Below are 41,125 nucleotides of genomic sequence, written 5' to 3'. Positions count from 1 at the left end.
GTGCACCACATGGCCCGTTGGTCAAGCGGTTAAGACACCGGCCTCTCACGCCGGTAACGGGGGTTCGATTCCCCCACGGGTCACCACAACGCAGAGCGTTGTGGCTAGAAAAACCCTTTGATGAACAAAGTTCATCAGTTTTGCTGGGGCAAAACGCAGTGTTTTTCGGGTCACAGGGCAAAGCGAGAAGGCGACCGGAAACCTTTTTTGACAAGTTGGGTACAGCGAGAGCTGATATTCATATATAGAGTCGGTGTTGATGACGCATAGGATCCACCTGTTCCCATCCCGAACACAGAAGTTAAGCTATGTTGTGCCGAAGATACTTGGCGGGAAGCTGCCTGGAAAAATAGGTAGACGCCGACACTCGTTTATATAAGGGTTTTGTCCCTTTTATATAGGTGTCTGTAAGGACACAGATATTCCTCCTTAGCTCAGTCGGTAGAGCATGCGGCTGTTAACCGCAGGGTCGTTGGTTCGAGCCCAACAGGGGGAGCCATTTTTGGGCCTTTAGCTCAGTTGGTTAGAGCAACCGGCTCATAACCGGTCGGTCCGGGGTTCGAGTCCCTGAAGGCCCACCATTTGAACTTTAGTAGTTATTATAACTAAAGAGATAGGGGTATAGCTCAGTTGGTAGAGCAGCGGTCTCCAAAACCGCGTGCCGAGGGTTCAAGTCCTTCTGCCCCTGCCAAATAGGCTGCTATGGCTCAGGTGGCAGAGCACATCCTTGGTAAGGATGAGGTCACCAGTTCGAATCTGGTTAGCAGCTCCAACAAAAATCCCGATAGATTGCATGGGCATGCGGTCTATCGGGATTTTTGCTATTCTTATATTGGCGGCAGCCCTACCTGCTCACACTGCTGCGCACCGGTGTTTGGGATGTGTGCACCGTCGGCGGTGGCAGTGTTTGTCCAGTGCTGTTTGTGCCGCTGCCAGAGGAAGAGCAGGCCGTCGAATAACTGGATGTGACAGCTTGTCTACTGTCGCCTGTGTGACCTGGTACCGGCAAGGCGATCTGGTCATGACGGGATCATGGCCGGCACTGCCTCGAATTACACTGCGCCCAAAGGGCTCCTACCCATTACCCATTATTGCATTTCCATACGTTGATAAACGCCCGTAACTGGCCTTAAAATGCCGTCAGATGCATTTTATTAGAAACAAAAAGGAAATATGTCGATCAGAACCTTCAAGGCCTCGTTGATCCAATAACAGTGCCGCACACCGCATCTGGGGCAGATACTCAGCGAACATTTCGGCTAAGTGCAATATACTTATATTTTCGTTTCACATCGATATCAGCGCTGCTGCAGCGTTGTTTTTCGCTTGTCTCTTTCTATAACAACTGTGTTTTTGTAAGTTGGGGTCTGATCGCTTTTTGCCCAGCCGCCGTCAAGAGTGACCAGATAGAAAAGATATCGCAGTATAGAAAATAGAGTGCTCTCCATTTTTGAGAGCACTCTATTTTCTATAAACTGATCTACTTATAATTTTTCTCTGATAAAATCTGCCGCAAGACTCGCCATATCCTCCAGCTGCTGCAGGCAGCGATGATCACAGATAAAGCCATGTGGCGTATTTTCAAATTCCACCACTGTGATCATATTGCCAGCCTGTTCGATCGCCTGGGCGTAGGTGCGCTGACAAAAACGCATACCGTCCAGCGCAGCCACTGCCAACAAGGTGCGGGGCAGACCAGATAGATCGGCGGCAGCCAGAGGTGTAATATAGGGCTGCTGGGATGCGGCGCCACCCAGATACCAGTCCACCACGATCTGCATCGAAAGCATAGCATCGGGATCGCGCCCGCCTACACCATCTTCAGCGCGCATGGAGAGCCCGGGGTACAACAGGATCTGATTTTTTACCGACACTTCCCCGCGGTCCCGTACCATAAGTGACAGACCGGCAGAGAAATTGCCGCCTGCCGAATCGCCAGATAAGGTGATATCCTCTCGGTCGATCCCCAGTACCTCTGCCTGTTTCCACATCCAGCAGAGCACCTGGTAGCAGTCCTCGATCCCGTGGGGATAGGGAAACTCCGGTGCCAGATGATATGCCACCGAGACTACCAGAGCCCCGGATAGATCTGCCAGTGCCAAGCAGTATTCGTGTGTGGTATCGATAGATCCTTTACACCAGGCGCCACCGTGCATGTACAAAACGGCAGGTGTAGCGTCTGCCTCCGCCTGAGGTCTGTAAAGCCGTACCGTCACTTCTTCCCGATAGCCGGGCACAGTCTGCTCCCAGCAGGAGATGGGCCGTTGAGGGGTATAAACGCCAGTTAACACCTGTTCAGCGCGAATGGCAGCCATGTCTTCTCTGTGCCCGCGCTGATAGTCGACCAGTAGCTGAATGTCGCTGGGGCCGGTAGTAGGTGGTAATGCCCCCAGCGGCGGATAAGGTCGATGTATCGTATGCATCATATTCCAAACACCTCCGCGAAAAGATCCTACATCCTTACGATGTTATCCTCAATGGTGGCTGTATCCGGGCAGCGAGGCGTTGTTCTTCGCATCGGCCCAGTCCATCACGATATCGCGCAGGGCAGCACACAGATCATCCCCATAGAGACCGGGATTATGCACGGCATCGAGCTTTTGTTGGTCCTGTTCGCTCAGCACCACCTCGACTTGATGGATACGTAGCGGCAGGTGGGGAAAATGGGGCGTATAGTCTGGATCTCTGCGCAGCGGTACCTCTTTCATTTGATAAGGTACCGGGACAACAGAATTTTGATACGGCTTTGTAAAGCCTTCCGCTCTCTGCCGGTCCTCGGGCAGAGCTTCCTCCACGATAACTGACAGGTGGTTCTGCCAGAAATTGCTGGTCTTGCCCAGGTCGTCGCCGCAGACATTGGGGATAGCCAAAACGTCGGTCAAGGCGTAGAACTCGATATAATCACTGGGCCCAGCCCCGTTTCTGTCAATGCCCGGGTTTCCCTCGCTGTCGGATACGGTGTACATGAACAGATTAAAGGAATCGTGTTCTTGCCATGGTCCGATCCCATAGGCGCGCTGGGCCTCGATCTGCATCTGCTGGCAATTGATGTGCTGGGGCATGTTGTAAAAGTGGCTGTACCCCAAAGTACTGCAGCTGGCAAAGGTGGTGTCACACACGCCGGTATTTTGCAGGATGGCCATGAGCGGCCGCTCCCACGGGGCACAAGACCACAGCAGATCGCCGGTGGTGGGGTGCGGTCCGTGCAGGTGCCGGGTGCGCCCTACATGTAAGTGCTCCTGTCCATTTTGCAGATTGTATACATTCAGGTCGCCGCATTGCCCGCCCTCTACCTGGGCGATGCGCAGTACCTGACCTGCCTTTACCTCTACGGCTATGCCGGTGCCCGGCTCTAAAAGGTGCTGGGCCAACTGCTTGCGTTTGGGGGGCGGCGGCGCGGGGGAAGACAGCTGCGCCTGCTGACACCCGGGCTGGGCTTCTGCCAACGCCTGCAGAATGAGCGTACTGTAGGCGCCGGGCACCGCTGTATAGCGGTCTAAAAGCGCCAGCTGCTGATGATTAAAAGGAACGGAGAGAACGCGGTCCATAACTCTATATCTCCTGTCTATAGGATGATTTAGTCGCGCACGGGCAGCTCCAGCAGTTGCTGGGCAGTCATGACGTGGGCGCTGGTCAGCGCGATGTTGGTGAGCATAGCGTTTTGCATCTGCTGGGCGGTCATGGGTCCAAAACCCAGATCGGGGTAGTCCATGGTACCGGTGAGATCAGACAGAAAAGCCACGTCGTATCCCAGCGCGCCGGCATCGCGGGCGGTGGAGAAACAGCAGGCCTCAGTACAGACCCCGGTGATGGCCACCGTGTCAAAGCCACCGGTGCGCAGGATGATATCTAGATCGGTGCCAAAAAACGAGCTGTAACGGTGCTTTTTGAGCACGATATCTCCCTCTTTGGGGGCCAGCGGTGCGTAGATCTCTGCCCCGGGGGTGCCCTCTACCAGCGCTTTTCCCTCCTTGATCGCCTGACAAAAATCTCCGGATTTACCCATGTCTTTGCTGTCGGCCCGCAGCACATTTTGCGTGTAGATGATCTGCATTCCTTTTTGGCGGCAGCGGTCGAGAAAGTCGGCCATAGCGGGCACAAAATCGTACCCCATCTGAGAGAACAGCACCGCACCGGGGGCGATAAAGTCGTTTTGCATATCAATGACCATAACGGCCGTACGCCGCGGGTCTATAGAACGGATGACCATAATAGATTCACTCCTTACATTTGACGGACCAGCCGGTCCACTTATCGGTCGGGCCAGATCTATTGGGGCTCGATCTGGCGGACGTTCTGTACATAGTCACGCACGGCGTCCCACTGCACATCGCCGCCCCAGTTTCCCTTTTCAAAGCAGGTGCCCACAATGGCACAGTCGGCATATTTGAGCCGTCTGGCGGCATTTTCGATGTTGGTGCCGCCTCCCAACACGACCGGGGCGGTGGGGAACGCCTCTTTGAGGTCGCAGACCATGCGCTCGTTGAGTGCCTCGTCGCCGTGGAACATCTCGATAGCGTTGGCCCCTACCGACAGCACATCCCGCGCCTGCTCGATGAAGCGAGCCTTGTCGTAACCGCCCTGCTGCACGTGGTAGCCGGCGATCTCGGCGATCATGGCCACGTTGTCGGCGCCGATGCGCCGGCGGTAATTCTGCACCTTCAGCGGCTGGGCCACGATGGGGCCAAAGCGCGAGCTGGTGCTGCCGGCCAGAGCAGTACAGCGGGTAAAATCGGCGTGGCAGGCCTTGGCGGCCGCCAGAGATGGTGTGATACAGTTCCACATGAGCTGCACGCCCACTTTAAAGTCAGGGCCGGCCATGCGGCGCACCTCGTTGCCGATGACCGAGATACAGGCCACCCGCGCGTAGTCGGTGTCGTCGGTATTGGGGAAGATGCCCCCGTCGATACCCTGGATGAGACAGCCGTCGGCGCCGCCTTTGATGAGCGCCTCCGCGTCCCGCAGCGCCTTCTCGATCGAGCGGTCGTAATCGCCTTCCTGATAGTAGGGGGTATTGGGCAGCGGCAGCAGGTGGATACAGCCGATAATGAGTTTTTTGCCCGGTTTTAACTGGGTGAACATGTTGTCCTGACCCTCGTTTATTCTCAGATGTCCCGGCATGGTATAAGACCTCCCAGTCTGATAATGGTTTTTGGCAAAGAGAGCCGCAACGCTGCGGCTCTCCTACTCAGTTTCTACAGTTTTAGTGCAGTTCGATCTTGCTGTTGCGCAGGATCGCACCGCCGAAGGGGAACAGCGAGTCGATCATGTCGGCACAGAACTCGGTGGTGCCTTTTACGTGGGCCAACGCGCCGGCAAACATGCAGGGCAGCGCCGCCTGCATGAGCGGAGTGAGCCACAGGTGTTTGGCGGTGGGCACGGTGAATACTTTCAGCGGGTCGGCAAACTCGGATTTGTCGGCATCGGTAAACACCAGGTAGCGGTAGCTCTGGCGGGTCAGTACGCTGGCGACCTCCTGCGCGCGGCTGAAAGCGGGGTTTTTCTTGTCGATGAACAAGAACATGCCGCTGTCCATCTTGCGCAGGATATAGTCGACGTGCGCCCAATCCTCAAAGTTCTCATAGCGGGAGAAGTCGCCGGTAGCCTCGTACATTTTGGCCTGACCAAACCAGGCGGAGGCGTACTCGGGGCCGGAGCTCAAAAACTCGAAGTAGGGGACCGGCTTCCAGGACACGGCCACATTGAACAGTTCGTCGTCCATCTGGTCCATAGCGGCCTCAAACTCGGTGACGTAGTCGAGAATATCCTGACGGTAACCGTCGGCGGCAGCCATATCGTAATTGCCGATGATCTGGCCCATGGCGATACCGAACTGGTAGAGGGCAGTCATCGAGGCCACATAGGTGCGGCAGCCGGGGGTGCGGTGCAGATCAAACTCCTCCGGCACTACGTGCAGCACCTTGTCACAGGCGGCAGCCACCGGCGACTCGATATCGTGGGTGACGGCCATGGTGATGGCGCCGTTGGATCTGGCGCGCTGGGCGGCTTCGACCACCCGGGATACCTTGCCGGAAAAGCTGATGAGGATGACCAGCGTCTTTCCCTTCTCGCCAAAGCGGCGCACGTCGTAGTGGCGGGACAGGTCGAGGCAGACCGGTGTGTCGATGTGCAGGCCCAGCAGCTGTTCGTAGCACTCCTTCACCGCGTAGGCGGCACAGAGACTGTCGCCGCAGCCCGAGAGCACGATATTGTCAAAGTTTTTGAGTTCGTCGGCAGTAAATACCGTCTCGCATTTTTTTTGGATGTCGCTGCAGATATAGCGCACCATAGTAGGCAGGCTGACGATCTCTTTGTGCAGGTTGCTGTCGTATTTGGCCATGATAAAACACTCCTTTTTTATAGATAGACGTATGTATGGCAGGGGGCGCTCGGCCCCGAGACTACAGGTATTGATAGGCGCCTTTTTGGTACAGCTGGCGCGCCCAGATCCGGCACTGCTCTTCCAGTTGACTGTCAAACAGTGGGTAGGGGCCTTTTTGGCGCAGGTTGTAATTCGAGGCGATGTTGGCCATGATCCCGGTCATGGCCAGATCGTTTTGCTGGCACCAAGCCACACAGGCGGCAGCGGTGGACGAGTTGCCACAGCCGGTGACATCGACGACCTGCTGCCCCTCGGGCAGCGGTGCAGACGGCACCAGACAAACGCGACCGCCGCCGATGGTGTACATGCCCCGGGCGCCGATACGCAGCAGGATGAGCGGGCAGGGCTGCCGCCGAAGAAAGTCGAGAACCTCCTGCTCGCTGTCTAGACCGAAGATCTCTTTAGACTCGGTCAGGTTAAACGAGGCCATGTCCAGCTGAGGCAACAGCTCAAGGATGTTCTCCCGGTCGGTGGAGTGGGTGTGGATGCCGTTTGGCTCCCACATGATCTTGAAGTGGTACTGCTCCCGCAGCGCCAGCAGTTTTGCCCACACCGGGTCGGGAAGAGGGGCGCCGCAGATGTAAAAGCCTTTGGTATCCGGCCCGATCACAGCGTCGAGGTCCTCGGGATGGGGCCGCCAAAAGCCGGAATCGGCCCAGTTGCCGGTGAAGAAGTCCCAGGCGGACACCGACTCGTCGGGCCGGTAGGTGATGATGTTGTAGGGCGTCTGTTCAGACACGAACAGCAACCCGCTGCGGTCTACCTTGTTTTTTTCAAACCACTGGCCGTAGGTGTCAAAAAAGTCTTTGCCCACCCGGGCCAGGTAGCAGATACTGCGGGTGTAGGGCCGCATGCCGCAGTATCCGTACAGCGGAATCCCCCCCATCTGTGGGGCGCTGGTGGTGCCATCGGGGAAACGGATGACATCCATCATGTTCAGGCCGCTGACAATATACTCCAATTTGCTACACCTCCCACTAGTCGGCGGCATTGAAAGGGGCCCCTCTTTCATGTCGCTACACCTACAGTATAGCGGCCAAAAGAGAGGCCCTCAATGCCACTTGACCCGGTGGCTGACAAATTCTTTTGCACATTTTTGTGCATATTTTGCGCTTATTGGCCGGTATCGCACCGATTGTGCAGGGCGATGAGCTTTTCGCGGTCCAGCAGCAAGATCTGGCCGTTCTCTACCCGCACCAGTCCCTCGCGAGCCGCCTTTTGCAACAGCCGGTTGACGGTGCGCAGCGAGGCGGACAGCTGGTCTTGCAGCAGCTGCTTGGTCAGTGGCTGACCGGCGCTGTCGGCGCGCAACAGCAGCAGATAGAAGTGCTCCTGCCGGGTGAGGCTCTTGCCCAGCATGATCTGGCGGTTAAAGGCCACGATCTGCACGGCCATATCTTCTAGCAGCTGGCGGCACAGCACCGTATCGCTATCCAGCCAGTGATAAAACGCATCCAGGGGGATGCAGGCCACCGTGCAGGGCTCAGCGGCCTCCACCATGTTCATTAGGTCGGTGTGGGCAAACAGCTCGATATTGCCGATAAAACTGCCGCTTTTAAAAAAGCCGATCTGCACGCAGGAGCCGTCATCCAGCAATTTGAATACCCGCACCGCCCCCCGCAGCAAAAAATAGGCGCAGTCCTCCTGCTGCCCCTGCAGCAGCAAAATATCGCCGGGTTGGTACTGGCGGTAGAGGACATGCTTTTTTACGTCGGGTGGGCAGCGATCAAAAATCGAGTCGCCCATGGTGCGGACCTCCTTTGCTTGTATGGGGCGTCAGCGGGCCAAAACTACGGCTTTGTGCCGCCACCGGCCCCGGCGGTAGCGCAGATAGGCGATAATCGCCTCGCTGGTGTAGCTGGCCAAAAACGCCAGCGGTATAGCCGAAAAGCCCATCTTGGGGGCCAATATGAAAGCAGTGACCAGGCGAAAGACCATGGCCGCCCCGGTGATCACCGAGACGGTGAGCACATCGCCTGCTCCCCGCAGCAGTCCCTCACTCTGGAACATGAGTCCCAGCGAAAAGCAGTAGCCCACCGCCACTTTAAAGTAGTCGCCCACGGCGGTGATGACCTCTTCGCCACTGCCGGCAGCGACGAACAGACTGGCCAGGCCTCTGCTGCCAAACAGCAGCACCAGCGCCATCACCGCACAAAAGCCGGGGCCCCACAGCAGGGTCAGGCGGTAGCAGCGGCGCACCCGCGGCAGCTTGCCGGCGCCGATATTTTGTGCGGTAAAATTCGAAAAGGCCTGATACAGGTTGTTGAGCGGCAGCAAAACGAGCCACTCGATCTTTTGTACAGTGGTGTAGGCTGCCATATACAAGCTGCCAAAACCATTGATGAGCGACTGCATCAGCAGCAAGCTGCCGGCTAGTACGGCCCCCTGCAGCGAGGAGGACAGCCCCAGCCGCAGCACCTCTTTTAATAATTTACCGCTAAAGTGACCGGGCACCCGGCGCAGCGGCAGCTGTGGCTGGCCGGTGATGGCTGCCAGTTTTTTAAGCAGAAGCGGCAGGCCCAGCAGGCAGGTGAGCAGCTGCCCCAGCGCCACGCCGAAAACGCCCAAGCGGCATACCAGCACGAAAAACAGGTTGAGCACCACGTTGCACAGCCCGCCGGCAGCGGTGCAGTAGAGCGGCGTTTTCGAGTCGCCCAGCGCGCTGAGTACCGCCGCCCCGCTGGCCCCCAAACCCATAAAGGGAAACCCCAGAAATACCATGCGCAGGTAGGTGACGCTGTCGGCCAACACATCGGTGGGGGTGCGCAGCAGTGCCAGCAGCCACGGGGCACAGACGGCGCCGACAGCCCCAATGACGACCGAGGACAGCGCGGTGAATACCGTGGCGGTGGTAAAGATATCCCGCAGCGAACAGGTGCGCCCGCTGCCAAAGTATTGGCCGCTGAGAATGCCCACCCCGGTGGCAAAGCCGATGGTCACTGTAGAGCAAAGATAAAATACCGGCCCGGTGCCGCCCACCGCCGCCAGCGCCCCCGCCCCCACCAGCTGCCCGACGATAATGGGTATCGGCCAGATTGTAGCACTGCTGAAACAGGTTGGTAATGAGGATGGGGATCATGTACAAAAAGAGCCGTTTGCCCGGCGGGCCCTGGGTGAGATCGCCGGTGTGCGCGGTGAATACCCGCTTGAGCAGTGGCACAGCACATCTCCTATCGAGACAAATGGCCCCATGTAATAAGTATAAAAGATTTTTATGATCGCGACAATACGCGAATGACCCATATCGGACCACCGCTTTCTGGATAGAGTGTCGCCTGACTGGGGTCGAGGTGCTGTTTTGGCACCAAAAGTGTGGTACAATAGCGGTGGCGGCAGCGGTGGAGCCACCGCCCGATAGAGCGTATAGAACAGGGGAGTGAGACGGGATGGATTTTACCCAGCGGCTGCAGGTATACGAGTTCTCGCTGAGCGAGACCGACGACATGATCGGTGCCTATATCAGTGCGCACCGGACAGACGCCGCCCAGATGTCCATCCAAAAGCTGGCCGGGCAGCTGCACCTGGCGCCCAATGCGCTGCTGCGCTTTGCCAAAAAATTGGGCTACAGCGGCTTTGCCGAGATGAAGCTGGCACTGCGGCAGGAGGGGGCTCCGTCCCCCGATGCTGGCGTGCCGCAAAACATTCGCCGCACGCTGGAGATGCTGGCTCCCGGCAGCCTGCAGCTTGCCGCCAAGGCGATGTTCAGGGCCCGGCGGGTCTACTTTTACGGCATTGGCGATTCAGAGCCACTGTGTGAGATGATGACCCACAATTTAAAATGTGTGGGCCGCACAGCCGAGTGTTTCAGCTATCGGCACGACATGTACTACAGCGCTCAAAACGCCCGCCCAGGCGATCTGGTACTGGTCATCAGCGCCACCGGCGAGACCGACATGCTCATTCAGGCGCTGCAGATGGCCAAGGACCGGGGCGCGGCCAGCATCAGCCTGACTCACCTGTGCAAAAACCCGGTGGCGGCACTGGCCGATTACAATCTCTACTGCTGGGTGCCCACCCAGCTCATCGGCGGTTACGAGGTGACCGACCGCACACCGCTGATGTTGGCGCTGCGCTTTTTGAGCGAGGCGTTTTGGCAGCAGTGTGGTGTGGCCCCTGCCGATAACGGCAATTGATGGGGTGTATCATTGGGCAGATTGCATGCAGATCGGTAGATAAATACACAAAAATAGAGCTCCCATAACGGGAGCGGTGAAAAAGTGAGAGGTTTACAGGGCCTCTCTTTTTTTGTGCTAGAATAGAGGCAAACAACAAGAGGGGGGATCTGATTGGCTGGACAGATCGACATCGTGGTGGCGGGCAACATCACCATCGATGATATGGTATTGCCCGATGGCCGCACCCAGATGGCAGTGACCGGTGGCGACGTGCTGTATGCGGCACTGGCAGCCCGCCTGTGGGGCGGCAGCGTGGGGATGCTCTCGCGTATCGGCAGCGACTTTCCCGAAGAGAATCTGCAGCGCTGTGCCGCCCAGGGGCTCGATATTACAGGCATGGTGCGCTGTGTGGGGCCCAGTATCCGCAATTGGATCGTCTACGAATACGATGGGCGCCGCACTTTTATCGACCGGGTAGAGGGGCGCATGGCGGCATTATCTCCCGGCTGGGACGATGTGCCTGACCAATACCGGCGGGCAGGGGCGGTGTTTTTGGCGGCCATGTGTATCGAGAGCCAGTTAGAGCTGGCCCAAAACTTCAAGGCCGCCGGCGCCACCGTGCTGCTGGACCCCTACGAGCAGGATGCCAGTGACAAGCGGGAGCTGGTATACCGGGCTCTGGCCCACACCGATATCTTTTTGCCCAGCGAGGAAGAGGTGCACCGACTGACCGGCCAGAACGCACCTGATTTTGAAGCGGCGGCCCGGCACTTTGCCGATTATGGCCCCCATACGGTGGTCATCAAACTGGGGGACCGGGGCGCGCTCATCTACCAGAAACGCGGGGATCGCATCGCCTATCTGCCCTGTGTAGAGCGGGTGCAGGTAGTAGATGTGACCGGTGCCGGCGACAGCTTTGGCGGCGGTTTTACCGCCGGATGGCAGCAGACAGGCAGTGCTGCAGAGGCGGCGCTGCGGGGGACCGTGTCCTCCTCTATCGCCATCGAGGCGTTTGGTTCGGTGCCGCTGCTGCAGGCCACCGGCGAACAGGCGGCGCAGCGGCTGGCCGCCCTGCGCCGACAGATACAAAAGACAGGAGCGTGAAGACATGACCGAACGCAATGACATCGGGGTGATGATCGAGGAGATAGAGGCCACCCCGCAAATGGTGGCTGACAAGCTGCCAGAATTTATGGCCGAACTGCAGCGGCGGTCGCCGCTGTTTGAGGGCCGGCACTACACCAAAGTATACGCCGTGGGGTGCGGCGACTCGCTGTACGCCGCCCAGGCCGCCCAGTACGCCTTTATGAAAAATACCGGGTTGCCCTGCCAGGCCTGCGAGGCGCTGGAGTTCTGCCGCTACGATGTGGACTATATGCCAGCTGGGGCCCTGGTACTGGTCATCTCCTATTCGGGGACGGTGGCCCGCACCGTCGAGTGTGCGCGGATGGCCAAGAGAGCGGGGGCCACGGTGGTGGCCATCACCGGCAAAGAGCGGGGCGCGTTGGCGCAGACCTGCGGCGAGGCGGTGGTCTACCACATCGACTCCCGCGGGTTTGCACCGGGGACCATCTCCTTCTCGGCCTCGCTGCTCATGCTGTACGCCTGCTCGGTGGCACTCGGCCGGGCAAACGGCTATCTCACACCGGATGCTGCCGCTGCCCAGCATGCGCAGCTGGCCGCGCTGCCGGCGGTTTTGCGGTCGGCGCTCGCGGCCGGCCGCGCACCGGCGCTGGCCGCCGCCGAGCGGTATACTGGTCTGAAAGATTTCACCATCATCGGTGCGGGGCCCAATCTGGCCATCGCCCACTACGGGGTTGCCAAGCTCATCGAGGGGGGCGAGATCTCCGGCACCCCCCAGGAGCTGGAAGAATGGGCCCATATCCAGTATTTCACCACCCAGCAGCGCGACTGTGTGGTGGTGATCGCTCCGGCTGGGCGGTGCTGCAGCCGGGCAGCCGAGCTGCTGGCCGAGATGCGCTTTTTGGGCTGCGGCAGCGTACTGGTGGGTACCGGTGATGCCGGCGACCTGCCGGCCGACTTTGCCCTGCTGGCCGAGGATGGGGTCGACGAGGTGTACACGCCGCTGGTCACCGGGCTACTGTGTGCGCTGTTTGCCTACAGCTTGTCGCTGGCCAGCGGCAAACAGGCCTACGACTTCCCCAGTCAGCAGATAGAGGAGGAGCACTACCGCACCATCCACCACAGCGCCTTTCGCCCTGAAGCTGAGGAGGTGGCTCCATGAGTGTGCTGACCCAGTTGCAAAAAGGCGGCTTTTCCATCGGTGTGTTGCACCTGCCGCCGTTCCCCACCAGCCTGCGGCGCGACCGCTGGCCGCTGGAGCGGGTGATCGACTACGCCGTAGAGGGGGCCCGGCGCATGCAGCTTGCCGGTATCTCTTCGGTGCTGCTGCAAAACGTGGGCGACGAGCCCACCCATCTGCAGGCGCCGCCGCAGACGGTGGCCTATATGTCCATCGTGGGGCGAGAAGTGAAAAAGGTGTTGGATATCCCGCTGGGCATCACACTGCTCGATCACGATGGCGCCGCTCCGATCGCCGTGGCCAAAGCGGTAGGTGCCGACTATGTGCGCATCAAGACCTATGTGGGCGCTATGGTAAAAATGACCGGTCTGCTGCAGGGCTGTTACTATGAGGCCATCCGCAGCCGGCGGGAGCTGGGGGCCGAACAGGTCGATATCCTGGCCGATATCTTCGACCGGGAGGGGACACCTTTGGGGGCGCGCGATTTTGGCGAGATGGCCACCTTCGCCGTAAAGAGCTGTATGGCCGACGGACTGATCCTGACCGGCAAGTCGACCGCCGAGACCAGCCAGATCCTGCAGGAGGTGCAGCACTGTCATCTGGGTGTACCGCTGCTCATCGGCGGCGGGGTCAATGGGCAAAACGCCGCCGAAATGCGCCAGCTGGCCCAGGGCTTTATTGTGGGCGGCTGCTTAAAAGAAGACCCCGACGACGATTTTTCCCCCATAGCTGCCGACAGCTGCCGGCAGCTATCCCGGCTGCTGCGGGGCGAGCTGGAGTAGCTGATCGGCGGGGCACCGTCTTACATGTTACATGCAAGTGCTGCCTGACGGGGCTGTGCGAGCTGGAAAGAGACTGACACCCGATAGGTAAAAATAGCGGTGTCGGTAGGTATTCTTGAATGTATATATTATACATATAGTATATTTAAGATATAAAAATACGTTTTTCGAGGAGTATCGACGAGCTCCCGTGCGGATATCGTCACAACTGCTCGAATAGGCCTTAAACAGAGAGGAGCTTTCCCCATGAAAAGAGTTCTTGCGGCAGTATTGGCACTGGCAGTGGTGGCTGGCGGCACCCTGACCGGTTGTGGAGAAAAAGAAAAGACCGGCAAAAAAGACGAGAAGATGAGCGCTGCCTTTATCTGTGCCAACTTGGGCGATAAATCTTTTAATGACATCGCCTGGGAGGGCTTTAAAAAAGCCGAGACAGAGCTGGGCATGGATATCAAGGTGGTGGAGTACGGGGCCGAAAAATCGAAGATGGAGCCGGCCCTGGTCGATGTGGCGGAAAAGTACGATATCGTGGCTTTTGAGGGCGGTGAGTTCACCGAAATATTGGAAAAGCATTATGAGGAATTCCCCGACACCAAATTTGTGGGCTTTGATATCGACCCCACCTACCAGGTGAAGATGCCCAACTATTTCGCTATCAACTACATGCAAAATCAGGGCGACTACCTGGCTGGTGCGCTGGCGGCCAAAATGTCGCAGACCGGTGTGATCGGCTTTGTCGGCGGGGCCGAGGTGGTCGTCATCAACGACTTTTTGCTGGGCTATGTCGAGGGCGCTCAGCACGCCGATGCCAATGTCAAAGTGGCCACCGCTTACATCGGCGACTTTGTCAACTCGCCCAAGGCCAAAGAGCTCACCCAGGTGCAGATGACTCAGGGGGCCGATGTGCTGCACCAGGTGGCGGGTGCCGCCGGGCTGGGGCTGTTTGAGGCCTGCGCCGAAAAGACCGGCATCTGGGCGATCGGCGTCGACGCCGACCAGCGAGAGTACTTCGCCGAGTCTAACCAAAAGGTGGCCGATGTCATCCTCACCTCCATGCTCAAGCGCAACGACATCGCTATCTTCAACATTTTAAAAGAGACCGCTGAGGGTAAGGCACAGTACGGCACGCTCAAGCGCTGGGGCGTAAAAGAGGGGGTCACCGTCATCGTCAAAAACGATTTCTACCGTCAAAACGTCCCCCAGGAGACCCAGGTGTACATCGACGAGCTCGAGGGCCAGATCGCCGCGGGAGAGATCACCATGGATACCGCCTACGGCATGCAACAGGAACAGTTCATCTCCATCCGCGAGTCGGTCAAACCCTAGCAAACAGCTCTCTCTTCTCTTTTTGCAACTATTCTGTACGAAAGGCAGCCCGCAGTCAGCCGGCTGCCTTTGTGCTTTTTCATAAAATGTGCTACACTGCACACAGAAAAACGCTCTGCCCGGCTTTTGACCGGCGCGAAAAAGGAGGATACGATGGCTAAAAAAGCAGTACTTTTCGATCTGGATGGGACACTGTGGGACTCCACCGCCGAGACCACCCGCGCCTGGAACCAGACCTTTGCCAAGTGCAGCGATCTGCCCGGCTTTGAGATGACCGTACAGACCATGGCCGGCCTGATGGGTAAAACCACGGCCGAGATCGCCGCCTGCCTGCTGCCACAGCTGCCGCTCTCGCGTGCAGTCGAGGTGATACAGCTGTGCTGCGCCGAGGAGAACGCCCAGCTGCTGCGCCACGGGGGCAAATTGTACCCGGGGGTACAGGAACTGTTTGTACAGCTGGCGCAGCTTGGTGGGGTGTACATCGTCAGCAACTGCGAGACCGGTTATATCGAGGCATTTTTACAGTATTACCGGACGCTGCAGCCGCTGGTCGACGGCTTTTTGTGCGCCGGCGAGACCGGCCGCCCCAAAGGCGAGAACATCACCGCCCTGTGTGCGCGCCACCACATAGACAGCGCCATATATGTGGGCGATACCCAGAGCGATCTGGACGCTGCCCTTTTTGCCGGGCTGCCGTTTATCCACGCCGCCTACGGCTTCGGCACGGTCGACCGTCCCGTCCCCACGGCCCGCACTCCGCTGGATATCCTCCCTTTGGCCGAGCGGCTACTGGCGCAGTAACTGCAGCTGTCAAACGGATGGTCCTGCAGCGCTCTTATATAAAAGGCCCGGTGCGCTCTGCCGCCGGGCCTTTTGGCTTTTATATCGGCGCTGCGGGTCCGTATGCCGCTTACCCTGATAATACCGGGTTTTATGACCGGGCAATACGCCAAAAATAAGCGGTGGAATTCTCTGTCCCGCTCATAGAAAATAGGCCGTACAGGTGGTAAGATAAAACAAACTACTGTGCAGCTGTGCAGCAAAAGGTCGGTGGTGTTGCCAAAGTGCCCCTGTCGGGCGCAGGGCCCCAGGTGCTGCTCGGTCCGCTGTACGGCCATAAAAACTGGGAGGATGTGGAGAAATTGGGCACACCGGTCAAACTCATCGTCACCGGCAATATGACCATCGACGATATCGTGCTGCCAGACGGCCGCACGCGCATGGGCCTGCCGGGCGGCAATGCGCTGTACGCCAGCATGGCCGCCTCGCTGTGGAGCGATGGGGTCGCTATCCTCACGCGAAAAACGCCGGGGTACCCCCCGCAAAACATCCAAAAGATCGCCGGCATGGGGATCTGTACCGATGGGATGGCCCCCTTTGACCGGCAGACCATGCGGATCTGGCAGATCTACGAGTCCGACGGACGCCGCACCAGCATACAGCGCAACCTGGTCGTGGGCGGGATGGAGAGCTACTCGCCGCTGCCGGCCGATATTCCGCAAAGCTACAGGCGGCCCTCGGTGCAGGCAGTGCTGCTCTGCGCTATGCGTGCCGAGAACCAGTACCAGCTGGCTGCCGATTTTGCCGGCCGCGGGGTGCCGGTGCTGCTAGATCCGCCAGAGGTAGAGCAGGAGCACGAGCGGCAGTGGCTGCTCACAGCGCTGCAGTACGTAGATGTGTTTTTGCCCAGCTTGCAGGAGGTCGAGGAGATACTGGGTCACGGGCAGCTACATCGGGCCGCCCGTCAGTTTGCCCGGTACGGCCCCCGATACGTGGTCATCAAGCTGGGGCAGGAGGGGTGCCTGGTGTACCGCCGGCAAGACGACAGCTTTGTGTCGCTGCCCTGCTATAACACCCGCGCAGTCGATGCCACCGGTGCCGGCGACTCGTTTGGCGGCGGCTTTTTGGCCGGCTATGCCGCCACCGGCGGCGATGTGCTGGCCGCCGCATGTCAGGCTACGGTCACCGCCTCGTTTGCCGTGGAGGATTACAGCTACGGCGGGCTGCTGCGCACCGGCAGCCCACAGGCCACACAGCGCCTGCAGGTATACAGGCAGCAAAACAGCGGCCGACAGTTCGGCCGGGAGGAGGACAGCGAGTGAACAAGACCGACCTGGTGATCGCGGGCAACATCACCATCGACGACATGGTCATGGCCGACGGTACCAAGCATTTGGGGGCCACCGGCGGCGACGTGCTGTACGCCGCTCTGGCCGCCCGGCTGTGGGGCGTGCGGGTGGGGATGCTCTCCCGCTTGGGGGAGGACTTCCCGCAAGAAAATCTGGTGCGCTGCCAAGATGCAGGGCTGGATATCTCGGGCATGCCGTATTATCCCGGACCGGGGGTGCGCAACTGGGTGATCTACCACCCCGACGGCCGGCGCGATTTCGAGGGCCGGGTGCCTGGTCTCATCGAGTACCTTTCGCCGTCGATCGCCGATATCCCGCCCCACTACGAGAGCGCCGATATCTGCTTTGTGGCGGCCATGCCCATCGAGAGCCAGCTGGAGCTGGCCCGCCACTTTTCCGAGCAGGGCAAAACAGTGGTGTTTGACCCCTACGAGGTGCACTGCACCGAAAAGCCCCAGCTGGTGGAGGAGACGCTGCGCTACACGGCGGTGTTTTTGCCCAGCGAGGTAGAGGTGCGGCGCCTGCGCGGCGACGTGCCGTTTGAGCAGGCAGCCAGAGAGTTTGCCGCCCTGGGGCCCAATTGGGTGGTCATCAAGTTGGGGGGCAGCGGGTGTCTGGTGTACAGCCGCCAGGCAGATAGCTGTACCTATCTGCCCAGCTATCGGCAGGCGCGCGTGGTCGATACCACCGGCGCCGGCGACGCTTTTGGCGGCGGGCTCTGCGCGGGTCTGGCCCAGGGGAAAGATATGTGTACCGCCGCGCTGATGGGCACGGCTACAGCTTCTATCGCCATCGAGGATTTTGGTTCTACGCCGCTGCTCGCGCGCGCTCCACAAGAGGCCCGGCAGCGGCTGGAGGACCTGTTGCGGCAGAGATGAGCGGGGGCAGCTGCCTTTTTAAATAGCTGTACCTGTGTTAAAATAGCGGCAGGGCCCTAGCTGGCCCCGCCGCCTTTTTGTGTGATGCGGCACCTGTAAAAAAAGAATGTCGCGGCCAAAAATGCCGGCGGCGTGTTCGTCAGGAGGAAATAGACAGATGGATAAGACCGTACTAGTCACCGGTGGGTCGCGGGGCATCGGGGCGGCCACGGCCCTGCTGTTTGGCAAAAAGGGCTATCGGGTGGCTATCAACTACTGCCAGTCGCCCGACCGGGCGCAACAGGTAAAACAGCAGATCGAGGCCATCGGCGGCACCGCCGCCTGTTTTGGCGCCGATGTAGCTGATAAAAAACAGGTGCAGACGCTGTTTGCAGCGGTCGAAAAAGAGCTGGGACCGGTAGACGTGCTGGTAAACAATGCCGCCGTTGCCCGTCAAGAACTGTTTCAGCAGGTATCAGAGGGCGATTACCGGCGTATGATGGGGGTCAATCTAGACGGGGCGGTGTTTTGCTGTCAACGAGCGCTCCCCCATATGATCGGCAGGCAGTGGGGCAAGATCGTCAACCTCTCCTCGGTGTGGGGGCTGGCCGGCGCCTCCTGCGAAGTGGTGTACGCCACCACCAAAGCGGCGCTCATTGGGCTCACCAAGTCTTTGGCGAAAGAGCTGGGCCCCAGCGGTATCCAGGTAAACTGCGTGGCGCCCGGCGTCATCGATACCGAGATGAACGGCAATCTGTCACCGCAGGACCTGCGAGAGCTGGCTGATGAGACCCCGCTCTGCCGGTTGGGCACCCCGCAGGATGTGGCCAACTGCATCCTGTTTTTGTGCAGCGACGAGGCGTCTTTCGTCACCGGCCAGGTGCTCAGCCCCGGGGGGGGCTTCTACCTGTAATCGTAACCATCTGCCTGGCCGGGCGGCCGGGGCTGGCTTGTCTCCAGCGGTGCTGATCGTAGGCAGTATCGCCGGCTATTTTATCTACCAGAATATCCAGAAGAAAAAGCGGGAAGAGGCGATCGCTACCTACCGCCAAGATGCAAAGAACTTCTGTGACGACATGTTGCTCACCGGTACGCAGATGGAGGATTTGGGCAATGCACTGCTGGATTATTGGGGTACCTATGTCTCGGGTACCAGGTATTATAACGGCCACTATATGGGCGATGTCGATAACGCCGTTCTCGCCGCCCAAACAGAACAGAGCGCCACTATATCACAGCTGCAAAATGACGTGGCAAAGCGGGAGCAGCAGTACAAAAAGCTGCTGAAACTGTCGGTGGAAGACAACAGCGAATTACAGGATATAAAACAGGCGGCGAAGGAGCTGTACGAGACATATCAGGACATGTAAAGCTGCGTGATCGATGTCTCGGGTAACTACATCAACTTTAAGAGCGATCTGAAAGATGTCGACGATCGACTGGTCAAAAAATATAAGGCGCTAAAAGAACTTCTGTGACCGAATCAGTTGCACACACAAAAAAGGAGCACGCGGCAGCGTGCTCCTTTTTATAGCGCATTTCATAGCAGCGGGCAAATAGCTACTGTAATTTGGTGCCCACAAAGCCCAATATTACAAAAAAGGCGACGATGACCAGTGTCATGATCAGTACCTTTTTGACAGAGGGCTTATTCTGATTGTCGTTGTTCATATTCATCTGCAGGTTCATACACAGTCCTCCCGGTTAAAAGCGGGCTATACTAATGGGCTATAAAACAGCTGACAGTTTAAAAAACATCTGGCAGCAACTGGTGCCCGCCCGCCGCAAACACATCTTATCACCAGTATAGAGTATAGCACAACTTCTGCCGCTCGAATAGCAGATGAGCAGGTCCAATTCAGCATAACTGGTCAAACAAAAGAAATGCAAAAGCCCCCAGTCCCGTGCGCCGTGGCCGGCGTAAATAGCACCCGTAGCTGCGTTGTTCTTACCACTTGTAACACGGTGCCTGTCGTGTACTACCTGTCCCTGACCCAAGAGCTTTGTGTATGCCACCTAACAGAAAATGGAACACGAAATTTGGAGACATATAGAGACGTGCCCCGTATTACGAGCCAAATTTGTAACCAGCTGATCGGAATGTTTCTGCGCGACCTGTACGGCCAAGAGAGCAGCCCTCGACCTGGAAGTGCGCAGGTGCCGCGCTGGCGGCAGGAGGGGTGGTGCCCCGACAGGCGAACTTCCGCATTGTCGCGCTGCTCGGCCAGAGGAACAGACTAGCTATTAACCAGCTGATCGGAATGTTTCTGCGCGACAATGATGCCCCCCCCGATCACCAGCCCATCCCGGTACAGCACGGCCGACTGCCCGGGTGCCGGTGCCCGCTGCGGTGTGTCAAATACCACCGTGATCTGCCCATCTTCATTTTGTATGGTACAGGGACAGGGGCGGGCCACCGAGCGGATCTTCACCTGACAGCGGGTACCGTCGGACAGATCTTGCTCATCGGCACAGCACACGTCACGCAGCGCGATCTGCCGGTCAAATTCCTCACCGCTCTCGCACAGGTACACCCCGCCGTCAACCGGGTCGATACGGCGCACGAATACCGGTCGCCCCAGCGCAATACCCAGGCCTTTGCGCTGGCCTACCGTATAGTGCAAAATACCTTGGTGGGGAGCTACCGGGCTGCCGTCCGGACCAAAAAAGTAGCCGCTTTTGCCCGGACCGCACCGGCGGGTGATATAGCCGGCGTAGTCGTTGTCGCTGATAAAACAGTTCTCCTGGCTGTCGGGCTTAGAAAAGCTGGGCAGCCCGGCCTCTTTTACCAGCTGGCGGATCTCACTTTTCTGGTAATGGGCCAGCGGCAACAACAGGTGCGACAGGATATCCTGCCCCAACCGGTACAGCATGTACGACTGGTCCCGCTGCAGGCTGTCGGCCTGGGCAAAATACCAGCGGCCGTTTTGCCGCCGAATATCTGCATAGTGGCCGGTGGCGATGTAGTCATAGTCCCTATCGAGCATCAGCTGGTAGAGGTGTTTAAATTTCACGGTGGGGTTACAGCGCACGCAGGGGTTGGGGGTCTCGCCGGCTAAATAGCTCTGGCAAAAGTAGTCGATGACCTCTTTTTCAAAAACGTCCTGCAGGTCCAGCACTTCAATAGGCACACCAAAAAATTCGGCTACCTGGCGGGCATCGGCCACCGCCTGATCGTGCTCCGGCGACATGCGAAACACCACGCCGCCCACCTGGTATCCCACCTTTTGCAGCAGATAGACACAAGCGGAGGAGTCCACTCCTCCGCTCATGGCTACCAGTACGCGCTCTGTCCGGTCGGTATTCTGGTCAGTGGCAGGCATCGCAATCCTCGATCGCGCCCACGATGGGGGTGGGGTCTACGCCCTGCTTGCGGTAGTAGTCGGCCAGCGCCGCCTTTACCGCCTGCTCGGCCAGTACCGAGCAGTGGATCTTGGCCGGGGGCAGACCGTCCAGCGCCTCGATGACCGCCTTGTTCGACAGCTGCAGCGCGTCGTCGATCGACTTGCCCTTGATCATCTCGGTGGCGATAGAGCTGGTGGCAATAGCCGCCCCACAACCGAAAGTCTTAAACTTCACGTCGCTGATGATGCCGTCATCGATCTTTAAATACATCTTCATGATGTCGCCGCATTTGGCGTTGCCCACTTCGCCCACGCCGTCGGCGTTTTCCAGTTCACCCACGTTGCGGGGGTTCGAGAAGTGGTCGAGTACTTTATCCGAATAGAGCATGGTTAAAAACCACCTTTCAAAATATCAAATATGCAGATCTTTGCAGGCCGCGCATAAAACCCTTTAGGCACCGGCCTGTTCCTCTTTTACGATCTTCTCCCACAGCGGGCTCATGGCGCGCAGCCGCTCGATGACCGGGGGGATGGAGGAGATGATATAGTCGACCTCCTCCGCGGTGATGTCCTCGGCCAGCGACAGCCGCAGCGAGCCGTGGGCCACATCGTGGCTGAGACCCAGCGACAAGAGCACATGGCTGGGGTCTAGCGAGCCGGAGGTGCAGGCCGAGCCGGAGGAGGCGGCGATGCCCGCCAGGTCCAACATCAGCAGCAGGCTCTCGCCCTCAACGCCCTCAAACGAGATGTTGATGGTGCCCGGCAGCCGCTGGGTGGGGTGGCCGTTGAGACGGGTGTGGGGCAGCTTTAGGGTTTCGGCGATGATTTTATCGCGCAGCGGGACCAAATGGTCGTGCTTTTTGGCAATCGCGCCCGGCGCGCAGGCCAGCTCGATGGCCCGGCCCATCCCCACGATCGAGGCCACGTTTTCGGTGCCGGCCCGGTGGCCACCCTCCTGGCCGCCGCCGTCTAAAAAGTTTTCGATGCGCACACCGCTGCGGATGTACAGTGCACCCACCCCTTTAGGACCGTGGAATTTGTGGGCCGAAAGCGACAGCATGTCGATGTTCTGTGCCTGCACGTCTATCTCCACATTGCCCACCGCCTGCACCGCGTCGGTGTGAAACAGCACCCCAGCCTGGCGGCACACAGCGCCGATCTCGGCAATGGGCAGTACGGTACCGATCTCGTTGTTGGCGTACATGATCGATACCAGCGCCGTGTCGGGGCGAATGGCAGCTTTTACGTCCTCGGCGGTGAGCAGGCCGTTTTCGTCTACCGGCAGGTAGGTGACCTCCATCCCCAATTTTTCAAGTTTCTGGGTGGTATGCAGCACGGCGTGGTGCTCAAATACGGTGGTGATCACGTGCTTTTTGCCCTTTTTATAAAGGGCCATAGCCGCGCCTTTGATGGCCCAGTTGTCGGCCTCCGAGCCGCAGCCGGTAAAGTAGATCTCGCGCGGCTTGCAGTGCAGCGCGTCAGCTACCTGCCGGCGGGCCTCCTCGATGGCCGCCAGCGCCCGCCGCCCCTTCTCGTAAATGCTGGAGGGGTTGCCGTATTCCCCTTTTAAATAGGGGAGCATCGCCTCCAGTACCGGCTGACTCACCGGGGTGGTGGCGGCGTTGTCAGCGTATATAAATTTTTTCATACGACTTCACTTCGCTTTCTGCAATTTTAGCTGCCGTTTACCGGCAGCGCCGTATCATAAAAATCGTGTCTGGGCAGCCCTGTTATCGGCTGCAACACTAATATACACTAAAATAGTAGGAATTACAAGTTCTTATGGGAAATTTTTTCGGCCATCTTCTGTCCCGAACCGGTAGCTGGGGCAGGTATGACCGCGTATAGCGGGTGAGCCCCCTACAGCATGTGTGGCCGCACAGGGCGATATGCAGGCTACTTTGCCCACGAGGGGCAGCGCTTAGCAAAGTCCGGCAGTACAGCACAAAATATGGGGGTGCTCAGCGGTGGCGTCGCTTCTGCCGGCCACCGCAATACCGCATCGATCCACTGCAAAAAAGGGGGGCGCGCAGGTGCTCTCGCTGTGCGCTGCCCCGATCGCCCCCTCGAAAAACATTCGAATTTTTAGCCGATATATTTTCTGGATTGTTCTACGGCAAGCTGGTCGCAGCGCTCGTTCTCCGGGTGTCCGGCGTGGCCCTTAACCCAGTGCAGCTGCACCTGGTGGCGCTCCATCAGGTCCAGTATCTGCTGCCACAGATCGGGGTTCAGGGCCGGCTTGCCGTCGCCTTTTTTCCAGCCGCGCTTCTTCCAAGAGGCGGCCCAGCCCTTTTGTACCCCGTCGATAAAATACTTCGAGTCGCTGTACAGCTCCACCCGGCAGGGCTCCTTCAGCGCCGAGAGCGCCGAGATGACTGCTGTCAGCTCCATGCGGTTGTTGGTGGTGTGCTGCTCGCCGCCGGCCAGCTCTCTGGTAGTCTCACCGTAGCGCAATATGGCCCCCCAGCCGCCCGGGCCGGGGTTGCCGCTGCAGGCGCCGTCGGTAAATATCTGCACAGTTTTTTTTGTCTCAGCCATGGGTGTGCTCCTATCTATATATCTACAGCTGCGCAACAGTACAGCGTGCATGTTCTCGCTAGCAGGCGGTGTGCGCCAATGTCACACCGCCTATCAGTATAGAGGAAAATCTCCCCACTCACAAGTACCGGTGCACAAAATGGCCGCCGCGCGCATAGAGTCGCCGCGGTGCCGGGCATACTGCCAGCAGAAGGTGGCCCTCCTGGTCACAGAGTTGACATTGCCTGCAGAAACGTTTAGTATTGTATTATCTATTGTTGTACGGATTTCTCAGCATTCAGCACGCAATGTGCACTTATCGGATACGGAAATAGAAAATTATTATACGGCCCGCCGCTGCCACGTTGCGCGGTCATGGGCTTGGTCCGAGTTGCCGCAAAATGCCCAGTCAGGGCAGTGGGCAGCTCATTTATGGAGGAAATTATGCCAACCAACAGCGACAATCAAAAACCGCAAGGGACCGTAAGGGCCCCCCAGCAGAGAGCAGCTCAGCCCGGCGCCAGACCGGGGGCCGGTAAAGGGGCGCCGCGCCGCCGCCGGCCCGCCCCCAAAAAACCGACTGCCGCCCAGCAGGCTGCGGCCAAAGCAGCGGCCCCCGCCACAGTAAAAGAGCAACCGGCTCAGTCCACCCAGCCTACTCAGCCAACCCAGCCCACTGCTAAGCAGTCGGCCGATGGCGCCAACAAAAAGAAGTTCCGCTTCCAGAGCCGCCGCGGAAAAGGCGGCCAAAAGGTACTGCCCATCCGCATTGTCCCACTGGGCGGCCTGCACGAGGTGGGCAAAAATATGACCCTGATCGAGTACGGCGAAGACATCGTGGTGATCGATTGCGGTATGACTTTCCCCGATAACGACATGCTGGGCGTCGACGTGGTGATCCCCGACTTCGCCTATGCCATGGAAAATAAAAAGCGGCTGCGCGGCATCGTGCTCACCCACGGCCACGAGGACCATATCGGCGCACTGCCCTACTTTTTGCGCCAGCTCAACCTGCCGCTGTACGGCACGCCGCTGACGCTGGGCCTGGTCGAGGGCAAATTAGAGGAGCACCGCCTACTCGAAAAGAGCAAGCTGCACAAGGTGGCCCCCGGCGACGTGGTCACCTTCGGCAAGATCAAGGTGGAATTTATCCGCGTCAACCACTCCATCCCCGACGCGGTGGCGCTGGCCATCCACACCCCGGCGGGCACGCTGGTGCACACCGGCGACTTTAAGATCGACTACGACCCGGTCGACGGACAGATGATCGATCTGCCCCGCTTTGCCGAGCTGGGGCGCGAAGGCGTGCTGGCTCTGCTCATGGACTCCACCAACGCCGAGCGCCCGGGCATGACCCCGTCGGAGCGCAGTGTGGGCCAGGCTTTCGAGACGCTGTTTCAAAAGGCTGACGGCAAGCGCATCATTATCGCCAGCTTCGCCTCCAACATCCACCGTGTACAGCAGATCATCGACTACGCCAAAAAGCACCGCCGCAAGGTAGTCGTCAGCGGCCGCAGCATGGAAAACGTCACCGCTAAAGCCATTGAACTGGGCTACCTGAAGGTGGGTAAAAACCAGATGATCGAGCTGGCCGACGCCGGCAAATACCCGCCGGAAAAACTGGTCATCATCACCACCGGCAGTCAGGGCGAGCCCATGGCCGCTCTGTCGCGGATGGCCAACGGCACCCACCGGCAGATATCGGTCACCGCGCAGGACTTTATCATCATCTCCGCCCGCCCCATCCCCGGCAACGAAAAGCATGTGGGCAGAGTCATCAACGAGCTGCTCAAACTGGGGGCCGAGGTCATCTACGAAGACATGTACGCCGTGCACGTCTCCGGCCACGCCTGTCAGGGCGAGCTCAAGACCATGCTGGCGCTGACCAAGCCCAAGTACTTCTTCCCGGTCCACGGCGAGTACAAGCACTTGGTGAAAAATGCTGGTCTGGGCCGCAGTATGGGCATTAAAAACGACCATATCATCATGGGCGAAAACGGCCATGTAGTCGAGCTGAGCGAGCGCGGCGTCAAGCAGGATGAGGTGGTCACCGCTGGCAAGGTGATGGTCGACGGCCTGGGCGTCGGCGACGTGGGCAGCATGGTGCTGCGCGACCGCCGCCGCCTGTCGCAAGACGGGCTGATGACCATCGTCATCACCATGGACTCCCACACCGGCGAAGTGCTGGCCGGGCCGGATATCGTCTCCCGCGGTTTTGTGTACGTGCGGGAATCCGAGCAGCTGATGCGCGACGCCAAAGCAGTCATCAACAAAACGCTGCAAAAATGCCTGGCCGAGGAACACCGCGACTGGGCCGAGATCAAACTCTCGATCCGGGAGGCGCTATCCATCTTCCTCTGGCAAAAGACCAAGCGCAGCCCCATGATCCTGCCCATCATCATGGAAGTGTAAGATACCCGGTCTATAGCGGCCTGCGCGGCCGCCCACTCAGATAAAGAGGGGGCTTTTGCCCGGGGCGTGTCCCGGCAAGGAAAACGGTACTATGAAGCGATATTTTAGCAGCTTTTCACCTATTTTATACGGCCTGATCATCTTCTGCACCGCCTTTTGCATCATGGCGGGCTTTATCCACCCCGCCTTTTTGGCGGTGGCAGTGGCGGTCTCGCTGGCGGCGCTGGGCTACACGCTGTGGTCTATCGCCAAACTGCGCAAAAAGACCTTTGCCGTCATCGATGCGGCGGTGGGCGGGCTCGACAGCGGCAAGCGGCCGGCCATCAGCAACACCCCGTTGCCGGTGGCCATCACCGAGCCCGGCGGCGAGGTGCTGTGGTACAATGATCTGTTTGCCCAGCTGTTTCCCAAAAAGGGCCAGCTCTACGGCGAGGACGCCACCCGCCTGGTGCAGGGTCTCAACATGGAAAAGGCCCGCACCCCGGTAGGCAGCGAAGTGAACCTGCAGGGCCGCTATTTCACCGCCTTTTTGGCCGAGGCCGGCAGTGAGGAAGAGCACGTGCTGCTGCTCTACCTGGTCGAGATCACCAAGCTCAAGCAGGACTCTATCGAGTTTGGCCTGTCGCGCCCAGCGGTGCTCACCCTGCTGGTCGACAACTACGACGATGTGCTGCAGTCCTATAAAGACAGCGAAAAGGCCCGTATCACCGGCGAGGTGGAGCGGTGCTTGGAAAACTACATCGGGCAGACCACCGGCATCCTCATCAAGGTCTCCAACCGCAAGTTCTACGCGGTGGTGGAGTACCGCCACATGCGCAAGTTCATCGACGAGCGCTTTGCCGTGCTCGACCGCATCCGCAAAATACTGGTCGACGGCAAGATCCCCATCACCCTGTCTATCGGCGTGGGCATGCTGCCCGACACGCTCAGCGAGAACATGAAGAATTCCAGCCACTCGCTGGACATGGCGCTGGGCCGCGGCGGCGACCAGGCGGCGGTCAAGACCATCAACGGCTACGACTTTTTCGGCGGCGTCTCAAAAGGAGTCGAAAAGCGCACCAAGGTGCGCGCCCGCATCATCGCCTCGGCTCTCAAAGAGCTGTGTCAGGGCAGCGAGCAGATCTTCATCATGGGCCATAAGTTCTCCGACCTCGACAGCGTCGGCTCCTCGGTGGGGCTGTGCCGGGCCCTGCGCATGCTGGGCTGCCACGCCTTTGCCGTTATCGACTACGACACCACCCTCTCCCAGCCTCTGGTGGCCCGCATTCAGGAGGCCGATCAGGGCGATATCTTCATCGACGCCGACAGCGCCCAGGAGACGGTGGACAAAAACACTTTGGTCATCGTTATGGACACCCACGCCCAGAACATGGTGGACCGCCCGCACCTGGTGGACCGTGCCGGGGCGGTGGTGGTCATCGACCACCACCGCAAGCGGGTGGACTACATACAGGGGGCGGTGCTCTTTTACCACGAGCCCTATGCCTCCTCCACCAGCGAGATGGTCTCCGAATTGCTGGGCTACCTCAACGAGGACGACCGCATCGAGCAGGTTTTTGCCGAGGCGCTGCTGTCTGGCATCGTGCTCGACACCAAGAATTTCGCCGTCAAGACCGGTGTCAAGACCTTCGAGGCAGCGGCCTACCTGCGCTCGCTGGGGGCCGATACAGTCGAGGTCAAACGGCTCTTCTCCTCCTCGATGGAGGCGTTTCGCAGCCGTACCGCCATCGTCACCAGCGCCAAGATCTATCATCAGTGTGCCATCGCTGTGGCGCAGGAGGATGTGGACGATATGCGGGTGGTGGCCGCCCAGGCCGCCGACGAACTGCTGGAGATCAGCGATGTAAAGGCGTCGTTCGTGCTGTTTTCCCAGGGCAGTCAGGTAAATATCTCGGCGCGCTCCATGGGCCAGCTCAACGTGCAGGTGATCTTAGAGAGCCTGGGCGGCGGCGGCCACCACACTATGGCCGGCGCCCAACTGCGCGAAACCAGTCTCGAGGCGGCGGTGGATATGCTCAAGCAGTCCATCGACATGTACTACAAAAATAACCATATTGCCGACTAGATACCCAACTAAACGCAATATATAAACAAAATATTACCATTTGTATAATATTGCCGCTGCTGGCGGCAGGATAGGAGCGTTACGCAGATGCAGGTGATTTTAAAGGCAGACGTTAAAGGGACCGGCAAAGCCGGCGAGCTGGTAAAGGTGTCCGACGGGTACGCCCGCAATTTCCTCTTTCCCAAAAAACTGGCGATCGAGGCCGATGCCGCCGCCCTCAACGACCTGAAGAACAAGCAGGCCGCTCAGGAGCACCACGTGCAGGAGGAGATCGCCGAGAACCGGGCTATGGCTCAGAAGATCGACGGCAAAACGGTGGTGGTCAAGGCCAAGGCCGGCAAAGAGGGCAAGCTCTTCGGCTCGGTCACCGGCAAAGAGATCGCGGCCGAGATAAACGCCCAGTTCGGGGTGTCTGTCGACAAGCGCAAGATCAAGCTGGATACCGCCATCAAGGCCTTTGGCAGCTACAGCGCAGTAGTGCGTTTTACCCACTCGGTAGAGGCCAAAATGAGCGTGCAGGTGACCGAGCTGTAAAAACGGCGAGCGAGCAGACTGGGCATTGCCCGGTCTGTAGCTGTGTAGGGGCCGGAGCGGCCGCAACGGAGGTGAGGAGATGGAAAACTACGGGACCGATGCCTACGGGCTGGGTCTGCCCTACAGCCTGGAGGCCGAGCAGTCGGTACTGGGCGGCATACTGCTCGACCCCAACTGTCTAAACGGGGTCATCGACCGGCTGCGGCCCGAGCAGTTTTACAACCCCCAACATCAGGAGATCTACCGCTGTGTAGTGCGCATGTTCACCACCGGTGAACCCATCGACTTCGTCACCCTGCTCGATGAGGTGTGCAGCCAAAATATTTTCGAGAGCAAAGAGCAGGCCAAGGTCTACCTGACCACCATCGCCCAAACGGTGCCGTCGCTCTCGAATATGGATACCTACGCCTCGATCATCGAGGAAAAATTCATGCTGCGCAACCTGCTCAGCACCGCACGCGAGATCATCGACGATACCACCAGCGGCGGTCACGACCCGGCTATGCTGCTGGATGCCGCCGAGCAGAAGATCTTCGACATCCGCCAGGGGCGCAGCGTACAGGGCCCCCAGCGCATCGACAAGATCATCATCGATACCTTCGATAGCCTGCAGCAGATCTCCGGCTCCGACAAGCAGGAGTTCACCGGCCTGTCCACCGGCTTTAGCGGGGTAGACCACCTGATCTACGGCCTCAACAAGTCCGACCTCATCTTGCTGGCCGCCCGCCCGGCCATGGGTAAGACCGCCTTTGCCCTCAACCTGGCCACTAACGTGGCCAATCGCAGCGACAAGGCGGTGTGCATCTTCTCACTCGAGATGTCTAAAGAGCAGCTGGTCTCCCGCGTGCTGTCCAGCGAGGCCTCGGTCTCATCGGCCGCCTTCCGCACCGGCGATCTCACCCCGCAGGAGTGGGCCAGCCTGGTCACCACCGCCGAGCGGCTCTCTAAAAAAGAGATCTATATCGACGACTCGTCGGCCATCACCATTCCCGAGATGAAAGCCCGCCTGCGGCGCATCAAAAACCTGGGTCTGGTGGTCATCGACTACCTGCAGCTGATGACCTCCGGCAAGCGTATCGAGAGCCGTGTGGCCGAGGTGTCGGACATGACGAGAAACTTAAAGATCATGGCCAAGGAGCTGGATGTGCCCATCATCACCCTGTCCCAGCTCTCCCGCGGCCCCGAGAGCCGGCCGGACAAGCGGCCAATGCTCTCGGATCTGCGCGAGTCGGGCTCTATCGAGCAGGACGCCGACATCGTCATGTTCCTCTACCGCGACGCCTACTACAACCGCGACAGCGAGGAGCAGAACGTGGCCGAGTGCATCGTGGCCAAAAACCGCCACGGCGAGGTGGACACCGTCAAGCTGGGCTGGGATGGCGAGCACACCCGTTTCTCCTCGCTGGAGACCTACCGCGATGCCCCGTTCTAGCGCGCTCGAGCAGATAGCCGCCGACACCGCCGCCCGCTGGCAAATGTTGCCGCCGGGCACATCGGTGGTGGCGGCAGTGTCCGGCGGAGCCGATTCTATGGCCCTGCTGCAGCTGCTGCTGGAACTGGCACCGGACCGCCGTCTGCAGGTCACCGCCGCCCACCTCAACCACTGCTTGCGGGGGCCGGAGTCCGACCGCGACGAGCAGTTCGTGACCGCGTGGTGTGCCGCCGCCGGGGTCGACTGCGTCACCCGCCGGGCCGACGTTGCCGGTCTCAGCCGCCGCAGCGGCCAGTCGCTAGAAGAGGCGGCCCGCACCCTGCGCTACGACTTTCTGTACCAGGTGGCGGCCGAGCGCGGGGCGGTGCTGGCCACCGCCCACACCGCCACCGACAACTTCGAGACCGCCCTGTTTCGCCTGGCCCGGGGCACCGGTCTCGGCGGCCTGTGCGGTATCCCGCCGGTGCGCAGCTTCCGCTGGCAGGGCTATACCGGCCGGCTGGTGCGCCCGCTCATCGAGGTCAGCCGCCGGCAGGTAGAGGACTACTGCCAGCGCCGCCAGCTGCCCTACATCACCGACAGCACCAACCTGCAGCCGGTGTACAGCCGCAACCGGCTGCGGCTACAGGTGTTGCCGGTACTGCGGTCGCTCAACAGCGCGCTGGAACAGAGCTTTGTCAAAACGGCCCGCCACCTGGGCCAGGATCAGGACTATCTGTGTGCCCAGGCCGAGGCCCTGTACCGGCAGCTGGCCGGCGGCCCTGCCGGCCCGTCGCTCGATGCCGCCGGCCTGCTGGCGGCCCATCCGGCCCTGGCGGCCAGAGTGGCGGCCCGCTTCTTAAAAGAGCAGGACCTGCCCGCCGGCGAAGCCGAGATCCAAAAGCTGTTGTCTGCCGCCGCCGGCACAAAGCAGCAGCTCACTGCCAATACTTTTTTGTGTCTGCAGGGCACACAGCTGTGTCTGTACCGGCCGCCGACACCGGCTGCACCCATCCCCGCCCAGCCGGTAGCGGTGGGCAAAATGTATAGTATCGGTCAAAAAAAGCTGATGGTATGTGTGCTAAGTCAGGAAAAATATGGGGCCGAGAAGAAAATTAACAAAAAATTCTTCATAAATTTTATGGACTATGATAAGATATGTAATGCTCTGACCTTGCGCAGCCGGCAGCCGGGCGACCGGATCCATCTGGCCGGGCGGGGCGTGGGTAAGACTGTAAAAAAACTGCTGAACGAGCAGAAGGTGCCCAGTGCCGAGCGCTGCCACCTGCCGCTCCTGGCAGACCAAAAGGGCGTCGTCTGCCTGCCGGGCATCGGTATCGACAGCCGGGTGGCGGTAGACGAAAAGACCAAAAACATAGCAGCTGTGTATTATGGGGAGGACTTCTGATGAAAAACGACGTGCTGAAGGTGCTGCTCACCGAAGAGCAGATCCACGAGAGAGTGGCCGAACTGGGCGCGCAGATCGCCAAAGATTATGCAGATAAAAATCTGCTGCTGGTCAGCGTGCTCAAGGGCTCGGTCGCCTTTATGGCTGACCTGATGCGGGCCATCGATATCCCGCTGGCCATCGACTTTATGGCTGTGTCCAGCTACGGCTCGGGTGTAAAAACCTCCGGCGTGGTTAAGATAATCAAAGACCTGGAGATCGACCTCACCGGCCGCGATCTGCTCATCGTCGAGGACATCCTCGACAGCGGCATGACCCTCAGCTACATCATCGACATGCTCGAGACCAGAAACCCCAACAGCGTGCGCATCTGCACCCTGCTGGATAAGCCCGAGCGCCACCAGGTAGACGTTCCGGTAGAGTACATCGGTTTCACCGTGCCCGACGAATTCGTCATCGGCTACGGCCTCGATTACGACGAGCGCTACCGCAACCTGCCCTATATCGGCGTACTCAAACCCGAAGTCTACGAGAGCGCCGAGTAAAACACCGGTAGTTTTTGCGCGCCGCGCCCCGCAGGGCCCCGGCGCCGCCGACCGGCTCTCGGCGTCTGCGCGCCGGGGGCCGGTCTCTATAAAAAGCAGCCGCCCTGCGGCTGTACCGCATACCGAGTTTTTTGATGAGCGCGCGCCGGCTGCCGCCATCGGTGCCCCGCACCTGATAAGGTGGGCAGTATTGTGCGCGCCCTGATAATTGCGCGCCCTGATAATAAAGTTTTCCCCTCGCCGCCTGCCGGCGGCGATCCCCCCCACCGAGCGCACAGCGCGCCGACGTATGACCGAGCGGACAGGCGAGCAGCCGGCCCGACTTTGAGGAGTGAAGCCATTTTGAATAAGAAAAGAGGCAGAGGTGCGGGCCTTGGCATCTATCTGCTGTTGCTGCTGGTACTCATCGGCAGCGCATTTTACCTGCTGAATATGAAGTCCAGCGACGCTCTATCCTATCAGGACGTGCTGGGCTACTTCGACAAGAACCGGGTCGAGGAGTACTCGCTCGACTTCGGCACCGGCGAACTGAAGATGAAACTGCGGGGCCAGCAACAGGTGGTCGAGTACAAGGTCCCCAACGTGCAGCTGTTCATCAACCACACCGAAGAAAAGGTGCTGGCCTATAACGAGGAGAATCCCGGCAATCCCATCACCTACGACTACAAGCCCGAAGTGGTGGCTCCCTGGTGGGTGAGCATGCTGCCCTCGCTGCTGCTCATCGGCGGCATGGTGTTCCTCTGGATCTTCATGATGCGCCAGTCCGGCAGCGGCGGCGGAAAAATGTCCTCTTTCGGTAAGGCCAAGATCAAGCAACAGCCCGCCGACGGCCAAAAGGTCACCTTTGAAGATGTGGCCGGCGCCGACGAGGAAAAAGAAGAGCTCAAAGAAGTGGTGGAGTTTTTGCGCAATCCGGGCCAGTTCTCGGCCCTGGGTGCCCGCATCCCCAAAGGCGTGCTGCTCATCGGCCCTCCGGGCACCGGTAAAACGCTGCTGGCCAAAGCCGTCGCCGGCGAGGCAAAGGTGCCGTTTTTCTCCATCTCCGGCTCTGACTTTGTCGAGATGTTCGTCGGCGTGGGCGCATCCCGCGTGCGCGACCTGTTCGACCAGGCCAAAAAAGCGGCCCCCAGCATCGTCTTTATCGACGAGATCGACGCCGTCGGCCGCCAGCGCGGCGCCGGTCTGGGCGGCGGCAACGACGAGCGCGAGCAGACGCTCAACCAGCTGCTCGTCGAGCTCGACGGCTTTGGCGCCAACGAGGGCGTCATCGTCATCGCCGCCACCAACCGCCGCGACGTGCTCGACCCGGCCCTGCTGCGCCCCGGCCGTTTCGACCGCGAGGTGTATGTGGGCTACCCCGACATCAAGGGCCGCGAAGAAGTGCTCAAGGTGCACGCCCGCGGCAAGCCGCTGGGCCCCGACGTAGACCTGGGCGTCATCGCCAAGACCACCGCCGGCTTTACCGGCGCTGACCTGGCCAACCTGCTAAACGAGGCGGCCCTGCTGGCGGCCCGTCGGCACAAAAAGGCTATAACCGACGACGATATCCAAGAGGCCACCATCAAGGTGGTGGCGGGCCCCGAGAAAAAGAGCAAGGTGGTATCGCCCAAAGAGCGCAGGCTCACCGCCTACCACGAGGCCGGGCACGCCATCGTCACCCACTACTGTCAGTACCAGGACCCGGTGCATCAGATCTCTATCATCCCCCGCGGGATGGCCGGCGGCTACACCATGAGCCTGCCCAAAGAGGACCGCAGCTACAAGACCCGCAGCCAGATGTTTGAGGACATCGTCACCCTGCTGGGCGGCCGGGTGGCCGAGCAGCTCATCCTCGACGATATCTCCACCGGCGCCTCCAACGATATCGAGCGCGCCACCAGTATCGCCCGGGCCATGGTCACCCGCTACGGTTTCAGCGAGAAGCTGGGCCCCATCGTCTACGGTACCGACCAGGAAGAGGTATTCCTGGGCCGCGACCTGGGTCAGGCCCGCAACTACTCCGAGGGCATAGCCACCCAGATCGACGCCGAGATGCGCGCCATCATCGACCGCGCCTACGAGCAGGCCAAGACCATCCTCCAGCAGCATATGGATAAGCTGCACCAGGTGGCCGGCGTGCTGCTGGAATACGAAAAGGTCGACGGCGACACCTTCGCCAAGCTCATGGACGGCGAGAGCACCCTCGAGGGTGCCGACAGCGCCCCGCAGCTGGCTGGCGCCGCCGATAGCGACACCGGCATCGATGTCGACCGCGACCTGGGCGGCCATCTCGACAGCGGCGACGCGCCCCAGACCTGATAGCCGCTCTATAAATACCACGCCTTTTAAGCGCTCGCGCCAATGCGGGCGTTTTTTGGTGCCGGGGCCCATCTGCCCGGGGCCCGGTTTTGCATTTTTTGCAAAAGATGGGTATAATGCTAAATGTATGCGGCTGCGCCCCCCAGCGCCGCCGAGCCCCCAAAAACAGGCGATCATTTGCAGCGATGCAGTATATACAAAGAGGAGCAATCTATGGCAAGATCCAAAAAGACCTACGGCAACGAGAGCATCTCGGCCCTCAAAGGGGCCGACCGGGTGCGCAAGCGCCCGGGGGTCATCTTCGGCTCAGACGGGCTGGAGGGCTGTGAGCACGCGGTGTTCGAGATCCTCTCCAACTCCATCGACGAGGCCCGCGGCGGCTTTGGCGACAAGATCGTCGTCACCAAATACCGCGACAACTCCATCGAGATCGAGGATCACGGCCGCGGCATCCCCATGGACTACAACCCCAAAGAGGACAAGTACAACTGGGAACTGGTGTTCTGCGAGCTGTACGCCGGCGGCAAATACGACGCCGACGGCGACGAGAGCTACCAGTACTCGCTGGGCCTCAACGGCTTAGGCCTCTGCGCCACCCAGTACTCCAGCGAGTACATGGACGCCACCGTGGTCACCGGCGGCTACAAGTACCAGATGCACTTTGAAAAAGGGGAGCCGGTGGGCGACCTGCAAAAAGAGGCCACCAACGCCCGGCAGACCGGCACCAAGATCCGCTGGCGTCCCGACTTAGAAGTGTTTACCGATATCGACATCCCCGACAGCTACTACCACCAGACCATCAAGCGCCAGGCGGTGGTCAACTCCGGCGTGCTGTTTTTGCTGCGCATACAGGGTGACAGCGGCTTCGAGACCACCGAGTACTTCTATCAAAACGGCATCAAAGACTACGTGCAGGAGCTGGCCGGGGAAGAGTCGCTCACCGCGCCCCAGTACTGGCAGACCGAGACCTCCGGCCGCGACCGGGCCGACAAAAAAGACTACAAGGTCAAGCTGTCGGTGTCCTGCTGCTTTTCAAACCGCGCCCAGCAGGTGGAGTACTACCACAACTCCAGCTTTCTAGAGCACGGCGGCTCGCCCGAGCGGGCGGTAAAAAACGCCTTCGTCTACCAGATCGACGCCTACCTGAAGCAAAACGCCAAATACCTCAAAGGCGAGAGCAAGATCACCTATCAGGACGTGGAGGACTGTCTCATCCTGGTCAGCTCCTCTTTCTCCACCCAGACCTCCTACGAGAACCAGACCAAAAAATCCATCACCAACCCCTTTATCGCCCAGGCCATGACCGATTTCCTCAAGAAGTCGCTCGAGGTCTACTTCCTCGAAAATCCCGAGGATGCCACCAAGATCAGCGAGCAGGTGCTCATCAACAAGCGCAGCCGCGAAAAGGCCGAGAACACCCGCAAAAACCTCAAAAAAACGCTGTCCACCACCATGGACATGGCCAACCGGGTGCAGAAGTTCGTCGACTGCCGCACCAAAGATACCTCCCGACGCGAGATCTACATCGTGGAGGGCGACTCGGCGCTGGGCGCCTGCAAGCTCAGCCGCGACGCCGAGTTTCAGGCCATCATCCCGGTGCGGGGCAAGATCCTCAACTGTCTCAAGGCCGAGTTCCACAAGATCTTTAAAAACGACATCATCAACGATATCATCAAGGTGCTGGGCTGTGGGGTAGAAGTCAAGTCCAAAGCCAACAAAGACCTCTTGAGTTTCGATATCAACCAGCTGCGCTGGAACAAGGTCATCATCTGTACCGATGCCGATGTAGACGGCTTTCAGATCCGCACGCTCATCCTTACCATGCTCTACCGGCTCACCCCCACCCTCATCGACGAGGGCTATGTCTTTATCGCCGAATCGCCGCTGTACGAGATAAATACTAAAAATAAGACCTACTTTGCCTATACCGAGAGCGAAAAGACCGATGCGCTGCAGAAGATCGGCAAGGAAAAGTTCACCATCCAGCGCTCTAAAGGCCTGGGCGAAAACGACCCCGACATGATGTGGATGACCACCATGAACCCCGATACCCGCCGCCTTATAAAGGTCACCGCCGCCGACGTGCAGGAGACCGCCCGCGTGTTCGACCTGCTGCTGGGCGACAACCTTTCCGGCCGCAAAGACTTTATCGCCACCCACGGGCAGGATTACCTGGACGTGCTGGATGTCTCGTGAGCGCATCTGCGCCGCCCTTTGGCCGCCTGATGGGCGGCATATGACCTGTTAGAAAGTGAGAGCTGTATGGCACCCAGAAAGAAAAAAGAACCCACCGTCAAAAAACAGGTGAATCCCAACGCCGAGATAGCCGGCGCCGGCATCGTCGTCGAGCAGCCCATCGTGCAGACGCTGGAAGAAAACTATATGCCCTACGCCATGAGCGTCATCGTCTCGCGCGCGCTGCCCGAGATCGACGGCTTTAAGCCCGCCCACCGCAAGATCCTCTACACCATGTACAAAATGGGCCTGCTCAAGGGCCCGCGCTCCAAGTCGGCCAACATCGTGGGCTCCACTATGAAATTAAACCCCCACGGCGACGCCGCCATCTACGAGACCATGGTCCGCCTGTCGCGGGGCAACCAAACGCTTTTGCACCCCTATGTCGACTCGAAGGGCAACTTCGGTAAGGGCTACTCCCGCGACATGTCCTATGCTGCCAGCCGCTATACCGAGGCCAAGCTCGACGATATCTGCGGCGAACTGTTCCGCGACATCGACAAAGATACCGTCGACTTTATCGACAACTACGACAGCACCACCAAAGAGCCCACCCTGCTGCCGGTCACCTTTCCCACCATCCTCACCAACTCCACCATCGGCATCGCCGTGGGCATGGCCAGCGCCATCTGTTCGTTTAACCTCAAAGAGGTGTGCGACACCACCATCGGCCTCATCAAAGACCCCGATTTCGATATCGCCGGTACCCTCAAGGCGCCCGACTTTGCTATCGGCGGCATCTACCTCTATGACGAGCAGGAGATGAAGCGGGTCATCGACACCGGCCGCGGCAGCTTAAAGATACGCGCCCGCTACCGCTACGACGAAAAAGAAAACTGTATCGAGATCACCGAGATACCGCCCACCACCACCGTCGAGGCCATCATCGACAAGATCGTCGACCTCACCAAGCAGGGCAAGGTGCGCGAGCTAAACGACGTCCGCGACGAGACCGACCTCTCCGGCCTCAAGATCACCCTCGATCTAAAGCGCCGGGTCGACCCCGATAAGCTCATGGCCAAGCTGCTGCGCATGACCCCGCTGCAGGACAATTTCTCCTGCAACTTTAATGTGCTCATCGCCGGCAGCCCGCGGGTGATGGGGGTCAGGGAACTGCTGAACGAGTGGATCGCCTTCCGCCGCGAATGCGTCAAGCGCCGCATCTACTTCGACCTCAAAAAGAAAAAAGACCGGCTGCACCTGCTGCTGGGCCTGGCGAAAATCCTGCTGGATATCGACAAGGCGGTGGCCATCGTCCGCGAGACCGAGGAGGAGCAGGAAGTGGTGCCCAACCTGATGATCGGGTTTGGCATCGACAAGATACAGGCGGAGTACGTGGCCGAGATCAAGCTGCGCCACCTAAACCGCGAGTACATCATCGGCCGCACCAGTGAAAAAGATCAGCTGCAAGACGAGATCGCCCGCATGGAGGAGATCTTAAAGAGCGCCAAAAAGCTGGATAAGATCATCATCGACGAGCTCAAAGAGGTGGCCAAAAAGTACGGCCAGCCCCGCCTGACCGAGATCTCTTACACCGACGACCTGATCTACGAGCCCGAGAGCGAGCAGGTACAGGCCTACGATGTCAAACTGTTTTTCACCAGCGAGGGCTACTTCAAAAAGATCACCCCCCAGTCCTGGCGCATGAGCAGCGTGCACAAGCTCAAAGACGGTGACACCGTCGTGCAGGAGATCGATACCCAAAACGACTGCGATCTGCTGTTTTTCACCGACCGCTGCCAGGTCTATAAGGCCAAAGCCGCCCAGTTCGACGACACCAAAGCCAGCCTCATCGGCGACTTTATCCCCGCCAAGCTCGAGATGGAGCAGGGCGAGCGGGCCCTCTACATGGTGCCCACCCGCGACTACAGCGGCTACATGCTGTTTTTCTTTGCCAGCGGCAAGATCGCCAAGGTGAACCTCTCCGCCTACCAGACCAAGCAAAACCGCCGCAAGCTGGTGGGCGCCTACAGCGACAAGTCGCCGCTGGTGGCGGTGTACTGGGTGCCCGAGGACAGCGAGTTTTTGCTGCGCACCTCGCTGGACCGCATGCTCATCGTCAACTCGGCGCTCATCGCCCCCAAACAGACCAAAAACACCCAGGGTGTGGCCGGCATCAAGCTCACCAAAAATGCAGTGCTGCAAACGGTGGTGCCGCTGGCGCGAGCCGAGCTGCAAGACGAGCACCGCTACCGCACCAAGACCATCCCCTCCATGGGGGCCAAAATAGCCGCCGAAGACCTGGCCAGCCAGCTGACTTTGGGCCAGTAAAAGCTGCCTTCTCATAAAAAATAGCCGCGTCCCTTCTAAAATAGGGCCGCGGCTATTTTTTTATAGCGGTCCAAAACCCGCACTTTGGACGTGGTCGTGCAGCTGGCAGTAGACAGCGGCCGGTTTTTTCAAAAAATATGCCGCCTGGACCCAGGCCCCTTGTACAGAGAGCGCCCCCAAACGCGAGTAACTGCCAAGCCTATCTTCTTTATTCCCCAGCTACGCGGTCGGCCTGCCCGCCGGTAAGCGAAAACGGCACGGCACTGGTGTTTCCCAGCCGGTCGCTGCTCAGCAGGGTATAGCTGCCGTTTGGCAGTGCGGCGGCGTAGCAGCCGCCTTCCACCTTATCCAAATAGGTCGCTTCGCCGCGTGCGTCTACCACCCGCAAGCTGTCGGCTGCCAGCCCGCTGTCATCGTGCACGGTAAAGTACACCAGTTCTTCGGTGGGCCGTATCTCGGCCAGTGTCGGCCCCTGTCGGTCCAGATCGGTCACCGTCACCTGCCGGCGGTGTACCCGGCCGGTATTCGCTATCGCCCGCAGCGTATAAGTCCCGTTTTGGGAGATGGGCAACGTGTAGCACCCGTCTTTGCCCCGGGCCATATCGGTGGTGTGGCCGCTGCTGTCGCTCAGTCCCCCCCGCGGGGCGGGTATCCCGCCGATACAGGCGGTGAGTATCGCCGCCGCGGGCGACTGTTGCAGCTCGCAGTGCAGGGCAAACGGGGCCAGCTGCACCCCGCCCACACACAAAATAGCGGGGGCCCCCACCGCCGCCGCTACCGCACTGCCCGGCAGCGCCGGTCTCGGCAGCTGCCGGCAGCTGTACCGCAGCAAAAGCCCCATCGGCACCAGCGCAAAGGTGCCGCCCAACTGCTGCCGCAGCGCGCGTTTGGCCGCCGTCAGCAGCCGGTCTACCGTACTGGTAGAGCACTGCATCATCTCTGCGATCTGGGCCACCGTGTACTGGCTAAAGTAGCGCAGAGCCAGCACCTGCCGCTGTCTCTGCGGCAGTTTGGCAATAGCCGCCGACACAGTCAGCGCCGTATCGCGCAGCTGCAGGTCCTGGGGGCTGGGCAGCTGTGCGGCCTGCTCCAGGTCGGCCTCTGCTACCGGTTTGGCCCTGGCCTGGGCCCGGCGGATGTTCTGGCACACCAGGTAGGTAGTGCGGTTTAAAAAAGCCACTACCGCCCGCGGCTTTTCCAGCTGCTGCAGCGAGCGGTGCAGCACCAGATAGCACTCCTGTACCGCGTCCTCCGCCAGCTGCTCATCGCCCAGTATCGACAGCGCCTGGTAGTACTGCGCGGCAGCTGTGGCCCGGTACAGCTGCGCAAAGGCCCGCTCGTCGCCGCCCCGCGCCCGTAGTACCAGCTGCTCCAGCTGGTGGTGTCCCAATTTTCCCATAATTTACCCCCTGTATGGCTGGCTGGTACGGCGGTATTATAGTACAAGTGCCGCCAAAATGCAAAAAATAAAAAACTTTGTCGAGCAGTGGGGTAAAAGTATCTGCCGGCGACACTTAGTTACATCTACTTTTATTCGGGGCCTCTTTGCGCCCCGCCGACAAACACAAAAAAGGGGAGACCAAAATTGAGACACCTTATACGAGGCAAGAACCGGCGTGGGGGCCGGTCTGTCGCGCTGGCTCTGGCCTGTGCTCTGCTGCTGGCCGCCTTTCCCACCCCGCCCAGCACGGCCCGGGCAGCCCAAAAAGACGGCTCGGTCACCCAGTGCACCGACCTCAACCAGATGTTTAATATCGTCAATGTAGCCGGTACGCCGACCACGATCAGGGAAAGCACGATCAGTATTTCAGGAAAAAATGCACAAGTTTGTGGTGGGGCAAAAAGCAAAAAAAAGATTTCGCTGCGAACTGATTGGGAGATAGAAATGTTGGTGACCTTACCGAGCCTATCTACCTGTCTGGCCAGCTGGTCGACCTTTAATATTTTTTCAGAGAATGGAAATGTATTACAATTTATACTGCTCAACCATACAACAGGTAGCAGTTCAGTAGGTTGGCATAGCAATTCAAATTGGGGAACCTGTACAGCGATCCTATACGGCGCACAGGGTTCTAGGAATGATTTTGGCCCGAGTGCAGCAATTAGCGGGTATCAAAAAAAGATATCTGCGAGTGATTTCGGCTCGCAAAAACCGGCCAGTTTATCCTATCATTGGGATAATATCACAAAACAAGGGACCTTTACGTTCGTTTACAATGGTCATACTACGGTAT

The 41,125-nt window shown here is 59.3% G+C and carries 33 protein-coding genes, 5 tRNA genes and 1 rRNA gene; 25 read left to right on the top strand and 14 right to left on the bottom strand.

The genetic code is table 11. The features are described from left to right. Positions 1 to 11 precede the first annotated feature (11 nt). The 6 genes from C6Y32_RS09065 to C6Y32_RS09040 all read left to right on the top strand — a co-directional run bounded on the left by C6Y32_RS09065 (position 12) and on the right by C6Y32_RS09040 (position 772). Positions 12 to 86, top strand: a tRNA-Glu gene (locus tag C6Y32_RS09065). Positions 87 to 249: 163 nt separating this feature from the next. Beyond that, positions 250 to 366 (top strand): 5S ribosomal RNA (gene rrf / locus C6Y32_RS09060). Positions 367 to 423: 57 nt separating this feature from the next. Beyond that, positions 424 to 499 (top strand) — tRNA-Asn (locus C6Y32_RS09055). Between the two features lie 5 nt (positions 500 to 504). Continuing rightward, positions 505 to 581 (top strand) — tRNA-Ile (locus C6Y32_RS09050). 34 nt (positions 582 to 615) lie between these two features. After that, positions 616 to 691: transfer RNA gene (locus C6Y32_RS09045), tRNA-Trp, on the top strand. 5 nt (positions 692 to 696) lie between these two features. After that, positions 697 to 772 (top strand) — tRNA-Thr (locus C6Y32_RS09040). 712 nt (positions 773 to 1,484) lie between these two features. On the opposite strand, the gene C6Y32_RS09035 is transcribed toward C6Y32_RS09040, so the two are convergent. The 8 genes from C6Y32_RS09035 to C6Y32_RS09000 form a co-directional block, all read right to left on the bottom strand. Beyond that, positions 1,485 to 2,426, bottom strand: a complete 942-nt coding sequence (locus tag C6Y32_RS09035) for an alpha/beta hydrolase (RefSeq protein ID WP_105204979.1) — start codon at positions 2,424 to 2,426, stop codon at positions 1,485 to 1,487. A gap of 48 nt (positions 2,427 to 2,474) precedes the next feature. Then, positions 2,475 to 3,548 (bottom strand): urea carboxylase-associated family protein, encoded by a 1,074-nt coding sequence (locus C6Y32_RS09030; protein ID WP_105204978.1) that lies wholly within the window; start codon positions 3,546 to 3,548, stop codon positions 2,475 to 2,477. Between the two features lie 29 nt (positions 3,549 to 3,577). Continuing rightward, a complete protein-coding gene (locus C6Y32_RS09025; protein WP_105204977.1) occupies positions 3,578 to 4,210 on the bottom strand; it encodes a cysteine hydrolase family protein in 633 nt (210 codons plus the stop codon). Between the two features lie 59 nt (positions 4,211 to 4,269). Further along, the gene (locus C6Y32_RS09020; RefSeq protein WP_243206203.1) at positions 4,270 to 5,121 is read right to left on the bottom strand and encodes a BtpA/SgcQ family protein; all 852 of its coding nucleotides are present in this window, start codon (positions 5,119 to 5,121) and stop codon (positions 4,270 to 4,272) included. An 82-nt stretch (positions 5,122 to 5,203) separates the two neighbouring features. Then, on the bottom strand, positions 5,204 to 6,340 hold the full coding sequence (locus C6Y32_RS09015) for an SIS domain-containing protein (RefSeq protein ID WP_105204976.1): 1,137 nt from the start codon (positions 6,338 to 6,340) through the stop codon (positions 5,204 to 5,206). A gap of 61 nt (positions 6,341 to 6,401) precedes the next feature. Then, positions 6,402 to 7,343, bottom strand: a complete 942-nt coding sequence (locus C6Y32_RS09010; RefSeq protein WP_164998201.1) for a carbohydrate kinase family protein — start codon at positions 7,341 to 7,343, stop codon at positions 6,402 to 6,404. 152 nt (positions 7,344 to 7,495) lie between these two features. Continuing rightward, a complete protein-coding gene (locus C6Y32_RS09005; RefSeq protein ID WP_105204974.1) occupies positions 7,496 to 8,128 on the bottom strand; it encodes a Crp/Fnr family transcriptional regulator in 633 nt (210 codons plus the stop codon). Positions 8,129 to 8,158: 30 nt separating this feature from the next. After that, the gene (locus C6Y32_RS09000; protein WP_279386211.1) at positions 8,159 to 9,400 is read right to left on the bottom strand and encodes an MATE family efflux transporter; all 1,242 of its coding nucleotides are present in this window, start codon (positions 9,398 to 9,400) and stop codon (positions 8,159 to 8,161) included. Between the two features lie 368 nt (positions 9,401 to 9,768). On the opposite strand from C6Y32_RS09000, the gene C6Y32_RS08995 reads away from it, so the two are divergent. From C6Y32_RS08995 to C6Y32_RS08950, 10 genes are all read left to right on the top strand, one after another. Then, positions 9,769 to 10,515, top strand: a complete 747-nt coding sequence (locus C6Y32_RS08995) for a MurR/RpiR family transcriptional regulator (RefSeq protein WP_105204972.1) — start codon at positions 9,769 to 9,771, stop codon at positions 10,513 to 10,515. Between the two features lie 153 nt (positions 10,516 to 10,668). Next, positions 10,669 to 11,601 carry a carbohydrate kinase family protein gene (locus C6Y32_RS08990; RefSeq protein ID WP_105204971.1) on the top strand — a complete coding sequence of 311 codons (933 nt, stop codon included), beginning with the start codon at positions 10,669 to 10,671 and terminating at the stop codon, positions 11,599 to 11,601. Between the two features lie 4 nt (positions 11,602 to 11,605). Further along, a complete protein-coding gene (locus tag C6Y32_RS08985) occupies positions 11,606 to 12,742 on the top strand; it encodes an SIS domain-containing protein (protein ID WP_105204970.1) in 1,137 nt (378 codons plus the stop codon). After that, a complete protein-coding gene (locus C6Y32_RS08980; protein WP_105204969.1) occupies positions 12,739 to 13,542 on the top strand; it encodes a BtpA/SgcQ family protein in 804 nt (267 codons plus the stop codon). The genes C6Y32_RS08985 and C6Y32_RS08980 overlap by 4 nt, the downstream gene beginning before the upstream one ends. 246 nt (positions 13,543 to 13,788) lie before the next feature. Next, positions 13,789 to 14,865: a BMP family ABC transporter substrate-binding protein gene (locus C6Y32_RS08975; protein WP_105204968.1), complete on the top strand. Its 1,077-nt coding sequence runs from the start codon at positions 13,789 to 13,791 to the stop codon at positions 14,863 to 14,865. Positions 14,866 to 15,018: 153 nt separating this feature from the next. Next, positions 15,019 to 15,666, top strand: a complete 648-nt coding sequence (locus C6Y32_RS08970; RefSeq protein WP_105204967.1) for an HAD family hydrolase — start codon at positions 15,019 to 15,021, stop codon at positions 15,664 to 15,666. Positions 15,667 to 15,929: 263 nt separating this feature from the next. Continuing rightward, on the top strand, positions 15,930 to 16,967 hold the full coding sequence (locus tag C6Y32_RS08965; protein WP_164998199.1) for a carbohydrate kinase family protein: 1,038 nt from the start codon (positions 15,930 to 15,932) through the stop codon (positions 16,965 to 16,967). Further along, positions 16,964 to 17,872 carry a carbohydrate kinase family protein gene (locus C6Y32_RS08960; RefSeq protein WP_164998198.1) on the top strand — a complete coding sequence of 303 codons (909 nt, stop codon included), beginning with the start codon at positions 16,964 to 16,966 and terminating at the stop codon, positions 17,870 to 17,872. Before C6Y32_RS08965 ends, C6Y32_RS08960 begins: the two co-directional genes overlap by 4 nt. Positions 17,873 to 18,029: 157 nt before the next feature. Then, positions 18,030 to 18,764: an elongation factor P 5-aminopentanone reductase gene (gene ymfI, locus C6Y32_RS08955; RefSeq protein WP_105204964.1), complete on the top strand. Its 735-nt coding sequence runs from the start codon at positions 18,030 to 18,032 to the stop codon at positions 18,762 to 18,764. A 37-nt stretch (positions 18,765 to 18,801) separates the two neighbouring features. After that, positions 18,802 to 19,221 (top strand): hypothetical protein, encoded by a 420-nt coding sequence (locus C6Y32_RS08950; protein WP_105204963.1) that lies wholly within the window; start codon positions 18,802 to 18,804, stop codon positions 19,219 to 19,221. Positions 19,222 to 19,411: 190 nt separating this feature from the next. On the opposite strand, the gene C6Y32_RS15760 is transcribed toward C6Y32_RS08950, so the two are convergent. From C6Y32_RS15760 to rnhA, 5 genes are all read right to left on the bottom strand, one after another. After that, complete coding sequence (locus C6Y32_RS15760) at positions 19,412 to 19,540, bottom strand: hypothetical protein (protein WP_279287441.1); 129 nt, start codon at positions 19,538 to 19,540, stop codon at positions 19,412 to 19,414. A gap of 548 nt (positions 19,541 to 20,088) precedes the next feature. Beyond that, positions 20,089 to 21,174, bottom strand: a complete 1,086-nt coding sequence (gene mnmA / locus C6Y32_RS08945) for a tRNA 2-thiouridine(34) synthase MnmA (RefSeq protein WP_105204962.1) — start codon at positions 21,172 to 21,174, stop codon at positions 20,089 to 20,091. Continuing rightward, positions 21,161 to 21,583 carry a Fe-S cluster assembly scaffold protein NifU gene (gene nifU, locus C6Y32_RS08940; RefSeq protein WP_105204961.1) on the bottom strand — a complete coding sequence of 141 codons (423 nt, stop codon included), beginning with the start codon at positions 21,581 to 21,583 and terminating at the stop codon, positions 21,161 to 21,163. The genes mnmA and nifU overlap by 14 nt, the downstream gene beginning before the upstream one ends. 63 nt (positions 21,584 to 21,646) lie before the next feature. Then, entirely contained in the window at positions 21,647 to 22,843 is a 1,197-nt protein-coding gene (nifS, locus tag C6Y32_RS08935; protein ID WP_105204960.1) for a cysteine desulfurase NifS, read from the bottom strand. 437 nt (positions 22,844 to 23,280) lie between these two features. Further along, the gene (gene rnhA / locus C6Y32_RS08930) at positions 23,281 to 23,733 is read right to left on the bottom strand and encodes a ribonuclease HI (protein ID WP_207204826.1); all 453 of its coding nucleotides are present in this window, start codon (positions 23,731 to 23,733) and stop codon (positions 23,281 to 23,283) included. Between the two features lie 423 nt (positions 23,734 to 24,156). Here rnhA and C6Y32_RS08925 point away from each other — a divergent pair, with 423 nt between their 5' ends. The 9 genes from C6Y32_RS08925 to C6Y32_RS08885 all read left to right on the top strand — a co-directional run bounded on the left by C6Y32_RS08925 (position 24,157) and on the right by C6Y32_RS08885 (position 38,891). Further along, on the top strand, positions 24,157 to 26,124 hold the full coding sequence (locus C6Y32_RS08925) for a ribonuclease J (RefSeq protein ID WP_105204958.1): 1,968 nt from the start codon (positions 24,157 to 24,159) through the stop codon (positions 26,122 to 26,124). A gap of 91 nt (positions 26,125 to 26,215) precedes the next feature. Continuing rightward, positions 26,216 to 28,189: a DHH family phosphoesterase gene (locus C6Y32_RS08920; protein ID WP_129589425.1), complete on the top strand. Its 1,974-nt coding sequence runs from the start codon at positions 26,216 to 26,218 to the stop codon at positions 28,187 to 28,189. A gap of 87 nt (positions 28,190 to 28,276) precedes the next feature. Next, positions 28,277 to 28,723: a 50S ribosomal protein L9 gene (gene rplI / locus C6Y32_RS08915; RefSeq protein ID WP_105204956.1), complete on the top strand. Its 447-nt coding sequence runs from the start codon at positions 28,277 to 28,279 to the stop codon at positions 28,721 to 28,723. A gap of 79 nt (positions 28,724 to 28,802) precedes the next feature. Then, positions 28,803 to 30,155, top strand: a complete 1,353-nt coding sequence (gene dnaB / locus C6Y32_RS08910) for a replicative DNA helicase (protein ID WP_105204955.1) — start codon at positions 28,803 to 28,805, stop codon at positions 30,153 to 30,155. Further along, positions 30,142 to 31,542 carry a tRNA lysidine(34) synthetase TilS gene (gene tilS / locus C6Y32_RS08905; RefSeq protein ID WP_164998197.1) on the top strand — a complete coding sequence of 467 codons (1,401 nt, stop codon included), beginning with the start codon at positions 30,142 to 30,144 and terminating at the stop codon, positions 31,540 to 31,542. The genes dnaB and tilS overlap by 14 nt, the downstream gene beginning before the upstream one ends. After that, positions 31,542 to 32,087 carry a hypoxanthine phosphoribosyltransferase gene (hpt, locus tag C6Y32_RS08900; RefSeq protein ID WP_105204953.1) on the top strand — a complete coding sequence of 182 codons (546 nt, stop codon included), beginning with the start codon at positions 31,542 to 31,544 and terminating at the stop codon, positions 32,085 to 32,087. Before tilS ends, hpt begins: the two co-directional genes overlap by 1 nt. Before the next feature lie 339 nt (positions 32,088 to 32,426). Continuing rightward, positions 32,427 to 34,385 (top strand): ATP-dependent zinc metalloprotease FtsH, encoded by a 1,959-nt coding sequence (ftsH, locus tag C6Y32_RS08895; protein ID WP_370738816.1) that lies wholly within the window; start codon positions 32,427 to 32,429, stop codon positions 34,383 to 34,385. A gap of 213 nt (positions 34,386 to 34,598) precedes the next feature. Beyond that, positions 34,599 to 36,581 carry a DNA gyrase/topoisomerase IV subunit B gene (locus tag C6Y32_RS08890; RefSeq protein WP_105204952.1) on the top strand — a complete coding sequence of 661 codons (1,983 nt, stop codon included), beginning with the start codon at positions 34,599 to 34,601 and terminating at the stop codon, positions 36,579 to 36,581. A 66-nt stretch (positions 36,582 to 36,647) separates the two neighbouring features. Then, entirely contained in the window at positions 36,648 to 38,891 is a 2,244-nt protein-coding gene (locus C6Y32_RS08885) for a DNA gyrase/topoisomerase IV subunit A (RefSeq protein ID WP_105204951.1), read from the top strand. A 208-nt stretch (positions 38,892 to 39,099) separates the two neighbouring features. On the opposite strand, the gene C6Y32_RS08880 is transcribed toward C6Y32_RS08885, so the two are convergent. Beyond that, positions 39,100 to 40,290 (bottom strand): RNA polymerase sigma factor, encoded by a 1,191-nt coding sequence (locus C6Y32_RS08880; RefSeq protein ID WP_105204950.1) that lies wholly within the window; start codon positions 40,288 to 40,290, stop codon positions 39,100 to 39,102. Positions 40,291 to 41,125: the final 835 nt, after the last annotated feature.

Origin of the sequence: Neobittarella massiliensis (ex Bilen et al. 2018) (assembly GCF_900289145.1) — a bacterium.
GTDB classification, from domain to species: Bacteria; Bacillota; Clostridia; order Oscillospirales; family Ruminococcaceae; genus Neobittarella; species Neobittarella massiliensis.
The sequence above is the reverse complement of the archived record's forward strand: the minus strand, read 5'-3'. Positions and strand labels throughout refer to the sequence as shown.

What these genes read in the sequence shown, in the direction of transcription:
- C6Y32_RS09035 (WP_105204979.1), bottom strand. Translation starts at nt 2,426, where the DNA reads ATGATGCATACGATACATCGACCTTATCCGCCGCTGGGGGCATTACCA.
- C6Y32_RS09030 (WP_105204978.1), bottom strand. Translation starts at nt 3,548, where the DNA reads ATGGACCGCGTTCTCTCCGTTCCTTTTAATCATCAGCAGCTGGCGCTT.
- C6Y32_RS09025 (WP_105204977.1), bottom strand. Translation starts at nt 4,210, where the DNA reads ATGGTCATCCGTTCTATAGACCCGCGGCGTACGGCCGTTATGGTCATT.
- C6Y32_RS09020 (WP_243206203.1), bottom strand. Translation starts at nt 5,121, where the DNA reads ATGCCGGGACATCTGAGAATAAACGAGGGTCAGGACAACATGTTCACC.
- C6Y32_RS09015 (WP_105204976.1), bottom strand. Translation starts at nt 6,340, where the DNA reads ATGGCCAAATACGACAGCAACCTGCACAAAGAGATCGTCAGCCTGCCT.
- C6Y32_RS09005 (WP_105204974.1), bottom strand. Translation starts at nt 8,128, where the DNA reads ATGGGCGACTCGATTTTTGATCGCTGCCCACCCGACGTAAAAAAGCAT.
- C6Y32_RS08995 (WP_105204972.1), top strand. Translation starts at nt 9,769, where the DNA reads ATGGATTTTACCCAGCGGCTGCAGGTATACGAGTTCTCGCTGAGCGAG.
- C6Y32_RS08985 (WP_105204970.1), top strand. Translation starts at nt 11,606, where the DNA reads ATGACCGAACGCAATGACATCGGGGTGATGATCGAGGAGATAGAGGCC.
- C6Y32_RS08980 (WP_105204969.1), top strand. Translation starts at nt 12,739, where the DNA reads ATGAGTGTGCTGACCCAGTTGCAAAAAGGCGGCTTTTCCATCGGTGTG.
- C6Y32_RS08975 (WP_105204968.1), top strand. Translation starts at nt 13,789, where the DNA reads ATGAAAAGAGTTCTTGCGGCAGTATTGGCACTGGCAGTGGTGGCTGGC.
- C6Y32_RS08970 (WP_105204967.1), top strand. Translation starts at nt 15,019, where the DNA reads ATGGCTAAAAAAGCAGTACTTTTCGATCTGGATGGGACACTGTGGGAC.
- ymfI (WP_105204964.1), top strand. Translation starts at nt 18,030, where the DNA reads ATGGATAAGACCGTACTAGTCACCGGTGGGTCGCGGGGCATCGGGGCG.
- C6Y32_RS15760 (WP_279287441.1), bottom strand. Translation starts at nt 19,540, where the DNA reads ATGAACCTGCAGATGAATATGAACAACGACAATCAGAATAAGCCCTCT.
- mnmA (WP_105204962.1), bottom strand. Translation starts at nt 21,174, where the DNA reads ATGCCTGCCACTGACCAGAATACCGACCGGACAGAGCGCGTACTGGTA.
- nifU (WP_105204961.1), bottom strand. Translation starts at nt 21,583, where the DNA reads ATGCTCTATTCGGATAAAGTACTCGACCACTTCTCGAACCCCCGCAAC.
- nifS (WP_105204960.1), bottom strand. Translation starts at nt 22,843, where the DNA reads ATGAAAAAATTTATATACGCTGACAACGCCGCCACCACCCCGGTGAGT.
- rnhA (WP_207204826.1), bottom strand. Translation starts at nt 23,733, where the DNA reads ATGGCTGAGACAAAAAAAACTGTGCAGATATTTACCGACGGCGCCTGC.
- C6Y32_RS08925 (WP_105204958.1), top strand. Translation starts at nt 24,157, where the DNA reads ATGCCAACCAACAGCGACAATCAAAAACCGCAAGGGACCGTAAGGGCC.
- C6Y32_RS08920 (WP_129589425.1), top strand. Translation starts at nt 26,216, where the DNA reads ATGAAGCGATATTTTAGCAGCTTTTCACCTATTTTATACGGCCTGATC.
- rplI (WP_105204956.1), top strand. Translation starts at nt 28,277, where the DNA reads ATGCAGGTGATTTTAAAGGCAGACGTTAAAGGGACCGGCAAAGCCGGC.
- dnaB (WP_105204955.1), top strand. Translation starts at nt 28,803, where the DNA reads ATGGAAAACTACGGGACCGATGCCTACGGGCTGGGTCTGCCCTACAGC.
- tilS (WP_164998197.1), top strand. Translation starts at nt 30,142, where the DNA reads ATGCCCCGTTCTAGCGCGCTCGAGCAGATAGCCGCCGACACCGCCGCC.
- hpt (WP_105204953.1), top strand. Translation starts at nt 31,542, where the DNA reads ATGAAAAACGACGTGCTGAAGGTGCTGCTCACCGAAGAGCAGATCCAC.
- C6Y32_RS08890 (WP_105204952.1), top strand. Translation starts at nt 34,599, where the DNA reads ATGGCAAGATCCAAAAAGACCTACGGCAACGAGAGCATCTCGGCCCTC.
- C6Y32_RS08885 (WP_105204951.1), top strand. Translation starts at nt 36,648, where the DNA reads ATGGCACCCAGAAAGAAAAAAGAACCCACCGTCAAAAAACAGGTGAAT.
- C6Y32_RS08880 (WP_105204950.1), bottom strand. Translation starts at nt 40,290, where the DNA reads ATGGGAAAATTGGGACACCACCAGCTGGAGCAGCTGGTACTACGGGCG.